A 56,939-nucleotide genomic window follows, 5' to 3' on the forward strand; every position below is an offset into this window, starting at 1 on the left:
CCCATGTCGGTGTTGTGGATGTGCCCGCCGGTCCAGGCGATGATCTCGTCCTTGTAGAAGACCGGCTTCCACAGGTGAGTGTCGGGGGCGTGGGTCGCGACGAAGCCGGAATAGGGATCGTTGGTGAAGGCGACGTCGCCCGGCCGGTAATCCTCGATCATGGCGATGGCACGGCCATAGGTCAGGCCCGGATACCAGGTCGCCCCCAACTCCATCGGCACGCCGAAGGTCTCACCCCGGCGGTTCAGCAACATGACGGTGAAATCCTCCGTCTCCTTGACGAAGGCGGAATGGGCGGTGCGCTGCAGCGTGTGGGCCATGTTCTCGGCCGCCGAGCGCGCGTGGTTCGCCAGAACCTGAAGCTTCATACGGTCAAACACAGCGATCACTCCGCAAAGGTCAGGTGGAGGTTGAGGTGCGCGTCGACACGGGCTTCGGTCCCGGCCGGGATGGCGAAGGTGGTGTCCTCCTGGGCGACGATGGCCGGCCCCTGGAAGCGCGATCCGGCCTGCAGGTCCGCGCGGCGATACAGCCCGACCGGGGTCACGACGCCGCCGGTGAAGACCGGGACGGTTCGCTCCGGCGACGCGGCGCGCGGCTCGTCCTGCGCGGTGGGGAAGTGCAGCGCCGGCCCGTTGCCGATGGCCGACAGGCGCAGGTTGACGATCTCGATCCGCCCGTCGGGGTCGTCGAAATCGTAAAGACGCGCGTGCGCCGCATGGAAGGCGGCGGCGATGGCGCCGGGGTCGTCTCCATCCAGCCAGGAGTGGTCCAGCGGCGTCTCGATCTCATAGCTCTGGCCGGCATAGCGCATGTCGGCGACGATCATCAGCTCGACCGCGCCGGAATGGCCCTGGGCCGCGAGCCAGTCGCGCCCTTCCGCGCCCATCGCGGCGAAGGCTTCGCGCAGCGTCGGCATCAGCCCGGCATTCAATTCCGCGAACAGGGTGCGGACGAAATCGCCGCGCAGGTCGGCGACCAGCCCACCCAGCGCCGACACCACGCCCGGCCAGCGCGGAGCGACGACGCGCGGCATCCCCAACTCGCGCGCCAGGAAAACCCCCAGCATCGGCCCGCCGCCGCCGAACGGCATCAGCGCAAAGTCCCGCACGTCGACACCGGCACGCGCCGCCATCTTCTCGACCTCCGCGAACATTTCCGATACGGCGACATCGAGAATGGCCTGCGCGGTGGCCTCCACCGAACGGCACAGCTCGTCGGCCAACCGCCGGACGGCGGCGCGGGCAAGATCGACGTCCATCCGCAGCTGCCCGTAGGCCATCTGGCTGTGGCCGAGCCAGCCGCACACCACCATCGCGTCGGTCACCGTCGCACATTCGCCGCCACGGCCATAGCAGGCCGGACCCGGCGTCGATCCGGCCGACTCCGGCCCGACGCGCAGCACCCCCTGCCCGTCGACGCTGGCGATCGACCCGCCGCCGATGCCGATGGAGCTGACCGAAACCGATGGGATGTGCAGCGGAAACTCACCGATCATCTCGCCGGTGCCGAACTGGGCCTGACCGTCGATGATGAGCGCGAAATCGGCCGAGGTGCCGCCGATGTCGAGCGTCAGGATGCGCGGCTCTCCCGCCTGCCGGGCCAGCCACGCCGCGCCGTTGACGCCCGAAGCGGCACCGGACAGCAGCATGTGGACGCAGGCCCGCTTGCCCTCCGCCGCATTCATCACGCCGCCGTTGGATTTGGTCAGCAGCGGGCGGGCGGGCACCCCGCGCCCGGCCAGCCGCTCCTCCAGCGCCGACAGGTAGCCGGAAATCCGGGGATGCACATAGGCATTCAGAATTGCAGTCGTCGTCCGCTCATACTCGCGGATCACCGGCCAGACCTCGGCGGAGGTGAAGACGAACAGGTCGGGGGCGAGCCGGGCAATCTCCTCCTTCACCGCATTCTCGTGGCCGCCGTCGCGCCAGGAATGGAGGAAGGCGACGACGACGCCCACCGCTCCCTTGGCCTTGAGGGCCGCCACGGCCTCGGCGACGGCCGCCATGTCGGGAGCCTGCCGCTCCGTCCCGTCGGACCGCAGGCGGGCCGGAATGCCGAAGATCATGTCGCGCGCCACAAGCTGGTCGGGGCGCGAGCAGAACAGCGAATAGGTGTCGGGCATGCGCAGCCGGGCGAGTTCGATCACATCCTCGAACCCCGCATTGGTCAGCAGCGCCAGCGGCGCGCCCTTGCGCTGGATGACCGTGTTCATCCCCACCGTCGTGCCGTGCACGAAGCGGGTGACGGCGCGCGGGTCCATCCCTTCGCGCTCGGCCAGCAGGGTCAGTCCGGTCATCAGTTCCGCGCCGGGATCGTCCGGCGTCGTCAGCACCTTCAGCGACGCGACCCGGCCCGACCGGGTGTCCAGCGCGCAGAAATCGATGAAGGTCCCGCCGATATCGACGCCGACCTTCCAATCGGCCTCACCCATGCCCCCGTCCATCTTTGCTCCCTTCTGCAAGTCAGCCTGTGCTGGGCAAAAAGCTGACATGGCGGGGCGAAGGCGGTCTAAGACCCAATGAAAGCAAACGCATAAGGCGGACTTATGCACCGGGCCTCCAATGGCTCGATCCATAGCCCGGCCTTATGGGACCATGCCCAACCCGTCTTTGACCCGTTCGCCGGTCATGGGCAGCCTGACCGATGGGGCGGAGCCGCGTCCGCCCGCATGTGGGAGAGGTCGATGAGGGTTATCGTGCTGGGCGGCGGGTTGATGGGATCGGCCGCCGCCTTTTTCCTGGCCCGGCGCGGCCTACGCGTCACGGTGCTGGAACGCAACCGCGTCGGCACGGGCGCCACCGTCGCGTCCTTCGGCAACATCCGCCGCAGCGGGCGCTATCTGCCGCAACTGCCGCTCGCCCATCGGTCGCGGGCGCTGTGGGGCGAGGCGGAGCAACTGCTGGGCCGCGACGTGGAGTTTCGTGCCACCGGCCACCTGCGGCTGGTGTTCGACGAGGATGGGCTGGCCGACATGCGCCGCTACATCGCCGACGCCCGGCCATGGGGGCTGGAGTTGGATGAGCTGACGCCGCCGGAGATCCGCCGCCGCTTTCCGGGGCTGGGGCCGGGCGCCATCGCCGCTTCGTTCTCGCCGCAGGACGGCAGCGGTAATCCGCGCCTGATCGCCCCTGCCTTCGCCGACGCCGCCCGCCGACTGGGCGCCGAGATCGTCGAGGAGTGCGGGCCGGTGGAGGTATCGGCGACGGGTTCGGGATTCGAAGCGGTGACGCGGCGGGGCCGTTTCACCGCCGACTGTCTGCTGAACGCTGCCGGCGCCTGGGGCGCGCGCGTCGCCGCCGGCTTCGGCGAGCCTGTGCCGATGTCGGCATACGGACCGCAGATGGGCGTCACCGAACCGCTGCCGCACAGGATCCTGCCGGTGGTCGGCATGTGGTCGCGGGCGGGCGGGGACGGCTATCTCCGTCAGGTCGAACGCGGCAACATCGTCTTCGGTGGCGCGGCGGAGCGTGTGCCGGTGCCGCTCGACCCCGGCCACGCCAAGGCGGACCCGGCGCGGCTGCCCGGACAATTGCGCGGCTTGGTCCGGCTGCTGCCGGCGATCGCCGACGTGACGGTGATCCGCACCTGGTCGGGCTGCGAAGGCTATGTTGCCGACAAGCTGCCGGTCATGGGGCCGTCGGCGACGACGCCGGGACTGTTCCACGCCTTCGGCTTCAGCGGCCACGGCTTCCAGCTCGGTCCCGGCGTCGGCGACGTGATGGCGGAGATCATCGCCACCGGGCGCACCGATACGCCGCTGCAGGATTTCCGCATCGACCGTTTCCAGACCGCCGGCCGGCCGGTGAGCCTGGAAGCGGGACAGTCCTGACCGGAAGCCGATCCGGCCCGCGCTTCAGCGCGCGGGCCGCAGGGCTGCGGACCGGGTGGTGAAGCGGCCGGCCAAGGGGACCACCAGCGCCGAGGCGGCGATGACGGAGGCTCCGGCCAGGCTGGCCGGCGACGGCAGCAGGCCGAAGATCGCCGCATCGAGGATCAGCGCCCACAGCATGGCGGTGTAGTCGAACGGCGCCTGGGTCGACACCGGCGCGCGGGCCATCGCCTCGGTCATGGTGATGTGCGCCAGGCCGCCGGTGACGCCTGCGCCGACGAGAAAAGCCAGCGAATGGGCCGTTGGGGTGCTCCAGCCGAATGGCAGGCTTGCCAGTCCGCCGAGCGCGCAGAGGAGGGCGAAGTAGAAGGCGATGGTCCCCGGCGCTTCGGTCGCGGTCAGCGTCTTGATCTCGACCCGCCCGGCGGCGGTCGCGACGGCCATGGCCAGCCCGGCCGCCACCCCGATGATGGTGTTCCGATCCAGCGTCGGCCCTTCGAAGGCGGGGGCGAGCATCAGGACCACCCCGGCAAAGCCGGTCAGCGCCGCACCGATGGCGACGGCACCCGGCCGCTCCCGCAGGAACAGCATGGCGGCCGGCACCGCGAACAGCGGAGCCAGGAAGCCCAGCGCCGTCGCCAGCGCCAGCGGCAGATAGGCCAGCGAAATGAAGGAGAGCACCATCGCCGCGCCGCCATAAAGGTTGCGCTTCAGATGCCCAACCGGCTGCCGTGTCTTCAGGGCCGAAGGGAATTGCCGGCGCCACATCAGATAGGCCACGATCGGCGGCAGGGCGAAGGCGCTGCGGTAGAAGACGATCTGTCCGATCGGCGCCTCGACGGTGGCCAACCGGACGAACAGCGACATCACCACGAACAGCCCGGCCGACACCAGCCGAAGCAGCACGCCGCTGCGGATGCCGGAGGGGGTTAGTTCGGGCGGCGATTCTGGCAGAGGTTCGGGCGGAGACACGGACTGGGGGCCGGCGGAGGGTTCCGGCGTCTGTCCCGGCATGATCGGCTCATCCTTTTTATAAAAGCCGGTGGCGGCTCAACCCAGAGCCTGGGTGGCGAGTGCGAAGGTGATGGGACGGTCCGGCCCGCGCGTCGCCGGATCGGTCAGCGGCGCGCCCAGCGACATGGTCAGAACCGTGTCCTTGATCCGCAGGCCGGATCGCGCAATGAACAGCGGGAAGAGTCCTTCGTCCAGATGGGTGTCCAGACGCAGGAAACGGCCGTGATGCTCGTCCACGTGGGGTTGGACCACGGCAACCGCATCCTCATCCAGCCCGGCGACCACCGGACCGACGACATGGCCGCGGCCGAAGGGTCGGCAGAGGGCGAAGGCCGCCAGCCTGCCGTCGCGCTCCAGCCCATAGCCGACCGACTGCTCGAACAGCCGCGCGATCAGCCCGGCGCGCGAGGTTCCGAAGGCGCGTTCGTCCAGCGCCGTCACCGCCGCCAGATCCGCCGCCGCCAGCCGCCGTACCGGCTCCGCGGAGGCAGGCCGGTCGCCGCCCCGCGCCTCGCCCTGGCATTGGAACACGGTCCGATGGCCGATGAAGCCGAGCGAACGGTACAGCGCCAGCGCGGCACGGGTGGCGTTGAGCCGGTAGGTCCGCCCGGCCGACGCCGACAACACCCGCTTCATCAGCCATTCGCCGACCCCCAGCGATTGCAGCCGGGGCGAGGTCATGACCATGCCGATGGTCGCGAAATCGTCGCCGTGGGGAAACCACATCGCCGACGCCAGGACGCGGTCGATCTCGTCGAGGGCGACGACACCATGACCGACCTCGCGCGCGAACTGCCAATCCTCCGCACGGTGCGGCCAGCCCACCGAAATCGACAGCGCCTGCAAGCGCTCAAGGTCGATGTCGGCGACGTCGGCCATGCGCACGTCGAAGGCGTCGACCGTCAGGGAGGGCGGTAACGCACCGTCCCCCGGTCCATCCGCAAGCCCGCGTTCGCTCAAAGCTGCCTCCTCCCCGGAGTTTCCATAGCGTGAGGCGGTGCGCCTTTTGGTCAACCGACATGCCTTAGCCACCCACCGTCGCCTGAGACTACCGGGGGACCCACCGCACAATTCACCGCAAAGCACCGGCTCGGCACAACAATCCTCCAAATCACCCATGCATTCAGCATGGAATGGAGCGCCCGCCCGCTAAGATCGTGACTGTCGCAGCCGCCGAGGCCGCCACCCCTCTCCGCACATCGCAGCGAACCCGAAAAAGCCCCCCGCGCCCATGGCGCGCAGCATGGGACAAGGTGAGGCCGCCATGACCGTGATCGACATCCTCAAGGACCTGATCGCCTTTCCCTCCGTCGTCGGAACCCCCAACGGCGCCATCGTCGACGGGATTCGCGGCATTCTGGAAGGTGCCGGGGTGCGCGTCCGGGTTCTGCCGGGGCCGGAGGGCGACCGGTACAACCTGTTCGCCACCATCGGTCCGGCGATGGTTCCGGGCTATGTGCTGTCCGGTCACATGGACGTGGTTCCCGCCACCGAACCCGAATGGACCAGCGATCCGTTCCGGATGCGCGCCGACGGCGACCGGCTCTACGGGCGCGGCACCTCCGACATGAAGGGCTTCATCGCGGCGGCGCTGGCGGCCTTGCCGGCCCTGACCGCCGCCCCGCTGGCCCGGCCGATCCATCTGGCCTTCACCTATGACGAGGAGGCCGGCTGCCAGGGCGCGCCGCATCTTCTGCCGCATCTGCCCGACCTGTGCGCGCCGCCGCTGGGCGTCATCGTCGGGGAGCCGAGCGGCCTGCGCGCCGTCCGCGCCCACAAGGGCAAGGCGGCTGCCCGGCTGACCGTGCGCGGACGCTCCGGCCATTCCTCCCGCCCCGACCAGGGGCTGAACGCCATCCACGCCATGGCAGACGCGCTGACCGCCGCCGTCGCCCAGGCCGACCGGCTGACCCAAGGGCCACTGGATTCGGTGTTCGAGCCGCCCTATTCCTCGCTGCAGGTCGGCACCATCCAGGGCGGGCTTGCGGTGAACATCATTCCCGATGCCTGCACCGCCGAGTTCGAAGCCCGCGCCATCGCCGGCATCGACCCCGTCACCCTGCTGGAGCCGGTGCGCGAGGCCGCGGAGCGGCTGGAGGAGCGCGGCTTCGCCGTCGACTGGACACAGACCGGCGCCTATCCCGCCCTGTTCCTGGCCGCCCGCTCGCCGTTGGCCCGCCTGCTGGAGGAGCTGACCGGGCAGGAACCACTGGCCGCCGTCAGCTATGGCACGGAGGCCGGCCTGTACCAGACCGCCGGGATCGACGCGATCATCTGCGGCCCCGGCGACATCGCGCGGGCACATCGTCCCAACGAACACATCCTGATCGAGGAACTGAACGCCTGCCAGTCGATGATCGAGGCGCTGGGCCAGCGCTGCCGTCTCTGACAGTCGCTCGACCCAGCCGCGCGCCGCCAAAGGGGCTCAAATGACCTTCCTGTTCAATTCCGATGCCGTGCGGGGCGCCATTTTCGCCGAGGCCTTCGCCCGCGAGCTGCCGGACCTGCCCTTTTCGATGGATCCGGCCGCCGTCGATCCCGACGCGGTGCGCTACCTGATCACCTGGACCATCCCGGACAACCTCGCCCGCTACCGCAACCTGGAGATCGTCTTCTCGATCGGGGCCGGGGTCGACCAGTTCGCCATGACCGCCCTGCCGCCGTCCGTGAAGGTGGTGCGCATGGTGGAGGACGGCATCGTCCGCATGATGCAGGAATACGCCACGCTGGCCGTGCTGACCCTGCATCGCCAGATGCCGGCCTACCGCGCCCAGCAGGCAGCCTGCGTCTGGCGCCCCCTGCCCCAGCCGCAGGCGGCGCAACGCAGGGTCGGCGTGCTGGGGCTGGGCGTGCTGGGTCAGGCGGTGCTGGAGCGGCTGAAGCCCTTCGGCTTTCCGCTGGCGGGCTGGAGCCGGTCGCCGCGCGACCTGGACGGCGTGACCTGCCATCACGGCGCCGACGGCCTCGACGCGATGCTGGCCGAAACGGACATCCTGATCGTCCTGCTGCCGCTGACCCCGGACACCCGTGGGTTCCTCGATGCGGCTCTGTTGGCCAAGCTGCCCAGAGGCGCCGCGCTGATCCACACCGGACGCGGGCCGCAGTTGAACCATGCGGCGCTGCTGGATGCGCTCGACAGCGGCCAACTGTCCGGCGCGGTGGTCGACGTGACGGATCCGGAGCCGCTGCCGGCCGACCATCCCTTCTGGACCCATCCGAACATCGTGCTGACCCCGCACATCGCCAGCATCACCCAGCCGGACGGCGCCGCGCGCGCGGTCATCGGCAACCTTCGCCGGCATTTCGCCGGGGAGGACCCGGTGGGGCTGGTCGACCGCCGGCGCGGCTATTGACGCCGGCGCCCCTTTCTCTCCCTGCGGCAAAGCCGCTCGCCAACAAGGATTCCTTCATGTCGCTCCTGAAGACCATCGATACCGCCCCGACCTTCGCCCCGCGTGAATCGACTCCGATGCCGGACCGGCTGATCGCCGGGTCGCCCGCCTTCAAGACATGGGCGCAGGACGCCGCCAAGGACGACACCGTCAAGACCGGCGTGTGGGAAGCGACGCCGGGCGAAACCCGCTCGATCAAGGGCGAGACCTTCGAGTTCTGCCACATCCTGTCCGGCGTCGTCGAAATCACCCCGGACGCCGGCGAGCCGGTGGTCTACCGGGCGGGCGACAGCTTCGTCATGAAGCCGGGCTTCACCGGCGTGTGGAAGACCATCGAGACGGTCCGCAAGATCTACGTCACCATCAGCTGAGGGTGCGTCATGAGCCTGTCCTTCGACCCGGACCGCCTGCCGCTGCCCACCGGCCACTTCATCGGCGACCGTCTGATCCCGGCGGAGGACGGGCTGCCCATGCACCGCCCGTCGGACGGCCGGGCCTATGCCGACTGCCCGGTGGCCTCATCCGACCTCGTCGATGAGGCGGTCGCCACCGCGCACGCCGCCCTGAAGTCCAGCAACTGGGGCGGCGTGCGCCCGCGAGAACGCACCGCCGTGCTGCAGCGCTGGGCCGCCCTGATCGAGGAGGAGGCGGAGACCCTGGCGAAGGTGGAGGCCCTGTCCTCCACCCGTCCGGTCGGGCAATTGGTCGCCGGCGACGTCGCGGTGACGGCCGAGCAGATCCGCTTCTTCGCCGAGTTCGCCGACAAGGAGGGCGGCGACCTCGCCCCCACCGACGACGGCAGTTTCGGCATGGTGATGACGGAACCCTACGGCGTCGTCGGCGCCATTACGCCATGGAACTTCCCGCTGTCGATGGCGGGCTGGAAGCTCGGCCCGGCACTGGCCGCCGGCAACGCGGTGGTGCTGAAGCCGTCGGAAATGACGCCCTTCTCCACCGTCCTGCTGGCGCAGCTGGCGGTGAAGGCGGGGGTTCCCGCCGGCCTGATCAACATCGTCCAGGGCGACGGTCCGACCACCGGCGCCGCCATCACCCGCCATCCCGGCATCGCCAAGGTCAGCTTCACCGGATCGACGGCGGCGGGCTCGGCGATCATGGCCGACATCGCCCGCACGGGCGTCAAGCCGATGACGCTGGAACTGGGCGGCAAGAGCCCGCAAATCGTCTTTGCCGACGCCGACCTGGAGAAGGCCGCAGCATCCGTCGCCACCAGCGTGCTGTCCAACGCCGGCCAGGCCTGCGTCGCCGGATCGCGCCTGCTGGTCGAAGCCAGTGTGGCAGAACCGCTGATCGCGATGATCCTGGGTCACATGCGCGCCGTCCGCCCCGGCCCGACCTGGGACGAGAAAACACGCTATTCCCCCATCATCTCCGAACGGCAGCGCGCCCGCATCCATGCCATCGTCACCGCCTCGCTGACCGGATCGGTGGAGTGCCTGACCGGCGGCGGCCCGATGGAGGGCGACGGGTATTTCTACGCGCCGACCCTGCTGGCCGGTGTCGACCAGACCTCCCCCGCCGTGATGGAGGAAATCTTCGGCCCGGTCCTGACCGTGCAGAGCTTCGATACCGAGGAGGAGGCGATGGCGATGGCCGACCATCCCACCTACGGGCTCGCCGCCGGCCTCTACACCCGCGACCTGTCGCGCGCCATCCGCCTGACCCGGCGACTGCAGGCCGGAACGGTGTGGGTCAACCGCTATGGCCGCTCGCGCGACCACATCCTGCCGACCGGCGGCTACAAGCGCTCCGGCATCGGAAAGGACCTGGGCCGCGAGGCCTATCTCGCCAACCGCCGCAGCAAAAGCGTGCTGATCGGCCTGTAATCGATAGGCCTTCAACCCGATGAAAACCGAGGGTAATCGCACATGAGAACCGCATTCCTTTGAATGGACTTTCGTCATCCCCGCGAAGGCGGGGATCCAGTGTTCGCAGAGCGAATCTGGTGGGAAAGCCTGGATCCCCGCCTTCGCGGGGATGACGGGTTTCCTTGGGAAAGCGCGCGATATCCGTTTGCGAATGCCCTGAATGAAAACCGACAATTGCCGATAAAGGGACGTTCGATGAAAACCCACAACATCGCGATCATCAAGGGCGACGGCATCGGGCATCCTGTGGTCGATGCCGCCTGGGAAGTCCTGCAGGCCGCGGCGAAGCAGTCGGGATTCGCGCTGACCGGCACCGAGATGCCGTGGTCCTGCGCCCATTACAAGGAAACCGGCGTCATGATGCCGGCCGACGGCATCGACACGCTGCGCAAGTACGACGCCATCCTGCTGGGCGCCGTCGGCTGGCCGGCGGAGGTGCCGGACGCCGTGTCGCTGCACGGGCTGCTGCTGCCCATCCGCAAGGCGTTCGACCAGTACGCCAATGTCCGCCCGCACCGGCTGCTGCCGGGGGTGGAGGGGCCGCTGCGCCGCGGCGGTTTCGACATCCTCTGCATCCGCGAGAACACCGAGGGCGAATATGCCGGTGCCGGCGGGCGAATCCATCAGGGAACGCCGCAAGAGGTGGCGGTGGAGACCGGCGTCTTCACCCGCATGGGGGTGGAACGCATCCTGCGCTTCGCCTTCGCCCAGGCCCGCGCCCGGCGCGGAAAGCTGGCCTCCGTCACCAAGTCGAACGCGCAAAAATACTCGATGGTGTTCTGGGACGAGATCACCCGCCAGCTGGCCGCCGAATACCCGGACGTCGAGGTCACCAGCTATCACGTCGACGCCATGGCGGCGCGCATGGTGACGGCGCCGGAGAGCCTGGACGTCGTGGTCGCCTCCAACCTGTTCGGCGACATCCTCACCGATCTGGGCGCGGCGATCCAAGGCGGGCTGGGCTTCGCCGCCTCGGCCAACCTGAACCCCGACCGCAAGGCGCCGTCGATGTTCGAACCGGTGCACGGCTCGGCGCCCGACATCGCCCATCTCGGCATCGCCAACCCGATCGCCGCCATCTGGTCGGGCGCGATGATGTTGGAGCATCTGGGGGAAAAGGCCGCCGCCGACTGCGTGATGGCGGCGCTGGGCGACACCACCGGACGCGGCATCGGCACGGTTCCCGGCAAGGACAGGACGGACGCGATCACCACCGCCGTGCTGTCGGCGCTGTCGTAATGCCGGCCATTTCAAGAATACCCGAAGCGGAAAACACACGATCATGACCCATCACCTGACGGACCCCTCCCTGTTCCGCGAACAGGGGCTGATCGGCGGGCGCTGGTGCGACGGGGTGGCCGGACGGACCATCGATGTCCAGAACCCGGCGACCGGCCGCCCCCTCGGCAGCGTTCCCGACATGGACGGCACCGACGCCCGCGACGCCATCGCCGCGGCTGCCGAAGCCTACCCCGCCTGGCGCCGGCGCACCCATGCCGACCGCGCCGCGCTTCTGGAGCGCTGGCATGCCCTGATGATCGAGAATCTGGAGGATCTGGCCCGCCTCCTGACGCTGGAGCAGGGCAAGCCGCTGGATGAGGCGCGGGGCGAGATCCGCTATGGCGCCTCCTTCGTCAAATGGTTCGCCGAGGAGGCACGGCGGATCGGCGGCACCACCATCCCCTCCCCCACCCCGGACCGTCGCATCGTCGTGCTGAAGGAGCCGGTCGGCGTCTGCGGCATCATCACGCCGTGGAACTTCCCCAACGCCATGATCACCCGCAAGGTGGCCCCGGCCCTGGCCGCCGGCTGCACCGTGGTCATCAAGCCGTCGGACTTCACGCCATACTCGGCGCTGGCGCTGGGCGTTTTGGCCGAACGCGCGGGCATCCCGGCCGGCGTGATCAACATCCTGACCGGCCGCCCGGAAGCCATCGGCGAGGAAATCCTGGCGAACGAGACCGTCCGCAAGATTTCCTTCACCGGCTCCACCCGCGTCGGTTCCCTGCTGATGCGCGGGGCCGCCGCCGGCATCAAGCGGCTGAGCCTGGAACTGGGCGGCAACGCACCCTTCATCGTGTTCGACGACGCCGATTTGGATCAGGCGGTGGAAGGCGTCATCCTGTCCAAGTTCCGCAACGGCGGACAGACCTGCGTCTGCGCCAACCGCATCCTGGTGCAGGCGAGCGTCTACGACGCCTTCCGCGACCGGCTGGTCGCCCGCGTCAACGCCATGCGGGTGGGATCGGGGCTGGAGCCGGGGGTCGCCATCGGACCGATGATCAACGCCGCCGCCGTCGAAAAGATCGAGCGCCACGTCGCCGACGCGGTGTCCAAGGGGGCGAGCATCGCGTCCGCCGCCGCCGTCACGGTGGCGGGTGCGCAGTTCGTCGCCCCGGTGGTGCTGACCGATGCCACCACCGACATGCTGCTCGCCCATGAGGAAACCTTCGGCCCGGTGGCACCGCTGTTCCGCTTCGAGACGGAGGAGGAGGCCATCGCGCTCGCCAACGCCACGCCCTTCGGGCTGGCCGCCTATTTCTACACGCAGAACCTCGCGCGGTCCTGGCGGGTCGGCGAAGCGCTGGAGGCCGGCATGGTCGGGCTGAACACCGGCCTGATCTCCACCGAGGTCGCTCCCTTCGGCGGCGTCAAGCAGTCGGGCCTGGGCCGCGAAGGGGCGCAGGTGGGGATCGAGGAGTATCTGGAGATGAAGACCTTCCACATCGGCGGATTGGGCTGAGGCCCGGAGCGCCGCATTCAACCCCCTCTCCCGCCCCGGGAGAGGGAAGGGGCCCATGCGGAGCATGGGAAGGGTGAGGGGTGATCCAAGGAACCATGCGCTTCACAATTCTTGGGTCACCCCTCACCCTCCCGCCTTCGGCGGGTCCCTCCCTCTCCCAGGACGGGAGAGGGTGATTTTCGCAAAATGCAATGACCCCTGGGCTAACCACCCAGGGGTTCATTTTTCAACCCTCCCAGGCCGTCACTGAATCCGGTCGAGCGCCTTGTAGTACAGCCCCACCAGCGGCAGGAACCAGGGCTTGCCGAAATGCCCCGGCACCGCGGGCCAGGACAGGCCCTTCAGCGGGTTCTTGTCCTCCCGTCCCAGGATCGCATCGGCCATGGTCATGCCGAGATGGGTGGACAACTGCGCCCCGTGGCCGGAGTAGCCCATTGCGTACCACAGCCCGTCGTGATAGCCGGCGCGCGGGTAGCGGTCGCTGGTCATGTCCACCAGCCCGCCCCAGCAGTAATCGATGTCGATGCTGGCGATCTGCGGGAAGATCCGTGCGAGGCTCGCCCGCAAAATCGCCCCGCTCTTGGCGTCGGACTGCTGGTCCGAGCTTGCCGAGAAGCGCGCCCGGCCGCCGAAGATCAGCCGCCGGTCGGGCGACAGGCGGAAGTAGTTGCCGATGTTCATCGATGTGACGTAGGTGCGGTTGCCCGGCACCACCGACGCGATCTCACCGTCGCTCAGCGGCCGGGTGGCGATGATGAAGCTGCCGACCGAGATGATGCGGCGTCGGAAATGGCTGAAATTCGGCGTGGTGTAGGCGCCGGTCGCCACCAGCACCTCTTTGGCGGTCACCGTTCCGCGCGGGGTGGACAGCGTGTGGCGATCGCCCGATCGGGTGATGGCGCCGACCGGCGCGTTCTCGACCAGCACCGCGCCATGCCGCTTGGCGGCACCCGCCAGCCCGGTGACGAAGCGGCCCATATGCATCATGGCGCTCTTGCGCGACAGCATCGCCCCGTAAAACGGCGAGCCCACCTCCCCCTTCAGATCCTCGGCGCTCAGCAGGGCGGTGTCTGGATCGACCTCGCGGTGCACGACCTCGAAATTGCGGGCGATGGTGTCGAAATGCGCCGGCTTCGAGGCCAGCTTCAGTTTTCCGGCATGTCGGAAATCGCACTCGATCCCCTCCTCGGCGATCAGCGCTTCCAGCGTGTCGATGGACTGGTCGAAGGCGCGGTAGAGCGCGATGGCGCGCTCCGTCCCCAAGGCGGCCTTGGCGGCGATGAAGCTGTGCGCCAGACCGTTGTTGAGGTGCCCGCCGTTGCGCCCGGACGCCCCGCCGCCGATGCGGCCGGCCTCCAGCACGATCACCCGCGCGCCGGCCTTGGCCAGCTGGCGGGCGGCACCCAGGCCGGTGAACCCCCCTCCGACGATGGCGACGTCGTAATCGCCCTCGACGGCCCCCTCGGCCCCGCCCGCGAAGGCGGGAGCGGTGTCGTGCCAGTAGGAGACGAATTTCATGACCTGGGTCCTTCTCATGACAGCCTGAACCGTGAAATGCGTCCCTTACAGCCCCACCACGCCGGGCAGGCCGGAGATGTCGCGGATCTCGGTATAGCCGTAATAGGGGTTGGCCGGTTCGTGGCCGCGGTTGACCCACACCTTGTTGCGGATCCCCAGATCATGCGCCGACATCAGGTCGTAGCGGAAGGAGGAGGAGCAATGCAGGATGTCCTCCGGTCCGCAGCCGAGCATGTCGAACATGTATTCGAACGCCTTGAAGCGCGGCTTGTAGGCCTGCGCCTGTTCGGCGGTGTAGACGGCGTGGAAGGGCGCGCCGAGCTTCGCCACGTTCGACGGGATCTGGTCGTTCATGGCGTTGGACAGGATGACCAGCGGGATTTCCTTGGCCACCTTGGCCAGCCCGGCCGGCACGTCGGCATGCGGACCCCAGGTGGGAACCCGCTCATAGACCATGCGCGCGTCCTCGTCGCGGAAAACGACATTGTTGCGCTTGCAGGTGCGCTCCAGCGAATTGTGCACGACCTCGGCGTAGGGCTTCCAGTCGCCCATGACCTCGTCGAGGCGGTAGGCGGCGAAGTTCTTGATGAACTCCGTCATCCGCGCCTCGTCGAGGATCGACCCGTACAGATCGCGCGCGGCTTCGGCCATCTGAAAGTTGATCAGCGTGCCGTGGCAATCGAAGGTGACGTATTTCGGCCGAAACTGGCTCATGGCTGCTTCCTCGGGATGGGGCGGTGGGGGAATGGATTGGGGCGTGATCGCGCCCTGCCCCATGATCCTAGCGTCGCCGCGAAGTGGGGCCTGACCGAATTGCCCGGCGCGAAAGCACAAAGTTCCGTTTCCGCGACGACGCTCAGCATTTGGTTGGGAGCGAAACCGCGCTCACGCCCCCCGAACAGGGTCGGAGAGCCCCATCCACGGCATCGGCCTGCCCCGTCACGGCATAAGATGCGGCCGGCCGCCGAAGCAAAGGTGGAAGATATCGCGGCGGGCGTTGCCTTCAGACGAACGTCCGGGGGCGGTGCGCCCACTCTTGAGGCAGAGGGTGAAAGGACTGCCCATGAGCAAGAATACGGTTTCCAAAAGAACGGTTCACTGTCTGGCCTTCGAACCGAAGCATCTCAATGATGCGCTGGCATTGTCACGGCAGGCACAATGGCCGCACCGTCTGGAAGACTGGTCCCTGACCCTCGCGCTCAGCCGGGGGCTTGTCGCCGTGGATGCCGGGGCGCCGGAGGGTGCGCAGGTGGTCGGCACCGTGCTGATGACCCCCTATGGCGAGGATGCCGCCACCATCAACATGGTCATCGTCGATGAAGGCTGGCGCGGGCAGGGCCTTGGCCGCCGCCTGATGGACGAGGCCATGGATCTCGCGGGAGACCGCCCCCTGCGCCTCGTCGCCACCACCGACGGGCTGCCGCTCTACGAAAAACTGGGCTTCCGCGAGGTCGGCACCGTTCTTCAGCACCAGGGCGAAGGCGGCCGGGCGCTGTTTGCCAAGGAAGATGTCGCACCCGCCGGCAAGTATGACCGCGCCGCCATCGCCGCCCTCGACCGGCAGGCCTTCGGCGCCGACCGCAGCCATTTGCTGGAGCGTTTCGCCGAGGTCGGATCCTTCACGCTGCTGCGCCGCAATGGCGCCACCGTGGGATTTGCGGCGCTGCGCGACTTCGGCCGCGGCCAGGTCATCGGCCCGGTGGTGGCGCCCGACGCGGACGGCGCCAAGGCCCTGATCGGCCCGATCATCGCTGCAAATCCCGGCAAATTCCTGCGGGTGGACACCACCGCCGACACCGGCCTCGGCCCTTGGCTGGCCGACTGCGGCCTGCGCCATGTCGGCGGCGGCATCGCCATGCGCCGCCCCGCTCCCACGGCATCGGTGGCGCCATCGGCGCCGGCAGCCGTAGCCGCCGTTTCGACTTTCGCGCTCGCCAGCCAGGCACTCGGCTGATCCGGAGAGGACCATGCTCAGCAATTCCCTGATCGAACTCGACCGTGCCCATCTGGTGCATCCCGTCGCGTCATACCGCGGCCATGAAAAGGCCGGCGTCCGGGTGATCGCCTCCGGCTCCGGGGCGACCCTCACCGACATGTCCGGCCATCGGCTGGTCGATGGTTTCGCCGGCTTGTGGTGCGTCAATGCCGGCTATGGGCAGAAGAGCCTCGTCGAGGCCGCCACCCGCCAGATGCAGGAACTGCCCTACGCCACCGGCTATTTCGGGCTTGGCAGCGAACCGGCGATCCGGCTGGCGGCGGCGCTGGCCGAACGCGCGCCCGGCGACCTGAACCACGTCTTCTTCACGCTCGGCGGGTCGGACGCGGTGGACAGCACCATCCGCTTCATCCGCTACTACTGGCAGGCCAAGGGCCAGCCGCAGCGCGACCAGTTCATTTCCATCGAGCAGGGCTATCACGGCTCCTCCACGGTCGGCGCCGGGCTGACCGCCCTGCCCGCCTTCCATGCCGGCTTCGGCGTGCCGTTCGACTGGCAGCACAAGATTCCGTCGCATTACGCCTACCGCAATCCGGTCGGCGACGATGCCGACGCGATCATCGCCGCCTCGCTCGCCGCACTCGACGCCAAGATCGCCGAGATCGGCGGGCCGGAGCGGGTCGCCGCATTCTATGCCGAACCGATCCAGGGGTCCGGCGGCGTGCTGGTTCCGCCCGACGGCTGGATGAAGGCGATGAGCGACCGCTGTCGCAGCCTGGGCATCCTGTTCGTCGCCGACGAGGTCATCACCGGCTTCGGCCGCACCGGCCCGCTGTTCGCCTGCACCGACGACGGCGTGGTCCCGGACCTGATGACCACGGCGAAGGGCCTGACCTCCGGCTATGTGCCGATGGGGGCGGTCTTCCTGTCCGACGCGGTTTATGCCACCATCGCCGATGCCGCCGGCACTGCCGCGGTCGGCCATGGCTATACCTACTCCGCCCACCCCGTGAGTGCCGCGGTGGGATTGGAGGCGCTGCGGCTTTACGAAGACGGCCTGCTGGCCAACGGCGTGAAGGCCGGCGCCCGGCTGATGGCGGGACTGCATGCCCTGCGCGACCACCCGCTGGTCGGCGATGTGCGCGGGCGCGGCATGCTGGCCGCGATCGAGCTGGTGGTGGACAAGGAGCGCAAGACCCCGCTGCCCGCCGCCGCCGAGCCGTCCCGGCGGATTTTCGACCGGGCCTGGAACAATGGGTTGGTCATCCGGGCCTTCGCGAACGGCGTCCTGGGCTATGCCCCGCCGCTCTGCTGCACCGACGACGACATCGACGCGATCCTGGAGCGCACGACCCAGACGCTCGACCAGACGCTGGATGATCCCGACGTGCGCCGGGCGATGCGATAGGCGAAAAAGGGGGGCGTCCGCGCAAAAATCCGTGAACACCCCCGTATCCAGCATTTTCTGCTGTCCGGCACCGATATTCAGAGACAGGCGTCAAGCCCATAGACCACACTGGACGGTACAGAAGACCTGAACTCTGGGCCATTTCCAGAGGGGCCACCTCCAGAGACACCCCGGCGGACGATTCCGCCGGACCTGAAACGCCCCGCCGAACCGGAACGGTTCCAACGCGGTCCTTGATGAGGAGTTGGTGCGTTGCCCAAGAGTCTGCTGAACTTCAAATATCTGACCTTCGACGTCGTCGGCACCCTGATCGACTTCGAAGGCGGCATCAAGAACTGCCTGGCCGAAATCGCGGCAGAGGCCGGAACCACGGTGGACGGCGAAGCGGCGCTGACCCTCTACCGCGAGGCGCGCTACTCCGACGCCACCGGCCTGTTCCCCGACGATCTGGTGCGCGTCTATTCGGTCATCGCGCCGAAGCTGGGCCTGCCCGCCGGCACGCAGTACGGTGAACGCCTGCGCGATTCCGCGGCGTCCTGGATGGGCTTCCCCGACAGCCGGGACGCCATGGCCCGCCTGGCCAAGCGGTACAAGCTGATCGCGATGACCAACGCGCGCCGCTGGGCCTTCACCCATTTCTCCCGCGAGTTGGGCGACCCGTTCTATGCCGGCTTCACCGCCGACGACACCGGCGTCGAGAAGCCGAACCCCGCCTTCTTCCAGCAGGTGTTCGATTTCGTCGAGCGCGACGGCGGCAGCAAGGACGATATCCTGCACGTCGCCCAGAGCCAGTATCACGATATCGGCGTTTCGCGTCGCCTCGGCATGACCAATTGCTGGATCCAGCGGCGGCATGCGCAGAAGGGCTATGGCGGCACCATCGAGCCCGCCGAATTCACCGAACCGGATTTCCATTTCCGCTCGATGGCGGAACTGGCCGATGCGGTCGACGTGGCCGCCGCTGCGCCGACGACGGTCTCCGCGTAACCGGGCCAAACCGGAGCGCGCCAAAAAATAAGAAACAGACAACACACGAACAGAGTGAGGCTAGCATGACAAAGACGCCTGATAGCTGGACCCGGATCGACGACAGCATGGTCGAAGGCGCCATCCGGCGCGGGGCCAACCGCCGCGATCTGCTCAAGATGCTGTTGGCGGGCGGTGTGTCGCTCGCCGCCGCCGACCTCCTTCTGGGCCGCGCCAACGCCGCGGTCGCCGACGAACCGGTGAAGGGCGGCACGCTGAAGGCCGCCGGCTGGTCGTCATCCACCGCCGACACGCTCGACCCGGCGAAGGCGTCGCTGTCGACCGACTATGTCCGCTGCTGCGCCTTCTACAACCGCCTGACCTTCCTCGACAAGGCCGGCATCCCGCAAATGGAGCTGGCCCAGTCCGTCGACACCGAAGATGCCAAGACCTGGACGATCAAGCTCCGCAAGGGCGTGACCTTCCACGACGGCAAGTCGCTGACCGCCGACGACGTGGTGTTCTCGCTTAAGCGCCATCTCGATCCGGCCGTCGGGTCCAAGGTCGCGAAGATCGCCGCCCAGATGACCGACATCAAGGCGGTGGACAAGAGCACCGTCGCCATCACGCTGGCGACCGCGAACGCCGACTTGCCGACCATCCTGGCCACGCATCATTTCATGATCGTTGCCGACGGCACCACCGACTTCTCCAAGGGAAACGGCACCGGCGCCTTCATCTGCAAGAGCTTCGAACCGGGCGTGCGGTCCATCGGCGTGCGCAACCCGAATTACTGGAAGGGCGGCCCGCACGTCGATTCCTTCGAGTTCTTCGCGATCAGCGACGACAATGCCCGCGTCAACGCGCTGCTGTCCGGCGACATCCACCTCGCCGCGGCGATCAATCCGCGCTCCACCCGTCTGGTCGATGGGCAGCAGGGCTTCTCTCTGTCGAAGACGACCTCCGGCAACTACACCGACCTGAACATCCGCCTGGACATGGAGCCGGGCAGCCGCAAGGATTTCGTGGACGGGATGAAATATCTCGTGAACCGCGAGCAGATCGTCAAATCCGCCCTGCGCGGCTTCGGCGAGGTCGGCAACGATCAGCCGGTGTCCCCGTCCAGCCCCTACCACAACGCCGCGCTGAAGCCCAAGTCCTTCGATCCGGAACGGGCAAAATCCCTGTTCAAGAAGGCGGGCGTGCTGGGGCAGTCCATCCCGGTGATCACGTCGGATGCCGCCTCGTCCGCCGTCGACATGGCGATGGTGATCCAGGCCTCCGGCGCCGATATCGGCATGAAGCTCGATGTCCAGCGCGTTCCGTCCGACGGGTATTGGAGCAATTACTGGCTGAAGGCGCCGATCCATTTCGGCAACATCAACCCGCGCCCGACGCCGGACATCCTCTTCTCCCTGCTCTACGCCTCCGAAGCCCCTTGGAACGAGAGCAAGTACAAGTCCGAGAAGTTCGACAAGATGATGATCGAAGCGCGCGGCACGCTCGCCTGGGCCAAGCGCAAGGAACTGTACGACCAGATGCAGGTGATGATCTCCGAAGAGGCCGGCACCATCATCCCCGCCTACATCTCCAACGTGGACGCCATCACCAACAAGCTGAAGGGCTTGGCCCCCAACCCGCTGGGCGGCATGATGGGCTACGCGTTTGCCGAATATGTCTGGCTGGCCGCCTGAAACAGTGGATCGGCGGGACCGGACGGGCGACTGCCCGGCCGTCCCGGCCCGCCGTGGCCCCTCTCGTCGCCGCCCACCCGGGCAAGCCCTCCGGGGGCGCCTCACCATGCAGAGGCCAGGCATGACATCACGTGTTCCCTCCCTCATCCTCGGCCGGCTGTTCATCGCGCTGGTCACACTGACCATCGTGTCCTTCGCGGTGTTCTTCGCCACCACACTGCTGCCCGGCGATACGGCGACCATCCTGCTGGGTCAGGCGGCGACGCCGGAAGCGATCGCCGGCCTGCGCACGGCCATGCATCTCGACGAACCGGCCCTGCTGCGCTTCTTCTACTGGATCGGCGGGCTGTTCCAGGGCGATCTCGGCACCTCCTATGCCAACCATATGCCGGTGGCGACGCTGATCGGTGGCCGGCTGCTCAACACGCTGAAGCTTGCCGGGCTGACCACCCTGATATCGGTCCCGCTTGCGCTGACGCTCGGCATCACCGCTGCCATGTGGCGGCGCACGCTGTATGACCGCATCGTCACCGTCGCCACCATCGGCATCATCTCGGTTCCGGAATTCGTGCTGGCGACCTTGGCCGTCCTGGTGTTCGCGGTTTACCTGAAATGGCTGCCCGCCCTGTCATTCACCTATCAGGTGGACAGCTTCTCCGGGCTGCTGCGGGCCTATGCCATGCCGGTCATCACGCTGACCTTCGGGGTTTCGGCCCAGATGATCCGCATGAGCCGGGCCGCCGTGATCGAAACGCTGAACACGCCCTATGTCGAGATGGCTCTGCTGAAAGGCGCGTCGCGCCCCCGGCTGGTCCTGCGCCATGCCCTGCCCAATGCGCTCGGCCCGATCTCCAACGCGGTGGCTCTGTCGCTGTCCTATCTGGTGGGCGGCGTCATCATCGTCGAGACGATCTTCAACTATCCCGGCATCGCCAAGCTGATGGTCGACGCGGTGTCCACCCGCGACCTGCCGCTGATCCAGTCCTGCGCGATGATTTTCTGCGTAGGCTATCTGATCCTGATCACCGCCGCCGACATCGTCGCCATCCTGTCGAACCCGAGGCTCCGATGAAGACACACACCTCCACCGGCTCCCTCGCAACATGGTCCGGCTACAGGATCAATCCGGTAGGCCTGGTCAGCTTCTGCGTGGTCCTACTCTGGGCCCTGGTCGCCCTATTCGCCCCCTACCTCGCCCCCCATTCGGTGGGGGATATGGTCGACCTCGATTACTTCGGCCCGATGCGGCCCGGCCTGTGGCTCGGGTCGGATTATCTCGGCCGTGACATGCTGTCCCGCATCATCTACGGGACCCGCTACACCGTCGGCATCTCGCTGGCCGCGGTTTCCATCGCCTGCTTCACCGGCGTCGTGCTGGGCATGACCTCTGCGGTGCTGCGCGGGCCGGTGGACATGGTGGTCAGCCGGGTGCTCGACGCCATGAACTCGATCCCCAGCAAGCTGTTCGGCCTGATGGTGGTGGCGGCGGTGGGATCGTCGATCCCGGTGCTGATCCTGACCCTGTCGGTCATCTATGTCCCCGGAGCCTACCGCTTCAGCCGATCGCTGGCGGTCAACATCGACACGATGGACTTCATCATGGTCGCCCGCATCCGCGGGGAAAGCCTGCCCTATCTGATCGGGTCGGAGATCCTGCCCAACATCGTCGGTCCGGTTCTGGCCGATCTGGGCCTGCGCTTCGTCTTCATCGTACTGCTGCTGTCGGGCTTGTCCTTCCTGGGACTGGGTGTCCAGCCGCCCTACGCCGACTGGGGCGCGCTGGTGCGCGAGAACATCGGCGGCCTGCCCTTCGCCGCACCCGCGGTGATCGTGCCGTCGCTGGCCATCGCCACCCTGACAATCAGCGTCAATCTGCTGATCGACAATCTTCCGCAGAAGATCCGGGATCGGAGTGCCTCCTGATGACGAACCTCGTCGAAATCCGCGATCTGACGGTCGAGGCCACCACCGATTCCGGCCGCTGGATCCAAATCCTGAAGGGCATCGACCTCGACATCGCCGCCGGCGAAACCGTCGCCTTCATCGGCGAAAGCGGGTCCGGCAAGACCACCGCCGCCATGACGCTGCTGGGCTACGCCCGTCCCGGCTGCCGGATTTCCGGCGGCACGGTGCGGGTCGACGGCCATGACATGGTGACGCTGTCGGAAAAGCAACGGGCGGCCCTGCGCGGCACGGTCGTGGCCTATGTGCCGCAGAGTGCGGCGGCCGCCTTCAACCCGGCGGCGACGATCATGGAGCAGGTCATCGAGGTGACGCGGATCCACCAGCTGATGCCGCCGGACGAGGCCCGCCGCCGGGCGGTCGCCCTGTTCCGCGCCCTGTCGCTGCCGAATCCCGACAGCATCGGCGACCGCTATCCTCACCAGGTGTCCGGCGGACAGCTGCAGCGGCTGGCGGCGGCGATGGCCCTCATCGGCGATCCCAAGGTGGTGATCTTCGACGAGCCGACCACGGCGCTCGACGTCACCACCCAGGTCGAAGTTCTGCGGGCCTTCAAGGCGGTGACCGCCAGACGGCAGATCGCCTGCGTCTATGTCTCCCACGATCTTGCCGTCGTCGCCCAGATCGCCGACCGCATCATGGTGCTGCGCAACGGGGCGGTGCAGGAAATCGGAAGTGTCGACGACATCCTGAAGCGTCCGACCCACCCCTACACCAGGGAATTGCTGCACGCCTTCCATCCCGACACCGGCGGACGGGTTGCCGCGGCCGCGGCGTTTGCCACCGACACCGCCCCGCTGCTGGAGATCAAGACGCTGAGCGCCGGTTACGGCCCGCCGCAATCGAACGGCCAACCGCTGGCCCTCGCGGTCAAGGGGGTGAGCCTGCAGGTGAAGCGGGGCACCAACCTCGGCATCATCGGGGAGTCCGGTTGCGGAAAGTCGACCCTGGCGCGCGCCATCGCCGGCATCCTGCCAGCCTGCAACGGCGACATCCAGTTCGACGGACGGGAGCTGTGGCACAGCGCCCGCCAGCGCAGCCGCGAGCAGTTGCGCGACCTTCAGATCGTCTTCCAGCACGCCGACACGGCGCTCAATCCCGCCAAGTCGATCGAGGATATTCTCGGCCGCCCGCTGACCTTCTATCACGGCCTGCGCGGCAAGGCCCGCGATGCGCGGATCGACGCGCTGATGGACATGGTCCGCCTGCCCCGCGCCCTGCGCCACCGCCTTCCGGCGGAACTGTCGGGCGGCCAGAAACAGCGGGTGAACTTCGCCCGTGCGCTCGCCGCCGAACCGAAGCTGATCCTGTGCGACGAGATCACCTCGGCCCTCGACACCGTCGTCGCGTCGACGATCATCGATCTGCTGAAGGAACTGCAGCGCGAGCTTGGCCTGTCCTATGTCTTCATCAGCCACGACCTGTCGGTGATCGAGGCGATCTGCGACGAGATCATCGTGATGTACCGCGGGCAGGCGGTCGAGACCATCATCCCGTCCGCCCGACAGCAGCCGCAGCATCCCTATTCGCAGCTGCTGTTCTCGTCGGTTCCGAAGCTGGATCCGACATGGCTCGACACGCTGGACATCGACCCCGAACGGATGCGGGTCGCCTGACCGGCCTTCTCTCGCCCCTGCTCTCCACTCTGCCGCCCGCGCGGTTCGCCGCCGCGCGGGAGCAACGGTTCCGCCGCGACTGCCCTCACATCGGAAACAGCGTGGTCAGCGGCATGTGCGCCCGCACGATCGGCGATTTCAGCACGACGTAACTGAAATACTTGTCGATGCCGATGTCCATGTCGGTCAGCTTCTCCATGATCTCCTGATATTCGCCGATGCCGGATGTGACGAACTTCAGCATGTAGTCGTAGCCGCCGGACACCAGATGGCATTCCAGCATCTGTTCGATCTTCTTGACGGCGGCGAGGAAGCGGGCGAAATCGACCTGCCGATGGTTCTTCAGCGTCACCTCGGTGAAGACCGTCAGGGTCTGGCCGAGTTTGCTGACGTTGATCTGCGCCGTGTAGCCTTCGATGTAGCCCTCCGCCTGGAGCTTCTTGACGCGCATCAGGCAGGGGCTGGGCGACAGGTTCACCAGTTCGGCCAACTCCACATTGGTGATCCGGCCGTTCTTCTGGAGCTGATGCAGAATCTTGATGTCGATGCGGTCCAGCTTCATGGGGAACCCATCCGGTTCGAGGGCGAGGAACGGAAAACGACAGCAGAAAATTCTGCTGATCGGACCAAGCCAGCTTAGCATGCGCCGCTTGCCTGTCGATGCCCAAGACGTGGTTCTCCAACAGAACAAAGCATCATGTCTTCCGGCAACGACAGAAGATAATGCCGTTGAATCGGCCAATGCAGCGCCTCCCGATCCGCGTGGCATGGCTAGATGGCGCAACGCCGAAATCGGAGATCCTCCCAATGCCAGCCCCATTGCAAACCATAGCGTCCTCCCCGAACCTGCCCGAACAGGCGGACGTCGTCGTGATCGGCGGCGGCATCGTCGGCGTCTGGGCGGCCTACTATCTGGCCCGGCGCGGACTGTCGGTGGCCTTGGTGGAGAAGGGGCAGGTCGGGGCGGAGCAGTCCAGCCGCAACTGGGGCTGGTGCCGGCAGCAGAACCGCGACGCGCGGGAACTGCCGATGGCGACCAAGAGCCTGGATTTGTGGGAGCGCTTTGCCGCCGAAAGCGGCGAGGACACCGGCTTCAGCCGCTGCGGCCTGCTCTATCTCAGCAATGACGACCAGGAATTGGCGGGCTGGGCGCGCTGGCGCGATTTCGCCCGGACGGTCGGCGTCACCACCCACATGCTGAACGGCGCCGAAGCCGCCGAGCGCGGCCGGGCCACCGGACGGCCCTGGAAGGGCGGCGTCTTCTCGCCGTCGGACGGCATCGCCGATCCGGCCCGCGCGGCTCCCACCGTGGCGCGGGCGATCATGAAGCTGGGCGGCACGGTGCATCAGGGCTGCACCGCGCGCGGGCTGGAAACCAGCGGCGGGCGGGTCTGCGGCGTCGTCACCGAAAAGGGCACGATCCGCACCAAGCTGGTGGTCCTGGCGGGCGGGGCCTGGGCGTCCTCCTTCTGTCACCAGATCGGCGTGCGTTTCCCGCTCGCCTCCATCCGCTCGTCGATCCTGTCGGTCGGCCCCAGCCCCACCGGTCTCCCCGACGCTCTGCACACCGCCGCGGTATCGGTCACCCGGCGCGGCGACGGCGGCCACACTCTGGCGATCAGCGGACGCGGGCGCGTCGATCCGACCATGCAGCAGATCCGCTTCGCGCCGCAATTCATGCCGATGTTCACCCGGCGCTGGCGCAGCCTGATGCCCGGCGGGCTGGAGGGGATGCGCTCCGGCCACGAGACACTGCGGCGCTGGCGGCTCGACCGCCCGACGCCGATGGAGCGGGTGCGGGTGCTCGACCCCACCCCGGACCGCAGCACCATCCGCCTCACCCACGAACGGGCCATGGCGCTGCTGCCCGGCCTAAAGGGCGCGCCGATCACCGCCGCCTGGGGCGGCTACATCGACAGCACGCCCGACGGGGTTCCCGCCATCGGCGAGGTCGGCAGCCTGCCCGGCCTGATCCTGGCGGCGGGCTTCAGCGGCCACGGCTTCGGCATCGGCCCCGGCGCCGGCCACCTGATCGCCGACCTCGTCACCGATCAGGCGCCGATCGTCGATCCCAAGCCCTACCATCCCGACCGCTTCGCCGGATTCTCCACCGGCAAGGTCGCCGATTTCTGACCGAAGGCAGAGCCGTCAGGTGCCGCCCGGCTCCAGCGCGCGGGCGGCCCGGCGCAGGCAGTCGCGCATCAGGTCGTGGCTGCCCGACAGCGGGCGCTCCTTGCTGGTCAGGATGGCGATGGGCACGCGGATGCCGGGGCGGAAGGGCCGCTGGACGATGCCGGAGAACTGGTTCCACGGCAGAAGCCCGTCGACGACCGCCACGCCGATCCCCTCGCGCACGAAGGGCAGCGCGGTGATCGACAGGTCGATTTCCACCGCCGGGGCATAAACGCCGCCCTCCGCCTCGACCGCCCCGGCCAGCAGCCGGCCGGGCAGCGTGTCCACGCGGTAGGAAATCAGCGTTTCCTCCACCAGATCGGCAAATCCGACCTCGGCATGCCGGGCCAGCCGATGTCCCTCCGGCATCAGGCAGATCAGTTCGGCATGGCCCACCGTTTCGACGTGAAGATCGTGGTGGGGCATGTCGTTCATCGCCACCCCCAGCAGAACATCGCCGCTGCGCAGCATGTCCAGGATGTTGGTCATCGGGGCGACCAGCGACCGCACGACGATGTCGGGATGCGCCTCGCGGAAGGCGGTCAGCGCCTTTGGAACGATGGACATCGAGGGCGGGGCCGAGGCGGCGAGACGGACCAGACCGGTGCGGCCATGGCGCATGTCGACCGTGCGCCGGCGCAAGGCGCCGAGTTCCGCAAAGATCCGCTCTGCCTCCGGATACAGCTCGTTGGCCTCCTGCGTCGGGACCAGACGCCCGCGCACCCGGTCGAACAGCTTGAATCCGAGTTGATCTTCGGCGTGCAGCAGAATCTGGCTCAATGCCGGCTGCGAGATGTTCAGCATCGCCGCCGCCCCGGTCACGGTTCCACAGCGCATCAGCATGCAGAAGACTTCGAGTTGGCGGGCTTGCATTCACGATCCTGGATGCTGGCGGAGTGGGAGGGAGGCGGCAAAGCCCGGCCACGACTATAGCGACCCGCACACCTCAGGTGAGCAGCAATTCGGCATCCATTCCCTCGCCGTCGCCGTTCCCGCGCAAGACGTCCAGGAATCGCTCAAGCACCAGATTCGGCTGGGCGCCCTTCTTCGTCACCACCTGGAACTCCAGGGCATGATGGAAGGTGTCGGGCAGCAGCGCCCGCATCATGCCGCGCTCCACCCATTGCCGGGCATAATGGATGGGCAGGAAACCGACATAGCATCCGGTGAGGATCAGGAACGCCACCCCTTCGCGGTCGGTGGCCGTCGCGGTGTTGTTCAGCTCGTGCGGAAGCTGCGCCTGGGTCGGTGCCACGGCGTCGGCCGCCTCCACCGCCCCGCGCGTCATCGCTCCTTCGGGACGGTCGAACAGCGGATGACCGTCGCCGCAATAGAGCAACGACTCCTCCTGGTAAAGCGGAAGACCGGCCAGCCCGGGCAGACCTCTGCGGACCGGGACGACGCCGACGTGCAATTGCCCGTCCAGCACGCCCCGTTCGATCTCGTTGGGGGGAATCATGCGGATGTTGACACGCACCTCCGGCGCCAGCCGCTTCAGTCCACGCAGGGCATGCGTCACCCGCATCTGCGGCATGGTGACGAGGTTGTCGGTGATCCCGATGTTCAGCTCGCCGCGCAGGCGGCCGTGAAGGGTGTTGATCTCGCTGCGGAAACTTTCCGTACTGGCCAGCAGGCGCAGCGTCGCCTCATAAGCCAGATGCCCTTCGTCGGTCAGCCGGAAGCCCGCCCGCCCGCGCCGGCAGAGCGTGAGGCCAAGCCGCCGCTCCAGGTCCGCCATGTGCTGGCTGATCGCCGCCCGGCTGATATTCAGCTCCACCTCGGCGGCGGAAAAGCCGCCGCATTCGACCACCGTCCGGAACACGCGCAGAAGCCGGATGTCGGCGTCGCCGATCGGGGCCATGGGCCGGGTGGGGGGCCGGGTCGGTTTGTTCATGCTGGAACCGTGAAAAAGGTCGGCGCGATAGGTAAGCGAAAGGTTATGTGAAGTTCTTATAGTTTGGATTTAATCGCAACCACGAACCGCGCACACTCTCCCACGACAGTGCCCAAAACAAATGCGGGAGAACAGCGGATGGCCCCCCTGGACAACGATCAAGCGCAGTCGCTCAGCAAGGCTGCCGGACTGACGCGCGAGGAGCTTGACGCCTATTGGATGCCGTTCAGCGGCAACCGCCAGTTCAAGAACAACCCCCGCATGATCGTGAAGGCGGAGGGGACCTGGTATTGGGATGCCGAAGGCCGCAAGATCTACGACAGCCTGTCCGGTCTGTGGTGCAGCGGCGCCGGCCACTGCCGCCGCGAGATTTCTGAAGCGGTCGCCCGCCAGATCGCGGAGTTGGATTACAGCCCCGCCTTCCAGCACGGCCATCCGGCGGCCTTCAAGCTGGCGCACAAGCTGGCGTCGATGACCCCGGCCGGCCTCGACCATGTCTTCTTCGTCGGTTCGGGGTCCGAAGCGGCCGACACCTCGCTGAAGATGGCGCGGGCCTATTGGCGGATGAAGGGCCAGCCGACCAAGACCAAGCTGATCGGCCGGTCCAAGGGCTATCACGGCGTCAATTTCGGCGGCACCAGCCTGGGCGGCATCGGCGGCAACCGCAAGCTGTTCGGCACCGGCGTCGACGCGGACCACCTGCCCCACACCCTGCTGCCGCAGAACCTGTTCGTGAAGGGCATGCCGGAGGAAGGCGCCTTCCTGGCCGACGCGCTGGAGGAGTTGGTGGCGCTGCACGACGCCTCCAACATCGCCGCCGTGATCGTCGAACCGCTGGCCGGCTCCGCCGGCGTGCTACCGCCGCCGAAGGGCTACCTGCAGCGGCTGCGCGAGATCTGCGACAAGCACTCCATCCTGCTGATCTTCGACGAGGTCATCACCGGCTTCGGCCGCATGGGCGCCCCCTTCGGCGCCGACGCCTTCGGCGTGGTCCCGGACATCATGAACGTCGCCAAGGGCCTGACCAACGGCGCCGTCCCGATGGGTGCCGTCGTGGCGAAGCACGACATCTACCAGGCCTTCATGGACAATGGCGGGCCTGAGTACATGGTGGAGTTCCCGCACGGCTACACCTACTCCGCTCATCCGGTCGCCTGCGCCGCCGGTCTGGCCGCGCTCGACATATTCGAGCGGGAGAAGCTGTGGGAAAAGGCCGCGGCGCTGGCGCCGCACTTCGAAGACCTGATCCATGGGCTGAAGGGGCTGAAGAACGTCGCCGACATCCGCAACTATGGCCTGACCGGCGCCGTCACCATCGCCCCGCTTCCGGGCGAGCCGGCCCGCCGGCCCTACGAGATCGGCGAGAAGTGCTGGAAGGCCGGCTATTACGTCCGCTTCGGCGGCGACACGCTCCAGTTCGGCCCGCATTTCCACAGCGAACCGGCCGACCTCGACCGCCTGTTCAACGTCGTTGCTGATGCCATCCAAGCGACGGCGTAAGGGCGCCACAGGCGAAGCCCCCTCCCTCCCACGGCTTCGCCGCGGGTCCCTCCCTCCCCCGCTTCGCGGGAGAGGGGGGATTCGCATAACGGCGGCAGTTCCCTCTCCCACCGCAGGTGGGGGAGGGTTAGGGAGGGGGCACTCGCACTCCGCACTCCGCACTCCATAATCTCCCCCAGGACACGCCCCATGACCATCGTTGCCCACCTGATCGGCGGCAAGACCGACGCGCCCGCCGGCACCCGGACCGCCGACATCGTCAATCCCGCCACCGGCGACGTGGCCGGACAGGTCGCCCTGGCGTCGCGTGCCACGGTGGAAGAAGCCATTGCCGCCGCCGAGGCCGCCTTCCCAGCGTGGCGGGCCACGCCGCCGGCCAAGCGCGCCCGCGTCATGTACCGCTTCAAGCAGTTGCTGGAGGAAAATGCCGAGCGCATCTGCGCCCTCATCACGGCGGAACACGGCAAGGTCCTGGACGACGCCTTCGGCGAGCTGACCCGCGGCATCGAGAATGTCGAATATGCCTGCGGCGTGCCGGAATTGCTGAAGGGGGAGTTCTCCAAGAATGTCGGGCCGGCCATCGACAGCTGGTCGGAGTTCCAGCCGCTGGGCGTCGTCGCCGGCATCACGCCCTTCAACTTCCCGGCAATGGTCCCGCTGTGGATGTACCCCATCGCCATCGCCTGCGGAAACACCTTCGTCCTGAAGCCGTCGGAGCGCGACCCCAGCTCCGCCCTCTACATCGCCCAGCTGGCCCTGGAGGCCGGGCTGCCGCCGGGCGTGCTGAACGTCGTCAATGGCGACAAAGAGGCGGTGGACACGCTGCTGACCGACCCGCGGGTGCAGGGCGTCAGCTTCGTCGGTTCCACCCCCATCGCCGAGTATGTCTATTCGACCGCCAGCGCCAATGGCAAGCGGGTGCAGGCGCTGGGCGGTGCCAAGAACCACGCCATCGTCATGCCCGACGCCGACCTGGACAATGCGGTCAGCGCGCTGATGGGCGCCGCCTACGGCTCCTGCGGCGAGCGCTGCATGGCGATCTCCGTCGTCGTCGCGGTGGGCGACGAGGTGGCCGACCGGCTGAAGGACAAGCTGTCGGTGGCGCTCCGCGACCTGAAGGTCGGCGCCGGCACCTCCGCCGGCTGCGAGATGGGTCCGCTGGTCACCCGCGCCCATTATGAGAAGGTGAAGGCCTATGTCGACCAAGGCATCGCCGAGGGCGCCGAACTGGTGGTCGACGGCCGCGGGCTGGTGGTGCCTGGGCACGAGAACGGCAACTTCCTGGGCGGCTGCCTGTTCGATCGCGTCACCCCGGACATGACCATCTACCGGGAAGAGATCTTCGGCCCGGTGCTGTGCCTAGTCCGGGTCAAGACGATGCAGGAAGGCATGGACATGATCGACGCCCACGAATACGGGAACGGCACCTGCCTGTTCACCCGCGACGGCGAGGCCGCCCGCTATTTCAGCGACATGATCAAGGTCGGCATGGTGGGCATCAACGTGCCGCTGCCGGTGCCGGTCGCCTACCACAGCTTCGGCGGCTGGAAGCGGTCGCTGTTCGGCGATCTGTCGGCCTATGGCCCGGATGGCGTGCGCTTCTACACCCGGCGCAAGACCATCACCCAGCGCTGGCCGACCGGCGGGATCCGCGAAGGCGCCCAGTTCGCCTTCCCATCGATGAAGTAAAAGGCATGAAGTAAAACGCGCCCTTTGTGATGACGCCGGTGCCGATGAAGGCACCGGCGCCGGCGCAATCTGGCGTGTGGCGTCCCTAGCGGTGAATTCCGGCGCGCGGCTCACGGTGGAGACCGTCAACCGGCTTGGCATGTGCCGACGTCCTTGCCATCTCGGCCAGCAGCTTGGCCGTCGCGACGGCGAGCTGGTTCTGCGTGTATGGCTTGGCAAGCCGCGGCAGGTCGGCCACGACGCCCTCCGGCAGATCGGCGTATCCCGTCGCCAGCAGAACCGGCAGGTCCGGAGCCATGGCACGGGCCGCCTGGGCAAGCTCGACCCCGGTCATGCCGGGCATCGCATAGTCCGTCAGCAGCAGGTCGACCGCCTGCCCGCTGCGCAGAAGCTCCAACGCTTCGACACCCGATCCCGCTTCGATGACCGTGTGCCCAAGGTCGGCCAGCATATCGACGGTGCTCATGGCGATCAGCGCGTCGTCGTCGACCACGAGGACCACGGCGGGAGACACGTCGGCCGCCGGGGCCGGCGGCAACTCGGCCGCCTGGGCCGGCATCGTCGCCTTCGGCAGCCACAGCTCGACAAGCGCCCCCTGGCCCGGAACGCTCGACAGCCGGAACGCGCCGCCGGACTGCACCGCCAAGCCATGAACCATCGACAACCCCAGCCCGGTGCCTTTACCGATGCCCTTGGTCGAGAAGAACGGCTCGATCGCCCGCGCAAGCGTTCCCTCGTCCATCCCTGTGCCGGTGTCCCGCACGCTCACGTAGGGGTAGGAACCGGACGGCAGTCCGGAAGCGACGGGTACCGGCACCTCGTCCACCGTCACGGTGAGCGTGCCGCCGTCGGGCATGGCATCGCGGGCATTCACGGCGAGATTCAAGATCGCCAGTTCAAGCTGGTTGGGATCGATCAGCGCCGGTACCGTCGCAGGTCGGGCGTCGATGCGGATGACGACGCGCGGGCCGACCGAACGCTCCAAGAGCGTTTTCATGCCGTCCAGCAACCCGGTCAGGTCCACCGCCTGCGGCTGCAGATCCTGCCGACGGGCGAAAGCCAGAAGCCTTTGGGTCAGTGTCGCTCCGCGCTGAGCCCCCTGCATGGCGCCATCGAAAAGACGCTCCGTCGTCGGGTCGGCGGGAAGGCGTTTGCGCAGCAGCTCCAGATTACCGAGAACGGCCATCAACAGATTGTTGAAGTCGTGCGCGACACCGCCGGTAAGCTGGCCGAGAGTCTCCAGCTTCTGCGTCTGGCGCAGCTGCTCTTCGGCGCGCTCGCGGTCGCGGATCTCGTCGCGCAGCTGGTCGAGCGTCGCCGCCAGTTCCCTGGTGCGTTCCTGCACTTTGGATTCCAGCGTCTCGGTCAGGCGCTGCAAAGCCTCCTGTGCCGCTTTCTGATCGCTTATGTCCACGATGACGGCGAGTGCTCCGGCCGCTTTGCCGGTGGAGTCCCGCACAGGCACGCCGCTGACACGGGTCCAGACCGGCTGTTCGCCGGTGGAACGATAAATGAATTCCATACCGCTGACTGTCTCACCGCGCAGGGCGCACGCACCGGGAAAGCGGTCGCGTGACAGAAGACGGCCCTGCGCATCATAAGTGATCCAGCTCTCCTCACCGTCCGGCCGCCGGGAAGGGATGACACCGTCCGGAAGAAAGCGCCGGAATGCCGGATTGGACAGAATGGTCCGGCCGTTCCGGTCCATCAGGTTGACGCCCACCGGCAGGTGCTCCACCAGCGTTTCGAAGCGTGCCCGTTCGTCGGCGAGGTCCGCCAGCAGACGCTCGCGCTCCACGAGCCGCGCCCTCGCCTCATACTGCCTGCGCCGGCCGCGCAGGCAGGTCCGCACGACGCTGATCAGGGTGGTCGGGTGGAAGGGGCGCTCCACGAAGGTCACGTTGCCCAGCAGTTCGGTCAGGCGCGCCGCCTCCGGCGTGCGTTCGGCGCCGGCGCCCCGCAAGGTGAGCAGAATGACGGGAAGGTCCGACCATGGCGGCTGTGCGCCGATCCAGGCGACAAGACCCTGGAGGTCGGCGGTGCGCACCGCCTCTTCCGCAAGGATGAGCAGGCCGGCTCCGTCTTCCAGCGCCGCACAAAGCGCCGGCAGGTCGGGACAGGCGTGCGCGGCGATGCCGACCTCGCCCAACAAGGCGGAGGCGACGGTGGAATCCCGTCCATGCGGCGCCAGGATCAGCGCGCGCTCCGTGGTGGCGGACTCGCTCAAGCCGGATCGTCCTGCAGCAAAGGCCCGCCTTGGCCGACATAGATCGGCACGCCGCGCAGTACCCCCTGGAACTCGTCCAGCGGCGGCCCCAGGCTGATGCCCCTGTCGTTGACCCGGTACTCGCGGATCGTGTCCTCGTGCGGACCGGCCCGCTTCTTGATCACCGAGATCGCCCGCCGGACACGGCCCAGCGCCTCGAAATAGCGCAGCAGCACGACGGTATCGGCCAGATAGGTGACATCGACCGGAGACTGCATGTCACCGATCAGGCCGTGCTGCGCGATGGTGAGGAAGGTCGTCACGCCCTGGCGGTTCAGGTACAGCAGCAATTCATGAAGATGCAGGACCAGAAGCTGCTCTTCCGGCATCGCCGCCTGATAGCCGTTGAGGCTGTCGATCACCACGGTGCGGATTTGGTGGTCGTCGACGCAGGCGCGGACCCGGTAGGTGAACTCGCCGGGCGCCAGTTCCGCCGCATCCACCTGCTCGATGATCAGGCTGCCGCTATCCCGCATGGCTTCAAGGTCGAAGCCCATCGCCCTGGTCCTGGCGAACAACAGGCCAAGCTCCTCGTCGAACACGAACAGCGCAGCCCGCTCCCCCCGCGCGACGGCGGCCACCGTGAACTGAATCGCCAGCAGCGACTTTCCGGTCCCCGCCGGGCCGATGATGAGAGCGCTCGATCCGCGCTCCATGCCGCCACCCAGCAGCGTGTCGAGTTCGGCGATGCCGCTGGCCAGACGCTCTCCGGCGAAGCCGGTTCGATATTCGGCGGCGATCAGCCGGGGGAACACTTTGAATCCGCCGGTGGTGATCGTGCAGTCGTGGAAGCCGCCCCGATATGCCTGCCCTCGGTACTTGAGCACCCGCAAGCGCCGCCGCTCGGCGCCATAGGCCGGCGTCAGCATCTCCAGGCGGATCACGCCATGCGCGATGCTGTGGACCGTCTTGTCCATGGTGTCGGTGGTCAGATCGTCGAGCAGCAGCACGGTGGCGCCGTGGCGGGCGAAATAATGCTTGAGGGCGAGGATCTGGCGCCGGTATCGCAACGAACTCTGGGCCAGCAGCCGGATCTCCGACAGGCTGTCCAGGACGATCCGCATCGGCTTGCTCCCCTCGATCGCCTCGAACATCAGCTTGGTCGTCTCGCCGAGTTCGAGATCGGAGGAGTAGAGCAGACTCTGCTGGTGCGCCACGTCGAGCAGGCTCTCCGGCGGAACCAGCTCGAACACCGTGATCTCCTCGCCGAGCGTCCAGCCGTGCGCGGCCGCAGCGACGCGAAGTTCGCCCTCGGTTTCCGACAGGGTGATGTAGAGTCCGGGTTCACCGGCCGCCGCGCCGTCCAGCAGGAACTGCAGGGCAATGGTGGTCTTGCCGGTGCCGGGGCTGCCCTCGAGCAGGAAGACACGGTCGCGGGCGAGGCCACCGGCCAGGATGTCGTCAAGCCCGGCAACACCGGTACGCGCCTTGTGCGGCTGTTCAGAGGATGCGGCCATGGCGGGCTGGGATTTCCGTCTTGAAGGGGTCGGGCAGCGCATGCGCCGGTTGAGAATCTGGCTGGAAGCGGGCGGGTATGCCGCAGAGCCGGGCCGACCGGGCTGCCATCCCGGACGCGATGGCAGCGGTGGCTGGACGCGCGCAGCGGAGAGTCCGGCGCACGATTGCCCGGCCATCAATCGCAAAGTCCTGACCTGCCCCGGCCACCATCAGCCAAAGCCTGGGCAACACGGGGTTGCGACGCACGGCACCGGGGCGAGGTGGAGGATCAACGGACCGAGATAATTCTGCACACAGCGATCCTGACCGTTAAATGCGGTCGTCCAAATCTAATGCGCCGCGCGGCAGGCTGCAGCCTGGGCTATCCTCATCGACCCTTCGGCATAGTCCAATCGATCGGGCACAGCCTTCGCGCCCTGCCCCGGTCAGCCGGGAAGGTCGAGGCGTTCGTGGGTTTCAAGATCGGGGGAAAGATCCTTCACCGCGCCGATCAGGAACTCCTTGTTCCCCTCCGGTCCGGTGATCGGGCTTTCGGTGATGTCCAGCACGCGCCAGCCCGGAAGAGCATCCAGCCATTTGCGGATGCGGACGCAAACCTCCTGGTGCAGTTCGGGTTCGCGCACCACGCCGCCCTTGCCGACGCGGCCCTTGCCGACCTCGAACTGCGGCTTGATGAGGGCGACCAGCCGCCCGCCCGGCACCACGAGGGCCAGTGCCGCCGGCAGCACGATCTCCAGACCGATGAAGCTGGCGTCGCACACCACCAGGTCGACCGGGTCCGGAATCTCGGCCATGGTCAGGTGGCGGGCATTGGTCTTCTCCAAAACCACCACGCGCGGATCGTTGCGCAGCTTCCACGCCAACTGGCCATGACCGACATCGACAGCATAGACCTTGGCGGCACCGCGGGTCAGCAGCACGTCGGTGAAGCCACCGGTGGAGGCGCCGACATCGACCGCGGTCAGTCCGGTGGGGTCGATGGCGAAGACGTCCAGCCCTTTTACCAGCTTCAGCCCGCCGCGCGACACCCAGGGATGGTCCTGCCCCTTGACCGCCAGCGGGGCTTCCGCCGCGATGAGGTCGCCGGCCTTGTCGATGCGCTTCGTCTCGGAATAGACCAGCCCGGCCAGGATCAGCGCCTGCGCCTTGGCGCGGCTTTCCGCCAGCCCGCGCTCCACCAGCGCCACGTCAACCCTCACCCGTGCCATGCCGTCGCCCTTCGCTCGCTCGTGACGGCGCATTCCTGACGCGGAACCGCCGCAAGGGCAAGCCCCGGTTCCAGGCGGCAGCCGGCCGGGCGTCAGGCCGGCGGGAAATCCACCGACACGCGGGTGCCATAGGGGCTGCTGTCCGCCGTCAACCGGCCACGCAGTTGGCCGACGAAGGCGCGCACCACCTTCAGCCCCAGCGTCGACGCACGGGCAACGTCCAGGCCCTGCGGCAGGCCGATACCGCGGTCGACGACCTCCAGATGGATGCGGCCGCCTTCACCACGGCCAAGCCGCACGTCGATGTCGCCGGGCACTCCTGCGGGAAAGGCGTGGCGCGCCGCGTTGCCGACCAGCTCGCTGACGATCAGGCTGAAGGGAATGACCGACTCCATCGGCATCTCGGTCGTCTCGGCCGTGACCTTGACGCGGTGGGCGCCGGGCAGCGTCGCCTCAAGCTCCTGGCACAGTTCGCGCAGATGGACCGCCATGTCGACGGTGCCGGCCCGCAGGGCGCCGTGGGTGCGCTGGTGGGCCTGGGTGACGATGCCGACCCGTCCGCCGGCGCTCTGCAGGGCGCGGCGGACCTCGGGATCCTTGCTCGACAGGGTCTGCAGGGTCAGCAGGCTGGAGACCAGCTGCAGCGTGTTCTTCAGCCGGTGGCTGACGTCGCGCAGCCGCCGGTCATGCTCGGCCGCCGACTCCGGCGTCTCCTCGGCAGTGACGATCAGGGCGCGGACGACGCCGTTGACCCCCAGCAGCGGGGTGACCCGCACATCCCAGAACCGCTCGCCATCGGTGGTGCGGTCACTGGCGGCCCGGTTGCGCTGCGGCTGGCCTGTCCGCCGCGCCTCGATCAGCATGGACAGCGACAGGGCTGGAAAACGCTCCGTCAGGTTGGTTCCCGCGATCGCGCCCAGCGCCCGGAAGGCGGCGTTGGCGAAGGCGCAGCGGTCACCCTCCCCCTCCACCAGGGCGGTGGGTGTCGGCGTCTGATCCAGCAGGCTGCGCAACATCGCAGGATCGTCGATGCCGACGCCGCCGGCCGCAACGTCGGCGCCGGCCGCCCGATCCGCTCCCGGATCGGTGCCGAACTCCGCGTTGCGGTATGCCGTGACCGCCATGATGTGCGCCATCGCCCCTGACCTCGTATCCATCCGCTGCCGCAGGCTCTTCCCCCGTTGCCCGGGGGCTACCATTCCAGCTTGGGAAGTGTAAGGCGTCGCTTGCGCTCCATACCAGTCCAACAACCCGAAAGGCCGCTAGACAAATGGCATTACGCCGTTTGGATGCCCTCGGCGAATGGGTGAAGGAATCGGCGGTCAGGCCCGCGCCGCAGCGCTCTCGATCCCCAGCGCCTGCAGCGCGGTGCGGACGATTTGCTGAGCGGTCAGGCCGGCGGTCTCATACTGTTTCGCCGGCGAGTCGTGGTCGAGATAGAGGTCGGGCAGAACCATCGGCCGGATCTTCAATCCGCCGTCGAGCAGCCCGGCCGTCGCCAGGAACTGCAGCACGAAGCTGCCGAAGCCGCCGACCGATCCCTCCTCGATGGTGATCAGCACCTCGTGCTCCAGCGCGAGCCGGCGGACCAGATCCTCGTCCAACGGCTTGGCGAAGCGGGCGTCGGCCAGGGTGGTCGACAGGCCGCGCGCCGCCAGCTCCGCCGCGGCGCGCCGGGCCTCGCCCAGGCGGGTGCCATAGCTGAGGATGGCGATCTTGGTGCCTTCCTGCAGGATGCGGCCCTTGCCGATCGGCAGCAGGCTGCCGCGTTCCGGCAGTTCCAGCCCCACGCCCTCGCCGCGCGGGTAGCGCAGGGCGGAGGCGCGGTCGTCGATGGCGGCCTGGGTCGCCACCATGTGCATCAGTTCCAGCTCATCCGCCGCCGCCATCAGGACGATGTCGGGCAGGCAGCCGAGATAGGCGGTATCGAAGGACCCGGCATGGGTCGCCCCGTCCGCGCCAACCAGCCCGGCGCGGTCCAGCGCGAATCGCACCGGCAGATGCTGCAGCACCACGTCATGGATGACCTGATCGTAGGCACGCTGCAGGAAGGTCGAATAGATGGCGCAGAAGGGCTTGAACCCCTCCGTCGCCATGCCGGCGGCGAAGGTCACCGCATGCTGTTCGGCGATGCCGACGTCGAAGCAGCGGTCGGGGAAGCGCTCCCCGAACAGGTCCAGCCCGGTGCCCGACGGCATGGCGGCGGTGATGCCGACGATGGTCGGGTCGGCCGCCGCCTCGGCGATCAGGCTCTGGGCGAAGACGCGGGTGTAGGTCGGGGCGTTGGACTTCGGCTTTGACTGGGTGCCGGTCACCACGTCGAACTTGGCGACGGCGTGCAGCTTGTCGGCCGACTCCTCCGCCGGGCCATAGCCCTTGCCCTTCTTGGTGACGACGTGGATCAGCACCGGCTTGTCGTCGTCGGCGTCGCGGACGTTCTGCAGCACCGGCAGCAGGTGGTCCAGGTTGTGACCGTCGATCGGGCCGATGTAGTAGAAGCCCAGCTCCTCGAACAGGGTGCCGCCGGTGACCATGCCGCGGGCATATTCCTCCGCCCGGCGGGCGGCGTTGCGCAGCGGACGCGGCAGCTGGTCGGCGATCTCCTTCGCCAAGTGGCGCAGCGACAGGTACGGCTTGGACGAGATCAGCCGCGACAGATAGGCGCTCATCGCACCCACCGGCGGGGCGATCGACATGTCGTTGTCGTTGAGGATGACGATCAGCCGCGACTTGGTGGAGGCCGCGTTGTTCATCGCCTCGTACGCCATACCGGCGCTCATGGCGCCGTCGCCGATCACGGCGATGACGTTGCGCCGCTCCCCCTTCATCTTGCTGGCGACCGCCATGCCGAGACCGGCGGAGATGGAGGTGGAGCTGTGGCCGGCGCCGAAGGGATCGTATTCGCTCTCCGACCGCTTGGTGAAGCCGCTCAATCCCCCGCCCATGCGCAGCGTGCGGATGCGGTCACGCCGCCCGGTCAGGATCTTGTGCGGATAGCACTGGTGCCCGACGTCCCAGATCAGCCGGTCATAGGGCGTGTCGAAGACGTAATGCAGCGCCACCGTCAGCTCGACCACCCCCAGCCCGGCGCCGAGATGGCCGCCGGTCACCGATACGGCGTCCACGGTCTCGGTGCGCAACTCGTCTGCGAACTGGCGGAGCTGCTCGGGCTTCAGGGCCCGCAGCTTGGCTGGCGTCGGACAAAGGTCGAGCAGCGGGGTCTTGGTGGAGGTCACGTCGTGATGGTCCTCAAAGCTCTGGTCAGGCGCGGCGCGCGACGACGAAGTCGGCAACGGCCTTCAACATATCGGCACGCCCATCGAAAATGTCCAAGTGCTGCGATGCCTGATGGGACAGCATTTCCGCCTGGGCGCGGGCGCGGTCGCGGCCGAGGATCGAAACGAAGGTCGCCTTCCCGGCCTGGGCGTCGCGGCCGACGGTCTTTCCGGTCTCTTCCGCCGTGCCTTCGACGTCCAGCAGGTCGTCGACGATCTGGAAGGCCAGCCCCATGTCGTGGGCATAGGCGCGCAGCGCCGTGCGCTGCGGCGGGTTGGCCTTGCCCAGGATGCCGCCGGCCTCGCAGGAGAAGGCGATCATCTCGCCGGTCTTCATGCGCTGCAGCCGGGTGGTGGTGCCGAGATCGAAGCTCTCATGCTCCGCGATCAGGTCCAGCATCTGGCCGCCGACCATGCCGTGGCCGCCGGCCGCCTTGGCCAGCGCCGACACCAGTTGGCAGCGGATGTTGGGATCCTCGTGAGTCGCCGGGTCGGCCAGCACCTCGAACGCCAGCGTCAGCAGACCGTCGCCGGCAAGGATGGCGGTCGCCTCGTCGAACTGGCGGTGGCAGGTCGGCCGGCCGCGCCGCAGTTCGCCGTCGTCCATCGCCGGCAGGTCGTCATGGACCAGCGAATAGCTGTGGACCATCTCCACCGCGGCGGCGGCACGGATGGCGCAGTCGGGGTTGACGCCGAACAGCGCCGCTGACTGCATCACCAGGAAGGGCCGCAGCCGCTTGCCGCCGTTCAGGCAGCCATAGCGCATGGCATCGAACACCCGCGCCTCCGCCAGATCGGTGGTCGGCAGCAGAGCGCCGATCTTCATCTCGACGGCCTGCGCGATCTCCGCCATGGCGGACTTCAATTCGGTCTGGGAAATGGTCTGCACGTCAGTCGATCCGGGCGGGTTCGGTGCCGAGGGAGCCGTCGGCGCTCACGGTGATGCGGTCGATCTTGGCCTGCGCCTCGCGCAGCTTCATCTCGCAAATGCGCTTCAGCGCCGTACCGCGTTCATAGGAGGAGATGGCGTCGTCAAGCTTGCCGCGTCCTTCCTCAAGCTGGCGGACGATCCGCTCCAGTTCGGCGAGCGCATCCTCGAAACTGAGGGCGGCGATGTCGGGCGGAATGGGAACAGCAGAGGCGGAAGGGGGCATGTCGGGCAGAACCATCGATGGAACCTCAAGCCCGCGAAGGTATGCCCCGCCCTCGCCCGGCGCAAGGCCCGAGGCACTCCCGTACCCCGGCCCTTGCGGACTATGTGCCGCCACTGTGCGGCCTATGCGTTCGGGCAGCCCCTCCCCCTTTCGGAAGAAGGGGACCGCCATTGCGCGGGGAAGGTTCCGGTCAGCAGTACATCAGTTCGCGCACATGGGCCGCACTTGCCGACGCCAATGCCCGAAGATTGTAGCCGCCTTCCAGCACCGAGACGATCCTTGCACCGCAATGGGTGCGGGCCAGTTCGCCCAGCTTGCGGGTGGCCCAGACGAAATCATCGTCGATCAGGTGCAGGCCGGCCAGCGGATCGCGCGAATGGGCATCGAACCCGGCGGAGATGATCAGCAGGTCCGGCTTGAAATGGTCGATGGCCGGCAGGATCACGTGCGTCATCGCGTGGCGGAACTCCGGCGACCCGGCCATGGCCGGCAGCGGCGCGTTGACGCAGTTGCCATACTCGCCCTTCTCCCCCGCGTCGCCGGTGCCGGGATAGAGCGGCGACTGGTGGGTGGAGCAATAGAGCATGTCGGGATCGAACTGCAGGATGTCCTGGGTCCCGTTGCCGTGATGGACGTCGAAATCCATCACCGCCACCCGCTGCAGCCCATGGGCGGCGCGGGCGTGGAAGGCGCCGACGGCGGCGTTGTTGAACAGGCAGAAGCCCATCGCCTTCTCCCGCTCGGCATGGTGGCCCGGCGGCCGGACCGCGCAGAAGGCGTTGCGCGACTGGCCGGTCGCCACCGCGTCGACCGCGGCGCAGACCGCGCCGGCCGCACGCAGCGCCGCCTCCCCCGATCCGGGCGAGACGACCGTGTCGGCATCGACGCCCGCATGCTCCACGTCGGGGATCAGCGACAGCACGCGGTCGATGTGCGACTGCGGATGCGCCCGCAGAAGCTGTTCAACCGTGGCGCGCGGCGCCTCCTGCCGTTCCAGCATGTGGAACTCCTCCGTCTCCAGCGCGGCGAGCACGGCGCGCAGGCGGTCGGAGCATTCGGGATGACCGAGACCCGTGTCGTGCTCCAGGCACGCCGGGTGGGTGAACAGGGTGGTGAACATCGATTTTTCGGTCGTTATCGTTGGTTTTCGGGCGGCGATTGCAGCGTTTCCGAAAACCATTCTTCCCGGATCGCTAATGAAAGTACAGGCTGAATCCAGGACGATTCGTCACAGCCCACTTTCGGGGACCGGGGCAATCCGTGCCCCCCTGCGATCGGGGTATAACCGGTACGGTGCAACGTCTGTTCAAGCCACGCGTTCGATGACGAAGCGCAGGATGCCGTCCTCTTCGCTGACGGACAGCAGGCGGTTGCCGGTCGCCTCGCAGAATGCGGGAAAGTCCTTGCGGGCGCCGGGGTCGGTCGCCTCCACCGTCAACGTGTCGCCGACGGCAATGGTCCTGATCGCCTTGCGCGCGCGCAAGACGGGAAGCGGGCACTGCAAGCCCTTGGTATTCAAAGGATGGTCGGTCATAGCGGAATGCTACCCGACCGGCCGGCCGGTGTCACGACGGATGCGGCGGCGCGCTTGACCCCACCATTGCGGATGATTATCGCTCACAACCGGAAGCTGATATATCTGTAGCGGCTCTGTTTCGAGATGCGAGAAAAACAGGGCTCCGCCGATGATGGCGACGCTCAAGCCGTCGCATGCGCCAAGCAGCGGCGCGGTCGCCATGCCGGATTCCCACAGGTGGACAATAGCCGTCCGATACGAATATACTAGGATACGAACATTTTTCTTTGCCTGGTCGCGCAACGACGGCTCAGGCGCAAAACGAATCGGAACGGACAGGGCGACGGTAGAGCGATGAAGATCGAGGATTTGCAGGCCAACGCCCGCCGGGCAAGTGCGCTGTTGAAGGCGATGTGCAACGAGCGGAGGCTGCTCATCCTGTGCCACTTGAGCCAGGGCGAGCGGTCGGTGGGCGAGTTGGAGGATCTGGTCGGGCTCAGCCAGTCGGCGCTGTCCCAGCATCTGGCCCGGCTGCGCAACGACAATCTGGTCCGTACGCGGCGCAGCGCCCAGAACATCTACTATTCGCTGAACGGACACGAGGCGCAGACGATCATGACGACGCTGCACGGCCTCTACTGCACGCCTGCGGCTGAGGACGCCGACAGCGACAGCCGCAGCGGCGACTCGGCCGCGGACCAGTCCGACCTGCGCACCGCCACGGCCGGCTGATCGCCGGACACCGACTTGACCGCCGCCGCCTCGTTTCGACGGGCGCAAGCCTCAGCCGCGCGCCCGCAGGGCCGCGACCGCCAGCGCCAGCCAGCCTAACATGAAGCTCCAACCGCCGGCCGGCGCCGTCATCGGCACCGGCAGCGGCCCGACGGTGCCCAGCGCGTAGAGCGTGCCGCAGAACAGCAGAATCCCAGCGACGAACAGCCATCCCGCGATCCGCAGGGCCAGTCCGCCCATCCCGCCGCTCCCGATCCGGCTCCCAAGCACCACCAGCAGCACCAGCGCCAGCGCATGCGCCATCTGATACTGCCCGGCGATGCGGAACCATTCCTGCGCCTGCGGCTGGGCGGCCAGCGCGTGGCTGGCATAGGCGCCGGTGCCGACCGCAATGGCGCCGTTCAGAGCGGCGAAGACGATCCAGATCCGGTCGATCACTCCCACGGGCATCCTTCCCTTCCTTCGCGCCACCGCCAGCCGGCGGTGCTATGCTGCCGCTTGTCTACACGCAGCCCGCCCGTGCGAGCAAGAAACGACCATGACGTCCCACACCCCCACTCCCCTGGTCAGCATCGTCACCCCCACCTGGCAGCGCGAGGAGTTCCTGCCACGCCTGCATGCCTGCATCCAGGCGCAGACCCATGGCGAGATCGAGTGGCTGGTGTTCGACGACAGCCCGCGCCCATCGGCATACCTGAAGGCGCTGGCGAACCCGCGGCTGAAATATTTCTACTCGCCCAGCCGCTATGCCATCGGCGAGAAGCGCAACATCCTGGCCGAACATGCCAAGGGATCGGTGATCGTCCACATGGACGACGACGATTTCTATGCGCCGACTTATGTGGAGCGGATGCTGGACTGGCTCGATCGGGGGCATGATCTGGTGAAGCTGTCGGGCTGGTTCCTCTACAGCGTGCCGCACCGGCGCTTCGGCTATTGGGACACGGCCCACGGCGGCTCGCACCACCGCTGGGGCCGGCAGGCCTGCAGCTATGTGGAGGCGCCGGACGCCCCGCCCTCCCCCGACAATCTCGACGGTTATGGCTTTTCCTATGCCTACCGCCGCGAGGTATGGGGGGCGGTGCGCTTCCCGGCGGTGAACGCCTGCGAGGACGCACCCTTCGTCAAGGCCGCGCGCGAACGCTTTCGCGTCGGCGCCTTCCCGGACACGGAGGGGCTGTGCCTGCACACGCTGCACGCCCGCAGCACCAGCCTGTGCCTGCCGCAGTACGAGTTGCCGCCGCTGCTGATGGATCGGCTTTTCGGCCCGGAAGCGGCCGCTTACACCTGAACGTCGAGGAACATGCCGCGGCGATAGTTGCGCGGCAGGGTCAGCACGCCGTTGACAACCAGGGCGGCCAGTTCACGCAAGCTCGGAACCCGTTGCCGTCCCTGCTGGACGACGCCTTCGGCGCGTGCGCGTGCACCGCTCGCGGCCACACGGCCACCACCGGAGTCGGGGCGGATCAGCTCGTTCGAACGTTCGCCGGTGCGTCTGGTCTCTACCATGGGAGCCATTTACCATAAATACCGCACCTGGGGAAGAGACACCGGCTGTGACAATAGCCGTTTGAACCCAGGTGGATAGCGGTCCCCGCCCACTTGCCGGCTGCCGCAGCCGTTCGGATCGCGGGCATTTGGCTCAACGCAATTTCGATAGTGGTAGGATTTCCTTTACGTTTTAAGTGCGAACATTTTGTAGACATATTATTTCGTCGGGTGCGAAGCATCCGGTCGCTCCACCCAACCGCGATCCTTGCCGAGGCACCATGACATCGGACGTCGCACGCTTCCTTGGCTTCGCATTTGCCAATGCGGATGTGCTGATCGAGGTGGATGCCCGTGGAATCATCGGCTTCGCCGCCGGCGCCTTGCAGCATGTCCTGGGAATCACCGATGCCGAACTGATCGGTCAGCCGATCGACCGCATGCTGGCGGCCGGCGACCGCGGGCTGGTGCGGCGCCTGCTGCGCACCGCCGGGTCCAACCGCCGGCTGGAGCCGCGGACGGTCGCCCTTGCCGGCGGGACGCAAGCCACGCTGTCCGGCTATCGGCTCGGCCGCTCGCCCAACGTGCAGCTGACGCTGACCCGGTCGGAAAGCAAAGGAGCCGAGGCGCCGGCCCGCGACGCGGAGACCGGGCTGCTCGACCCCGAGGCCTTCCAGGCGCAGCTGGGCGAGCGCTTCGGCGTCGACGTCGGCCAGTCGCCGCCGAAACTGACCCTCATCAAGATCGCCGACTTCGGCGAGGTCAAATCGCGGCTGGGCCCGGAACTGACGCTGCGCCTGCTGGGAGAGGTCGGGGCGCTGCTGCGCGTCCACGCCGCCGACGACACGCTGGCGACCCGGCTGGGGGAGGACCGTTTCGGTCTCGTCCACGGCAGCGACCTGTCGGCCGGCGCGCTCGCCGACGAAATCGCGGTGACCGGCGCCGGCCTGTCGCCGGACGGCCAGCCGCTGGCGTCGGAAAATCTGACGCTCGACATGTCCGCTCCCGGCCTCAGCCGCGAGGATGCCGGACGCGTGCTGATGTTCACGGTGAAGAGCTTCGCCGAGGAGACGGCCAAATTCGACATCTCCACCATGCATGACGCGGTGAAGCTGCTGGTCGACCAGACGGTGACGCGGGTGACCAGCCTGCGCACCACCCTGACCGACGACCGGCTGAAGCTGCAATTCCAGCCGATCGTTTCGCTCGCCACCCGCGGCCTGCACCATTACGAGGCGCTGGCCCGCTTCCCCAACGGCGCTCCCGGCCCGACCATCGCCTTCGCCGAGCAGATCGGCATGGTCCATGACGTCGACCTGCTGGTCTGTGAAAAGGCGCTGGAGACGCTTGCGGCCGATCCCTCCCTGCAAATTGCCGTGAACATGTCGGCGGCCTCGCTTGGCAGCGACATCTTCGTGGTCGCCTTCCAACGGCTGGTCGCCCGCGACCCGGCATTGCGCTCCCGCCTGCTGGTCGAGGTGACCGAATCGACCGGCCTGACCGACCTGCCGCGCGCCGCCCGCGTGCTGGAGGAGTTGCGCCGCACCGGCCACCGCATCTGCCTGGACGATTTCGGGGCCGGCGCGGCGTCCTTCCCCTACATCCAGGCCCTGCCGGTCGATTTCGTGAAGATCGACGGCAGCTATGTCCGCCGGCTGGGCGGCAGCCCGCGCGACGACGCCATCCTGCGCGCCATGGTCGGGCTGTGCCGGGAAATCCGCGTGCAGGTGATCGCCGAGATGGTGGAGACGCAGGACCAGGCGGCGCAGCTCAACGCCTGGGGCTTCGAACTGGCCCAGGGCTATCATTTCGGCAGGCCGGCAGACCGCCCGGCCTACAAGCCGGCCAGCCTGTTCGCCTCGCCGGCACCCGCCCGCTCCGGTCTGGCGGACGGCTGGGCCTGAGGCCGCGCCAGACTATAACCGACGCCATACGACCAAATCTTTTCCTTCCGAGTGGAATGAAAGCCGGAGCGGCGACGTTCATCGGCTCATGAGGGGACAAGATACCCCCGACACCAGGAGGACGCCGGAATGACTGGCCGCTTTGGGTTTGGATTGAAAGCCGTGGTTCTGGGCGCTCTGGTCGCCGGATCGATGCTGGGCGCCACCGTCGGCCCCGCCGCCGCCCATGACGACTGGCGCGGACGAGGCGACCATGGCCGCGAATGGTACGGCCCCGGCCGCGGCGGACCGGACTGGCGCTGGGAGCGCCCCCATCACCGTCATTGGCGCGAGCGCGGCGCCTATTACGCCCCGCCGCCCGTCGTCTACGCCCCGCCCCCGGTCGTTTACGCGCCGCAGCCGCGGGTGATCTATGCGCCGCCGCCCGTCGTCTATGCGCCGCAGCCGGTGGTTCCGGGCTTCGGTCTCAGGGTCAACATCCGCTGACGCTCCCGGCTGCCGGTACATCCGGCCCCCGGCGAAAAGGACGGCTTCCGGCGAAGCGCTCCCCGCATTATGGTGCGCCCCGTTCGGTAAAGCCGCCCCGCCGGGGCGCAGCAGCCAGGGAGACGGGTTTTGCGGGTTCTTAGCGTGTGCGCCGCGGCGGTGGGCAGCCTTTCCATCGCCTTCGGGATCGCCGGCACGGTTGCCGGTTCTGCCGATGCGGCCGAGCCCCGCCTGATGGCGGCGCTGGGCAACACCGTGCTGACGATGACCGACATCGGGCCGAAGCACACCCAGGTGTCGGTGAACGACCAGCCCGTGTTCGAGGACAAGGAGAGCGACATGCTGTCCTTCGTCGGCGCCTATTCGCTGAAGGACCGCTGGATCGCCCTGTTCCAGGCCGATACCGGCGCCAAGGACTGCCCCACCCGCTTCCGCATCCTGGAGGTCGGCGGCCCGCAGCCGCTGGTCTCCTATCCCTTCGGCTCCTGCAGCGATGCCGCCCAGGTCACCATCGACAACGATGTGCTGACGATCTCGATGCCGCAACCCGGCGGCGGGGGCGAGGCCGCCTGGACCTATCGCAACGGCAAGATCGGCCGCACCAAGTGAGCAATCGGCACGGCAGGGTTCCGCGTCCCGCACCGTGTCCCTAGATTGACGGCGGCAGGCGCAGCTTTTAAGGTCCGGACCTCCGCACATTCCCGTTCTGGGACAGGAAGTTCGCTCCATGACTGCCAGCAGCGCCAGCCGGCCCAGCCGCCGGCCCAACACTCCGCTCTTCTCCTCGGGTCCCTGCGCGAAGCGTCCGGGCTGGTCGCTCGACGCGCTGGACGGCGCGCTGCTCGGCCGCTCCCACCGCTCCAAGCCGGGCAAGGCCAAGCTGAAGGAGGTCATCGACCTCACCCGCGCGGTGCTGGGCATCCCCGGCGACTACCGCATCGGCATCGTCCCCGCCTCCGACACCGGGGCGGTGGAGATGGCGCTGTGGTCGATGCTGGGTGCCCGCGGCGTCGACATGCTGGCCTGGGAAAGTTTCGGCAAGGAATGGGTGACCGATGTCGCCAAGCAGCTGAAGCTGCCGGACGTCCGCAACCTGATCGCCCCCTATGGCGAATTGCCGGACCTGTCGGCGGTCGATTTCAGCCACGATGTCGTTTTCACCTGGAACGGCACCACCGCCGGCGTCAGGGTGGCCGACGGCGACTGGATCGCCGACGACCGCGAAGGGCTGACCATCTGCGACGCCACCTCGGCCGCCTTCGCCATGGCGCTGCCCTGGCACAAGATCGACGTCGCCACCTGGTCCTGGCAGAAGGTGCTGGGCGGCGAGGCGGCGCACGGCATGCTGGTGCTGAGCCCGCGCGCGGTCGAACGGCTGGAGAGCTTCCAGCCCGACCGGCCGCTGCCGAAGATCTTCCGCCTGACCAAGAACGGCAAGCTGATCGAAGGCATCTTCGAAGGCGACACCATCAACACGCCGTCGATGCTGTGCGTCGAGGACGCCATCGACGGCCTGCGCTGGGCCCTGTCGCTGGGCGGCCTGACCCAGCTGATCCGCCGGTCGGAGCAGAACCTGCGCATCGTCGCCGACTGGGCGGAAACCAGCAGATGGGCCGGCTTCCTGGCCAAGGACCCTGCCAACCGCTCCTGCACCTCGATCTGCCTGCGCTTCACCGATCCCGACGTGACCGCTTTGACGGAGGAGGCGCAGGCCGCCTTCGCCAAGAAACTGTCCGCCCTGTTGGAGAAGGAGGAGGCCGCCTTCGACGCCGGCTCCTACCGCGACGCGCCTCCCGGCCTGCGGCTGTGGGGCGGCGCCACGGTGGAGAACGAGGATATGGAGGCGGTGCTGCCCTGGCTCGACTGGGCCTTCGCCACCGTCAAGGCGGAGGTCCTCGGCCCCAAGCAGGGCTGAGTTCGACCAAGCGCGAGCCGGGCCGTAATCCACAGCCCTGTCCGCCCCCCTCAAAAAGCCCCACCGTGGCACAGCCGCCACGGTGGGGCTTTTTGCATGGGCTGCTCTTGTGCTTTGCAGCAAAGGATCGGGCCAGGAAACCGTTCGTACACCGCAGCATTTCTGCACCAGTGTGACCGGCCTGACGCGTGTTCCAACCTCGCAAGCTTGACCATGGTTATCCACAGAACCGTGGACAAGGTGGTGGATAAGCCTGTTGAACCATCGGTGCCGCCTGTCCCGAAACCGTCATGGAGGAAACGGGACCGATTCGCCCCCGTGGTCGCCCGACGGGCGGGGGCGGCTCCCCGGTTGAGGCACTGCCCTATCCCGAAGATGGTCTGGCAGCCTGTCGGTTGTGTCCCGACTCTTGGAAGGGATTTCCGGCGGTCCCGCTGCGGTGCGGCAACGCCGGTGCAACGAAGGAAGGGCTCGGGAACGACCATGGCGCACTACCTCATCACCGGCGGCTGCGGTTTCATCGGCTCGCATCTGGCCGACCGGCTGCTCGCCGACGGGCACCGGGTGACGATCCTCGACAACATGTCGAGCGGCCGGCTGGAGAACAAGCCGAGCGCCGCGACGCTGGTGGTGGGCGACGTCGCCGACCCCGACGCGGTGCGCGAGGCGATGGCCGGCCATTCCGGCGAAGGCGTGGACGGCGTTTTCCACCTCGCCGCCGTCGCGTCAGTGCAGAAATCACGGGAGCTGTGGGCGGAGACCCACCGCACCAACCTGCTGGGCACCGTCACCGTGTTCGAGGCGGCGCGCGACGCCAAGCGCGGCAGCCCGATCCCGGTGGTCTACGCCTCTTCCGCCGCCGTCTATGGCGACAACACCAACACCCCGCTGAAGGAGGACGAGTTGCCGCGCCCGCTGTCGGCCTATGGCGTCGACAAGCTTGGCTGCGAGATGCACGCCCGCGTCGCCTGGGCGATCCAGGGGGTGCCGACGGTCGGCTTCCGTTTCTTCAACGTCTATGGCCCGCGCCAGGACCCGTTGTCGCCCTATTCCGGCGTGATCTCCATCTTCGCCCGCCGGGTCGCCCGCGGCGAGGACGTGGAGATCCACGGTGACGGCCAGCAGGTCCGCGATTTCGTCTTCGTCGGCGATGTGGTCCGCATCCTGGCGCTGACGATGGAGCGGCGCTTCGCCGGGTCGCAGGTCTACAATCTCTGCACCGGCCGCGCGACCTCGCTGGTGATGCTGCTGGAGGTGCTGCAGGAACTGTGCAACAGCAAGGTCCGCCGCCGCCACACCGAACCGCGGGCCGGCGACATCCGCGTGTCGATCGGCGACCCGTCGCTGATGCGCTCCACCTTCGACACCATATGTCAGGTCGGCCTGCTCCAGGGCCTGAGCGCCACCCTGACCGGCCGTATGCCTTGAGGGCGGTGCCGTAGGCGGGTATGAGGGGAAGGGCACAGTCATCGAGGTGAACGAAACATGGCCCGCCGCCGATCCCTGCCCCTGCGGGCACTGTTCGTCATCCTGGCGGTCCTCGCCGTCGTCGCGGTGGCGGAGCGGGTCCACATCATCCCGCCCGGAACGCTCGACCGCCTGCTGGGGCAGGAGCCCCACCGTCCCCGCCAGCCGCGCAAGCAGGAGCAGGTAGAGCCCCCTCCTCCGGCCGTCGCCCGCGCCACCGACAAGATCGACTACGCCGAGGTCGCCCGGCAGCTCGACGGCATCCGGGTGGAGCCGGAGAAGCGACGCGGCTACGACCGCGATGCGTGGCCGCACTGGCTGGCGCTGGAGGGCGGCTGCCTGAATTCGCGCGAGAAGGTGCTGATCCGCGACTCCCGGCGTCCGGCGACGCTCGACGCCAAGGGCTGCAGCGTGAAATCCGGCGACTGGATCGATCCCTACACCGGCGAACGCTACACCGACCCGCAGGTGGTCGACATCGACCACCGAGTGCCGCTGGAGGAGGCCTATGCCAGCGGCGGCTACGATTGGAGCCGGGAGAAGCGTGCCGCATACGCCAATGACACCAGCGACCCGCTGACCCTGCTGGTTTCCAGCCGCGAGGCCAACCGCGCCAAAGGCTCCAAGGGACCGGAGGACTGGCTGCCGCCCAAGCGCGACGGCATCTGCCTCTATGTCGCCGACTGGATCCTGGTGAAGGCGCGCTGGAGCCTCAGCATGGACGAGCGGGAGCGGGTGACCGTCGGCAACATCCTGAACGACTGCCGCGCCTCCGCCGCGCAGCAGCGCTGACGCAGCCCTGCCCTGTATGGTGCATTGTTGGGCGCACCACCGGTTTCGCGCTACCGTCCGCCCGAGAATCCGCCCAAGAATCGGATGGCCGGAAATCGGGAGGGATGCATGACCCAGGACTCCAACACCCTGTGGAGGGAAGGCGCCGCCACCCTGGCGGAACGGCTGGCGAAGCGGGAGCTGTCGGCACGCGAAGCGGTCGAGGCGCATATGGCGCGGATCGCCGCGGCCGAACCGGCGCTGTCCGCCTTCATCACCGTCGCCGCCGAAAAGGCCCTGGCCCGCGCCGACGCGCTGGACGCCCGGCCGGCGCCCGTCGGTCCGCTGCATGGGATTCCGGTGGCGGTGAAGGATCTGACCGACACCGCGGGCATCCGCACCACCTACGGCTCTGCGCTCTATGCCGACCATGTGCCGGCCAGCAACGACATCGCGGTTGCGCGGATCGAGGCGGCGGGCGGCATCGTCATCGGCAAGACCAACACACCGGAGTTCGGCTTCGGCGCCATCTGCCGGAACCGCCTGTATGGACCGACCCGCAACCCGGCCGATCCGGCTTTGACCTCCGGCGGGTCGAGCGGCGGGTCGGCGGCGGCGGTCGCGGTCGGCATGGTGCCGCTGGCGCACGGCACCGACTATGGCGGGTCGGTGCGGATCCCGGCCAGCTTCTGCGGCATCGCCTCCATCCGGCCGACTCCGGGGCTGATCCCGGCGCCCGGCCGCGCGCTGGGCTGGGACACGCTGGCGACCCATGGCGTGCTGGCCCGCGACACCGCGGATTGCGCCCTGCTGTTGTCGGCGATGGCCGGCAGCGACCTGCGCGACCCGACCTCCCTGTTCGGCGACCGCGATGACGGATCGGAGACGCGGCTGGGCGCCACCGCCGATTTCGGCGTCGCCACCGTCTCCCAGGCGGTGCGGGAGCGCTTCGCCGAAGCGGTCGACCGGCTGGAGCGGGCCGCCGGGCCGGTCGCGCGCCGCCATCCCGACTGCGGCGACGCCATGGCGACCTTTCGCACCCTGCGCGCCGCCCAGACCCGCCACGCCTTCGGCCCGATGCTGGCAAAACATGGCGAGGCGCTGACCGAAACCATCCGCTGGAACATCGAGGCCGGCGCCGGCATCACCGCCGACGCCTATCTGGAGGCGCAGGCCGCCCGCACGGCGCTCTACCGCCGCTTCGTCGCGCTGTTCGAGGAGATCGACGTGCTGGCCGCCCCGGCCTGCGGCGTGCTGCCCTGGCCGAACGAGGACGGCGAGGTGACGGCGATCGACGGCCGGCCGGTGGAGTCCATCCTCGACTATCTCGGCGTCACCGCCATCGTCACGCTCATCGGCTTCCCCGTGCTGACCCTGCCCGTCGGCGGTCCGGATGGCGGTGACGCGCTGCCCTTCGGCATCCAGCTGATCGCACGGCCGGGCGAGGAACGCCGCCTGATCCGCCTGGGCCGCATGCTGGAGCGGGAGGCAGGGTTCACCCACCGCTGGGCCGCCGCCTGGGCTCCCTGACCGGGCACCTGCCGCCGGGACGCGATCCGCGGCAGGTGACAGCGAATTCATGCCTTTGGCGCGGCAAAGGGTGGTAATCGGCACACCATGTGCTGACCGCTTGCGAGTGCCCGACCGATGCCCGCGCGTGCATACCATCCGCCCGCTCCCACCGGACGCCTGTCCGCCGCCCGCCATTTCCTGTCCGACGTCTGGCGCCTGACCAGACCCTATTGGTCGTCGGAGGAGAAATGGGCGGCGCGCGGCCTGTTGGCGGCGATCGTCGTTCTCAATCTGGCGGCGGTGTTCATGGAGGTCTGGTTCACCCAGATCAACGCCGACATCTTCAACGCGCTGCAGGAGAAGGACCAGAGCGGCTTCATCCATGCCCTGCTGGTGTTCGGCGGGCTGGCGCTGGTGTTCATCGCGGTGGCGGTCTATCGCCTCTATCTGAACCAGATGCTGCAGATCCGCTGGCGCCGCTGGCTGACCGAACGCTATCTCGGCGATTGGCTGGAGAACCAGACCTATTACCGTCTGCAGTTCGCCAACACCGGCACAGACAACCCCGACCAGCGCATCGCCGAGGATCTGCGCGGTTTCGTTCAACTGACCCTCAGCCTGTCGCTGGGCTTCCTGACCAATCTGGTCTCCTTGGTCTCCTTCCTCGCCATCCTGTGGAGCCTGTCCGGGTCGGTCACGATCCCATGGCTGGACATCGACCTTCCCGGCTACATGGTGTGGGTGGCCCTGGTCTATGCCGTCGCCGGCACATGGATCACCCACAAGATCGGCAGGCCGCTCGCCCGGCTCAGCTTCGACCAGCAGCGTTACGAGGCCGACTTCCGCTTCGCCCTGGTCCGCCTGCGCGAGAATGCCGAGAGCGTCGCCCTGCAACAGGGCGAGACGCAGGAGGCGCGCGGTTTCGGCGACCGCTTCGCCCGCGTCGTCGCCAACTGGTGGTCGCTGATGCGCACGCAGAAGCGGCTGGTCTGGTTCACCTCCGCCTACGGGCAGATCGCCGTCATCTTCCCGCTGCTGGTCGCCGCCCCGCGCTATTTCAGCGGCGCCCTGCCGCTGGGATCGCTGATGCAGACCTCCCAGGCCTTCGGGCAGGTGCAGGGATCACTGTCCTGGTTCATCGACGCCTACGTGAACCTCGCCGACTGGCATGCCACCACCAGCCGTCTGACCGGCTTTCACCATGCGGTTCAGACGGTGCGCGCCGCCGGCCGCGACAATGCGGGGGTGGAGCGCACGGCGGCCATGGACGGCGCCCTGACGCTGGACGGGCTGGCCCTGACCCTGCCCACCGGCGGCACGCCGCTGGTCCGTGCCGACCTGACGGTGCAGCCGGGCGACACGGTGCTCATCACCGGCCCTTCCGGTTCGGGCAAGAGCACCATCCTGCGCGCCATCGCCGGCATCTGGCCCTTCGGCCATGGCCGCATCGCCCTGCCTGCCGGCGGCGGCGCAACCGCCAACGGCAGCATGGTCCTGCCGCAGAAGCCCTATCTGCCGATCGGCACGCTGCGCGCCGCCGTCACCTATCCCGCCGCTGCCGACGCCTTCGAGGCGGAAGCGGTGCGCGAGGTGCTGGACGCCGTCGGCATGGCCGGATTCGCCGACCGACTGGAGGAGGAGGACCACTGGTCGCAACGGCTGTCCGGCGGCGAACAGCAGCGCATCGCCATCGCCCGCGCCCTGCTGCACAAGCCCGACTGGCTCTATCTGGACGAAGCGACCTCCGCCTGCGATCCGGAGACGGAGGAGAGGCTGTACGGCCTGCTGCGCGCCCGCCTGCCCGGCACCACCCTGGTCAGCATCGGCCACCGCCCCAGCCTCGCCGCCTTCCACGACCGCAGGCTGACGGTGCGGCGCAACGGCGACGGGATCGGGGAACTGGCGGCGGCGGGGTGAAGCAGACTTACGGCTGCCGCAGGATCGCCTGTTGGAAGCGCAGCACCCGGTTGTTGACGATCTGATCGAGCACCGACCGCGATTCGCCGAAGACCGGTTCGGTCCACTGTTTCGCCTTCGTCGCGGCAGCCACCGCTTCGCACAGGGAGGAGAAGCTGAAGCTGCCGCCGCCCGGCGGGGCTCCGGCGAACAGGTTGGCCAGCGCCGCCACCTCCAACTGGCTCAGGTGGGGGTAGAAATCGGCGATCAGCCCCTTGCGGATGCGATAAACCGCCGAGGCGGTGCCGGTGACGTTCCGGGACAGCGCCGCCGGGTGGCGGCGGTAGCGCAGCAGCGGCTTCTTCACATTGGTGAAGACGGCGCCCGCACGCATGAAATCGATCCAGAAGGCAAGATCGCCGCCCGACACATAGGCCTGGTTCCAGCGGATCCGGTGCTCCATCAGGAAGTCGCGGCGGAACAGCGAGGTGGCGTCGAACACGTTGCGCGCCGCTTCCAGGAACAGCGCCTTGATGTCGCAATCTTCAGTTGCCGCGTCACTCGCTCCGGTGGCGTCCCCGAACATCTCCAGATCGGCGCCGCAGACCGTCACCTCCGGCCGGCTGTCCAGCACCGCCACCTGCAGGGCGAGGCGGTCGGGCGCCGCGATGTCGTCGCTGTCCATGCGCGCGACATACTCCGCCTCCGCCAGTGCCAGCCCGACATTGAGGATGCCGGACAGGCCGAGCTGCACCGGGTTGCGGAAGACCTTCAGCCGGGAATCCCCCATCGCCAGCACCCGGTCGGCGGTCCCGTCGGTCGAACCGTCATCCAGCACCAGAAGCTCGAAGTCACCAAAGGTCTGGCCCAGGATCGACTCCACGGCCTCCTCGACATAGGCCGCCGAATTCCAGGCCGGCAGCAGAACCGAGACGCGGGGAGCCATGCGAACATCCTCGAATAAGAAGAAAGCCCAACCATGCGTGGAAGAGCATTCGTCTTATATTGCACAACCGCGCGCCTCCGCCAGCAGCCATTGGCGGAAGGCGGCGAAGGGCGGGTGGTTGGCCTTGCCGCGGGGGTGGACGAGGTAATAAGCGCGCGCGCTGCGGTGCGGGCGGTCGATGGCCGGGACCAGGGTGCCGTCGTCCAGCTCGGCGCGGACCAGCAGGGTCGGCAGCAGGGCGACGCCCAGCCCAGCCTCCGCCGCCTGGGCGGTGGTGGCGAACTGTTCGAACACCATGCCGGCGCCGGGGCGCGGCGGCAGCCCCTGGGCCGTCAGCCAGTCGTTCCAGGCATCGGCGCGGGTGCTGGTGTGCAGCAGCGGCAGGGACAGCAGGTCGGCAGGGTCCGCCACCGGATGCGCCTTGAGAAAGGCGGGCGAGCAGACCGGCAGCACCTCCTCATCCAGCAGATGGTCGCAGACGGCGTCGGGCCAGTCGCCGAAGCCGTAATGGATGGCCGCGTCCAGGTCGTGCAGGCGGAAATCGAAGGGCGCCAGCTTGGTGGTGAAGTGGATCGTCACCTGCGGGTGCGCCGCCTGGAAGGCCGGCAGCCGCGGCACCAGCCAGCGCGTCCCGAAGGTCGGCAGGATGGCGAGGTTCAGCACGCCGCCCTTGGGCGCGGCGATGGTCCGCACGGTCGCCGCCGCGATTTGGCGCAGGGCGTCACGGATCGGATCGGCATAGAGCGCCCCGGTCGGGGTCAGCGTCACCCGTTGCCCTTTGCGGGTGAACAGCGGCGTGCCGATCTGGTCCTCCAACGCCTTGATCTGCCGGCTGACCGCCCCTTGGGTCAGCGACAGCTCGGCCGCCGCGGCGGTGAAGCTGCCGGTGCGGGCGGCCGCCTCGAAGGCGGTCAGCATGCTCATGGAGGGGAGGAGGCGGCGCTGCAGATCCATGCCCCCTTCATTACCAAAGCTCATGACCTGTGGAAAGAAAGTCGTTTGCGCCCTGGCGCACGGCACGGCACGCTCGCTATCCTGGAGATCCGGAAAATTCCCATAGGCTGGGCGGGGCGGCATCGCGATGAAGACCGGTGGTCAGTTGATCGTCGAAGCGCTGGAGGCGCAAGGCGTGCGGCGGGTGTTCGGCGTGCCGGGCGAGAGCTATCTCGCCGTGCTGGACGCCCTGCACGACAGCCCGATCGAGATGGTCGTCGCCCGTCACGAAGGCGGTGCGGCGATGATGGCGGAGGCGCAGGCCAAGCTGACCGGCCGCCCCGGCGTCTGCCTCGTCACCCGCGGCCCCGGCGCCACCAATGCCGCGTCGGGTATCCATGTCGCCCAGCAGGACGAAACCCCGCTGGTCGTGCTGGTCGGCCAGATCGAACGCGGCATGCGAGGTCGCGACGCCTTCCAGGAGGTCGATTACGGCAAGCTGTTCGGCGGCATGTGCAAATGGGTCGCCGAAATCGACAGCGCCGACCGCGTGCCGGAGATGATCTCCCGCGCCTTCCACACCGCGATGGCCGGCCGTCCCGGTCCGGTGGTGCTGGCCCTGCCGGAAGACACGCTGACCGAGACCGCCGCATTGGCAGCCGATGTCGCCATCGCCCCGTGGGCCGAGCCGGTGGAGTGCGCCCCCACGCCGGCGCAGCTGGCGTCCTTCGGCGCCCTGCTCGCCAAGGCGGAACGGCCGCTTCTGGTCGTCGGCGGCTCCCGCTGGACG

General features: G+C 68.0%; 51 protein-coding genes (2 of these 51 running past the window's edge). 28 read left to right on the forward strand and 23 right to left on the reverse strand.

Annotation, left to right across the window (positions count from 1 at the left end; genetic code table 11):
* Both FZ029_RS11600 and FZ029_RS11605 read right to left on the reverse strand, forming a co-directional pair.
* Positions 1-380, reverse strand: partial view of a hydantoinase B/oxoprolinase family protein gene (locus FZ029_RS11600; RefSeq protein ID WP_149269375.1) — the beginning only. It extends 1,609 nt beyond the left edge of the window; 380 of the gene's 1,989 nt are visible here — the first part of the coding sequence; the start codon lies at positions 378-380; the stop codon falls past the left edge of the window.
* A gap of 5 nt (positions 381-385) precedes the next feature.
* Entirely contained in the window at positions 386-2,434 is a 2,049-nt protein-coding gene (locus tag FZ029_RS11605) for a hydantoinase/oxoprolinase family protein (RefSeq protein WP_149269376.1), read from the reverse strand.
* Positions 2,435-2,686: 252 nt separating this feature from the next.
* On the opposite strand from FZ029_RS11605, the gene FZ029_RS11610 reads away from it, so the two are divergent.
* Positions 2,687-3,832, forward strand: coding sequence for an FAD-binding oxidoreductase (locus FZ029_RS11610; protein ID WP_149269377.1), 1,146 nt, complete (start codon positions 2,687-2,689; stop codon positions 3,830-3,832).
* Positions 3,833-3,856: 24 nt separating this feature from the next.
* Here FZ029_RS11610 and FZ029_RS11615 read toward each other — a convergent pair whose 3' ends face one another.
* Both FZ029_RS11615 and FZ029_RS11620 read right to left on the reverse strand, forming a co-directional pair.
* Positions 3,857-4,846, reverse strand: a complete 990-nt coding sequence (locus FZ029_RS11615; RefSeq protein WP_149269378.1) for a DMT family transporter — start codon at positions 4,844-4,846, stop codon at positions 3,857-3,859.
* Positions 4,847-4,882: 36 nt separating this feature from the next.
* Complete coding sequence (locus FZ029_RS11620; protein ID WP_188051904.1) at positions 4,883-5,806, reverse strand: GNAT family N-acetyltransferase; 924 nt, start codon at positions 5,804-5,806, stop codon at positions 4,883-4,885.
* Positions 5,807-6,110: 304 nt separating this feature from the next.
* Here FZ029_RS11620 and argE point away from each other — a divergent pair, with 304 nt between their 5' ends.
* The 6 genes from argE to FZ029_RS11650 all read left to right on the forward strand — a co-directional run bounded on the left by argE (position 6,111) and on the right by FZ029_RS11650 (position 12,867).
* The gene (gene argE, locus FZ029_RS11625; protein WP_149269379.1) at positions 6,111-7,235 is read left to right on the forward strand and encodes an acetylornithine deacetylase; all 1,125 of its coding nucleotides are present in this window, start codon (positions 6,111-6,113) and stop codon (positions 7,233-7,235) included.
* Positions 7,236-7,275: 40 nt separating this feature from the next.
* Positions 7,276-8,199, forward strand: coding sequence for a glyoxylate/hydroxypyruvate reductase A (locus FZ029_RS11630; protein WP_149269380.1), 924 nt, complete (start codon positions 7,276-7,278; stop codon positions 8,197-8,199).
* Positions 8,200-8,255: 56 nt separating this feature from the next.
* Complete coding sequence (locus FZ029_RS11635) at positions 8,256-8,609, forward strand: cupin domain-containing protein (RefSeq protein WP_149269381.1); 354 nt, start codon at positions 8,256-8,258, stop codon at positions 8,607-8,609.
* A 9-nt stretch (positions 8,610-8,618) separates the two neighbouring features.
* A complete protein-coding gene (locus tag FZ029_RS11640; RefSeq protein WP_149269382.1) occupies positions 8,619-10,082 on the forward strand; it encodes an aldehyde dehydrogenase family protein in 1,464 nt (487 codons plus the stop codon).
* Between the two features lie 237 nt (positions 10,083-10,319).
* A complete protein-coding gene (locus tag FZ029_RS11645; RefSeq protein WP_149269383.1) occupies positions 10,320-11,363 on the forward strand; it encodes a tartrate dehydrogenase in 1,044 nt (347 codons plus the stop codon).
* A gap of 43 nt (positions 11,364-11,406) precedes the next feature.
* A complete protein-coding gene (locus FZ029_RS11650) occupies positions 11,407-12,867 on the forward strand; it encodes an NAD-dependent succinate-semialdehyde dehydrogenase (protein ID WP_149269384.1) in 1,461 nt (486 codons plus the stop codon).
* 243 nt (positions 12,868-13,110) lie between these two features.
* Here the strand turns inward: FZ029_RS11650 and FZ029_RS11660 are convergent, their stop codons facing one another.
* A complete protein-coding gene (locus FZ029_RS11660) occupies positions 13,111-14,385 on the reverse strand; it encodes an FAD-binding oxidoreductase (protein WP_149269385.1) in 1,275 nt (424 codons plus the stop codon).
* A gap of 45 nt (positions 14,386-14,430) precedes the next feature.
* Positions 14,431-15,099, reverse strand: coding sequence for a haloacid dehalogenase type II (locus FZ029_RS11665; protein WP_149269386.1), 669 nt, complete (start codon positions 15,097-15,099; stop codon positions 14,431-14,433).
* 349 nt (positions 15,100-15,448) lie between these two features.
* Between FZ029_RS11665 and FZ029_RS11670 the strand changes: the two genes are divergently transcribed.
* From FZ029_RS11670 to FZ029_RS11700, 7 genes are all read left to right on the forward strand, one after another.
* Positions 15,449-16,339, forward strand: a complete 891-nt coding sequence (locus tag FZ029_RS11670; protein ID WP_149269387.1) for a GNAT family N-acetyltransferase — start codon at positions 15,449-15,451, stop codon at positions 16,337-16,339.
* A 13-nt stretch (positions 16,340-16,352) separates the two neighbouring features.
* Positions 16,353-17,729, forward strand: coding sequence for an aspartate aminotransferase family protein (locus FZ029_RS11675; RefSeq protein WP_149269388.1), 1,377 nt, complete (start codon positions 16,353-16,355; stop codon positions 17,727-17,729).
* 252 nt (positions 17,730-17,981) lie between these two features.
* Positions 17,982-18,716 (forward strand): HAD-IA family hydrolase, encoded by a 735-nt coding sequence (locus FZ029_RS11680; RefSeq protein ID WP_149269389.1) that lies wholly within the window; start codon positions 17,982-17,984, stop codon positions 18,714-18,716.
* Between the two features lie 65 nt (positions 18,717-18,781).
* Positions 18,782-20,389: an ABC transporter substrate-binding protein gene (locus FZ029_RS11685; protein WP_149269390.1), complete on the forward strand. Its 1,608-nt coding sequence runs from the start codon at positions 18,782-18,784 to the stop codon at positions 20,387-20,389.
* Between the two features lie 121 nt (positions 20,390-20,510).
* Positions 20,511-21,461: an ABC transporter permease gene (locus FZ029_RS11690; protein WP_149269391.1), complete on the forward strand. Its 951-nt coding sequence runs from the start codon at positions 20,511-20,513 to the stop codon at positions 21,459-21,461.
* A complete protein-coding gene (locus FZ029_RS11695) occupies positions 21,458-22,312 on the forward strand; it encodes an ABC transporter permease (protein ID WP_149269392.1) in 855 nt (284 codons plus the stop codon). The genes FZ029_RS11690 and FZ029_RS11695 overlap by 4 nt, the downstream gene beginning before the upstream one ends.
* Positions 22,312-23,967 carry an ABC transporter ATP-binding protein gene (locus FZ029_RS11700; RefSeq protein ID WP_149269393.1) on the forward strand — a complete coding sequence of 552 codons (1,656 nt, stop codon included), beginning with the start codon at positions 22,312-22,314 and terminating at the stop codon, positions 23,965-23,967. The genes FZ029_RS11695 and FZ029_RS11700 overlap by 1 nt, the downstream gene beginning before the upstream one ends.
* Before the next feature lie 85 nt (positions 23,968-24,052).
* Here FZ029_RS11700 and FZ029_RS11705 read toward each other — a convergent pair whose 3' ends face one another.
* Positions 24,053-24,529 (reverse strand): Lrp/AsnC family transcriptional regulator, encoded by a 477-nt coding sequence (locus FZ029_RS11705; protein ID WP_085086154.1) that lies wholly within the window; start codon positions 24,527-24,529, stop codon positions 24,053-24,055.
* A 245-nt stretch (positions 24,530-24,774) separates the two neighbouring features.
* On the opposite strand from FZ029_RS11705, the gene FZ029_RS11710 reads away from it, so the two are divergent.
* Positions 24,775-26,100 carry an FAD-binding oxidoreductase gene (locus FZ029_RS11710; RefSeq protein WP_149269394.1) on the forward strand — a complete coding sequence of 442 codons (1,326 nt, stop codon included), beginning with the start codon at positions 24,775-24,777 and terminating at the stop codon, positions 26,098-26,100.
* Positions 26,101-26,115: 15 nt separating this feature from the next.
* Here the strand turns inward: FZ029_RS11710 and FZ029_RS11715 are convergent, their stop codons facing one another.
* Positions 26,116-27,012, reverse strand: coding sequence for a LysR substrate-binding domain-containing protein (locus tag FZ029_RS11715; protein WP_149269395.1), 897 nt, complete (start codon positions 27,010-27,012; stop codon positions 26,116-26,118).
* Positions 27,013-27,085: 73 nt separating this feature from the next.
* Positions 27,086-28,033 (reverse strand): LysR family transcriptional regulator, encoded by a 948-nt coding sequence (locus tag FZ029_RS11720; protein WP_149269396.1) that lies wholly within the window; start codon positions 28,031-28,033, stop codon positions 27,086-27,088.
* A gap of 138 nt (positions 28,034-28,171) precedes the next feature.
* On the opposite strand from FZ029_RS11720, the gene FZ029_RS11725 reads away from it, so the two are divergent.
* Complete coding sequence (locus FZ029_RS11725; protein WP_149269397.1) at positions 28,172-29,533, forward strand: aspartate aminotransferase family protein; 1,362 nt, start codon at positions 28,172-28,174, stop codon at positions 29,531-29,533.
* 189 nt (positions 29,534-29,722) lie between these two features.
* On the forward strand, positions 29,723-31,222 hold the full coding sequence (locus tag FZ029_RS11730) for a CoA-acylating methylmalonate-semialdehyde dehydrogenase (RefSeq protein WP_149269398.1): 1,500 nt from the start codon (positions 29,723-29,725) through the stop codon (positions 31,220-31,222).
* A gap of 85 nt (positions 31,223-31,307) precedes the next feature.
* On the opposite strand, the gene FZ029_RS11735 is transcribed toward FZ029_RS11730, so the two are convergent.
* The 10 genes from FZ029_RS11735 to FZ029_RS32975 all read right to left on the reverse strand — a co-directional run bounded on the left by FZ029_RS11735 (position 31,308) and on the right by FZ029_RS32975 (position 42,321).
* Complete coding sequence (locus FZ029_RS11735; protein ID WP_149269399.1) at positions 31,308-33,449, reverse strand: ATP-binding protein; 2,142 nt, start codon at positions 33,447-33,449, stop codon at positions 31,308-31,310.
* Positions 33,446-34,945 (reverse strand): ATPase domain-containing protein, encoded by a 1,500-nt coding sequence (locus FZ029_RS11740; protein WP_149269400.1) that lies wholly within the window; start codon positions 34,943-34,945, stop codon positions 33,446-33,448. The genes FZ029_RS11735 and FZ029_RS11740 overlap by 4 nt, the downstream gene beginning before the upstream one ends.
* Before the next feature lie 426 nt (positions 34,946-35,371).
* A complete protein-coding gene (locus tag FZ029_RS11745; protein WP_149269401.1) occupies positions 35,372-36,154 on the reverse strand; it encodes a TlyA family RNA methyltransferase in 783 nt (260 codons plus the stop codon).
* Positions 36,155-36,246: 92 nt separating this feature from the next.
* Positions 36,247-37,290, reverse strand: coding sequence for a PAS domain-containing sensor histidine kinase (locus FZ029_RS11750; protein WP_149269402.1), 1,044 nt, complete (start codon positions 37,288-37,290; stop codon positions 36,247-36,249).
* 186 nt (positions 37,291-37,476) lie between these two features.
* Complete coding sequence (gene dxs / locus FZ029_RS11755) at positions 37,477-39,390, reverse strand: 1-deoxy-D-xylulose-5-phosphate synthase (protein ID WP_149199286.1); 1,914 nt, start codon at positions 39,388-39,390, stop codon at positions 37,477-37,479.
* A gap of 25 nt (positions 39,391-39,415) precedes the next feature.
* Positions 39,416-40,318, reverse strand: coding sequence for a polyprenyl synthetase family protein (locus FZ029_RS11760; protein ID WP_211101065.1), 903 nt, complete (start codon positions 40,316-40,318; stop codon positions 39,416-39,418).
* 1 nt (position 40,319) lies between these two features.
* Positions 40,320-40,598: an exodeoxyribonuclease VII small subunit gene (locus FZ029_RS11765; RefSeq protein WP_149269403.1), complete on the reverse strand. Its 279-nt coding sequence runs from the start codon at positions 40,596-40,598 to the stop codon at positions 40,320-40,322.
* A gap of 175 nt (positions 40,599-40,773) precedes the next feature.
* Entirely contained in the window at positions 40,774-41,703 is a 930-nt protein-coding gene (locus tag FZ029_RS11770; RefSeq protein WP_109048709.1) for a histone deacetylase family protein, read from the reverse strand.
* Between the two features lie 186 nt (positions 41,704-41,889).
* Positions 41,890-42,117, reverse strand: coding sequence for a sulfurtransferase TusA family protein (locus tag FZ029_RS11775; protein WP_149269404.1), 228 nt, complete (start codon positions 42,115-42,117; stop codon positions 41,890-41,892).
* A gap of 9 nt (positions 42,118-42,126) precedes the next feature.
* Complete coding sequence (locus tag FZ029_RS32975) at positions 42,127-42,321, reverse strand: hypothetical protein (protein ID WP_188051905.1); 195 nt, start codon at positions 42,319-42,321, stop codon at positions 42,127-42,129.
* A gap of 132 nt (positions 42,322-42,453) precedes the next feature.
* Here FZ029_RS32975 and FZ029_RS11785 point away from each other — a divergent pair, with 132 nt between their 5' ends.
* A complete protein-coding gene (locus FZ029_RS11785; RefSeq protein WP_149269405.1) occupies positions 42,454-42,831 on the forward strand; it encodes a metalloregulator ArsR/SmtB family transcription factor in 378 nt (125 codons plus the stop codon).
* Positions 42,832-42,882: 51 nt separating this feature from the next.
* On the opposite strand, the gene FZ029_RS11790 is transcribed toward FZ029_RS11785, so the two are convergent.
* Entirely contained in the window at positions 42,883-43,281 is a 399-nt protein-coding gene (locus FZ029_RS11790) for a DUF423 domain-containing protein (RefSeq protein ID WP_247892270.1), read from the reverse strand.
* A gap of 88 nt (positions 43,282-43,369) precedes the next feature.
* Between FZ029_RS11790 and FZ029_RS11795 the strand changes: the two genes are divergently transcribed.
* Positions 43,370-44,122: a glycosyltransferase family 2 protein gene (locus FZ029_RS11795; protein ID WP_149269406.1), complete on the forward strand. Its 753-nt coding sequence runs from the start codon at positions 43,370-43,372 to the stop codon at positions 44,120-44,122.
* Here FZ029_RS11795 and FZ029_RS11800 read toward each other — a convergent pair.
* A complete protein-coding gene (locus tag FZ029_RS11800) occupies positions 44,113-44,340 on the reverse strand; it encodes a hypothetical protein (RefSeq protein WP_149199381.1) in 228 nt (75 codons plus the stop codon). The genes FZ029_RS11795 and FZ029_RS11800 overlap by 10 nt on opposite strands.
* Positions 44,341-44,600: 260 nt before the next feature.
* Here FZ029_RS11800 and FZ029_RS11805 point away from each other — a divergent pair, with 260 nt between their 5' ends.
* The 8 genes from FZ029_RS11805 (at position 44,601) to FZ029_RS11840 (ending at position 54,291) form a co-directional block, all read left to right on the forward strand.
* Complete coding sequence (locus FZ029_RS11805; protein ID WP_149269407.1) at positions 44,601-46,223, forward strand: EAL domain-containing protein; 1,623 nt, start codon at positions 44,601-44,603, stop codon at positions 46,221-46,223.
* A gap of 129 nt (positions 46,224-46,352) precedes the next feature.
* Positions 46,353-46,709 (forward strand): hypothetical protein, encoded by a 357-nt coding sequence (locus tag FZ029_RS11810; protein WP_149269408.1) that lies wholly within the window; start codon positions 46,353-46,355, stop codon positions 46,707-46,709.
* Between the two features lie 129 nt (positions 46,710-46,838).
* Complete coding sequence (locus FZ029_RS11815; protein ID WP_247892271.1) at positions 46,839-47,318, forward strand: hypothetical protein; 480 nt, start codon at positions 46,839-46,841, stop codon at positions 47,316-47,318.
* Positions 47,319-47,436: 118 nt separating this feature from the next.
* Positions 47,437-48,624: a phosphoserine transaminase gene (locus FZ029_RS11820; RefSeq protein WP_149269409.1), complete on the forward strand. Its 1,188-nt coding sequence runs from the start codon at positions 47,437-47,439 to the stop codon at positions 48,622-48,624.
* Positions 48,625-49,107: 483 nt separating this feature from the next.
* A complete protein-coding gene (locus FZ029_RS11825) occupies positions 49,108-50,052 on the forward strand; it encodes an SDR family NAD(P)-dependent oxidoreductase (RefSeq protein WP_149269410.1) in 945 nt (314 codons plus the stop codon).
* Positions 50,053-50,109: 57 nt separating this feature from the next.
* Positions 50,110-50,883 (forward strand): HNH endonuclease family protein, encoded by a 774-nt coding sequence (locus FZ029_RS11830; RefSeq protein WP_149269411.1) that lies wholly within the window; start codon positions 50,110-50,112, stop codon positions 50,881-50,883.
* A 108-nt stretch (positions 50,884-50,991) separates the two neighbouring features.
* Positions 50,992-52,392, forward strand: a complete 1,401-nt coding sequence (locus FZ029_RS11835) for an amidase (protein WP_149269412.1) — start codon at positions 50,992-50,994, stop codon at positions 52,390-52,392.
* Between the two features lie 117 nt (positions 52,393-52,509).
* Positions 52,510-54,291: an ABC transporter ATP-binding protein/permease gene (locus tag FZ029_RS11840; protein ID WP_149269413.1), complete on the forward strand. Its 1,782-nt coding sequence runs from the start codon at positions 52,510-52,512 to the stop codon at positions 54,289-54,291.
* Between the two features lie 7 nt (positions 54,292-54,298).
* Here FZ029_RS11840 and FZ029_RS11845 read toward each other — a convergent pair whose 3' ends face one another.
* Both FZ029_RS11845 and gcvA read right to left on the reverse strand, forming a co-directional pair.
* On the reverse strand, positions 54,299-55,216 hold the full coding sequence (locus FZ029_RS11845; protein ID WP_149269414.1) for a glycosyltransferase family A protein: 918 nt from the start codon (positions 55,214-55,216) through the stop codon (positions 54,299-54,301).
* A gap of 54 nt (positions 55,217-55,270) precedes the next feature.
* Entirely contained in the window at positions 55,271-56,170 is a 900-nt protein-coding gene (gene gcvA / locus FZ029_RS11850; protein WP_149269415.1) for a transcriptional regulator GcvA, read from the reverse strand.
* A gap of 127 nt (positions 56,171-56,297) precedes the next feature.
* Between gcvA and FZ029_RS11855 the strand changes: the two genes are divergently transcribed.
* Positions 56,298-56,939: the 5' portion of a thiamine pyrophosphate-binding protein gene (locus FZ029_RS11855; protein WP_149269416.1), read on the forward strand. It continues 1,041 nt past the right edge of the window; the window shows 642 of its 1,683 coding nt (coding positions 1-642); the start codon lies at positions 56,298-56,300; the stop codon falls past the right edge of the window.

The sequence above is a fragment of the Azospirillum sp. Sh1 genome, from assembly GCF_008365135.1.
Classification (GTDB): domain Bacteria; phylum Pseudomonadota; class Alphaproteobacteria; order Azospirillales; family Azospirillaceae; genus Azospirillum; species Azospirillum oryzae.

Bases quoted from the DNA above. Each gene is read 5' to 3' on its own strand.
- FZ029_RS11605 (WP_149269376.1), bottom strand. From the start codon at position 2,434: ATGGGTGAGGCCGATTGGAAGGTCGGCGTCGATATCGGCGGGACCTTC.
- FZ029_RS11610 (WP_149269377.1), top strand. From the start codon at position 2,687: ATGAGGGTTATCGTGCTGGGCGGCGGGTTGATGGGATCGGCCGCCGCC.
- FZ029_RS11615 (WP_149269378.1), bottom strand. From the start codon at position 4,846: ATGCCGGGACAGACGCCGGAACCCTCCGCCGGCCCCCAGTCCGTGTCT.
- argE (WP_149269379.1), top strand. From the start codon at position 6,111: ATGACCGTGATCGACATCCTCAAGGACCTGATCGCCTTTCCCTCCGTC.
- FZ029_RS11630 (WP_149269380.1), top strand. From the start codon at position 7,276: ATGACCTTCCTGTTCAATTCCGATGCCGTGCGGGGCGCCATTTTCGCC.
- FZ029_RS11635 (WP_149269381.1), top strand. From the start codon at position 8,256: ATGTCGCTCCTGAAGACCATCGATACCGCCCCGACCTTCGCCCCGCGT.
- FZ029_RS11640 (WP_149269382.1), top strand. From the start codon at position 8,619: ATGAGCCTGTCCTTCGACCCGGACCGCCTGCCGCTGCCCACCGGCCAC.
- FZ029_RS11645 (WP_149269383.1), top strand. From the start codon at position 10,320: ATGAAAACCCACAACATCGCGATCATCAAGGGCGACGGCATCGGGCAT.
- FZ029_RS11650 (WP_149269384.1), top strand. From the start codon at position 11,407: ATGACCCATCACCTGACGGACCCCTCCCTGTTCCGCGAACAGGGGCTG.
- FZ029_RS11660 (WP_149269385.1), bottom strand. From the start codon at position 14,385: ATGAAATTCGTCTCCTACTGGCACGACACCGCTCCCGCCTTCGCGGGC.
- FZ029_RS11665 (WP_149269386.1), bottom strand. From the start codon at position 15,099: ATGAGCCAGTTTCGGCCGAAATACGTCACCTTCGATTGCCACGGCACG.
- FZ029_RS11670 (WP_149269387.1), top strand. From the start codon at position 15,449: ATGAGCAAGAATACGGTTTCCAAAAGAACGGTTCACTGTCTGGCCTTC.
- FZ029_RS11675 (WP_149269388.1), top strand. From the start codon at position 16,353: ATGCTCAGCAATTCCCTGATCGAACTCGACCGTGCCCATCTGGTGCAT.
- FZ029_RS11685 (WP_149269390.1), top strand. From the start codon at position 18,782: ATGACAAAGACGCCTGATAGCTGGACCCGGATCGACGACAGCATGGTC.
- FZ029_RS11690 (WP_149269391.1), top strand. From the start codon at position 20,511: ATGACATCACGTGTTCCCTCCCTCATCCTCGGCCGGCTGTTCATCGCG.
- FZ029_RS11695 (WP_149269392.1), top strand. From the start codon at position 21,458: ATGAAGACACACACCTCCACCGGCTCCCTCGCAACATGGTCCGGCTAC.
- FZ029_RS11700 (WP_149269393.1), top strand. From the start codon at position 22,312: ATGACGAACCTCGTCGAAATCCGCGATCTGACGGTCGAGGCCACCACC.
- FZ029_RS11705 (WP_085086154.1), bottom strand. From the start codon at position 24,529: ATGAAGCTGGACCGCATCGACATCAAGATTCTGCATCAGCTCCAGAAG.
- FZ029_RS11710 (WP_149269394.1), top strand. From the start codon at position 24,775: ATGCCAGCCCCATTGCAAACCATAGCGTCCTCCCCGAACCTGCCCGAA.
- FZ029_RS11715 (WP_149269395.1), bottom strand. From the start codon at position 27,012: ATGCAAGCCCGCCAACTCGAAGTCTTCTGCATGCTGATGCGCTGTGGA.
- FZ029_RS11720 (WP_149269396.1), bottom strand. From the start codon at position 28,033: ATGAACAAACCGACCCGGCCCCCCACCCGGCCCATGGCCCCGATCGGC.
- FZ029_RS11725 (WP_149269397.1), top strand. From the start codon at position 28,172: ATGGCCCCCCTGGACAACGATCAAGCGCAGTCGCTCAGCAAGGCTGCC.
- FZ029_RS11730 (WP_149269398.1), top strand. From the start codon at position 29,723: ATGACCATCGTTGCCCACCTGATCGGCGGCAAGACCGACGCGCCCGCC.
- FZ029_RS11740 (WP_149269400.1), bottom strand. From the start codon at position 34,945: ATGGCCGCATCCTCTGAACAGCCGCACAAGGCGCGTACCGGTGTTGCC.
- FZ029_RS11745 (WP_149269401.1), bottom strand. From the start codon at position 36,154: ATGGCACGGGTGAGGGTTGACGTGGCGCTGGTGGAGCGCGGGCTGGCG.
- FZ029_RS11750 (WP_149269402.1), bottom strand. From the start codon at position 37,290: ATGGCGCACATCATGGCGGTCACGGCATACCGCAACGCGGAGTTCGGC.
- FZ029_RS11765 (WP_149269403.1), bottom strand. From the start codon at position 40,598: ATGGTTCTGCCCGACATGCCCCCTTCCGCCTCTGCTGTTCCCATTCCG.
- FZ029_RS11770 (WP_109048709.1), bottom strand. From the start codon at position 41,703: ATGTTCACCACCCTGTTCACCCACCCGGCGTGCCTGGAGCACGACACG.
- FZ029_RS11775 (WP_149269404.1), bottom strand. From the start codon at position 42,117: ATGACCGACCATCCTTTGAATACCAAGGGCTTGCAGTGCCCGCTTCCC.
- FZ029_RS32975 (WP_188051905.1), bottom strand. From the start codon at position 42,321: ATGGCGACCGCGCCGCTGCTTGGCGCATGCGACGGCTTGAGCGTCGCC.
- FZ029_RS11785 (WP_149269405.1), top strand. From the start codon at position 42,454: ATGAAGATCGAGGATTTGCAGGCCAACGCCCGCCGGGCAAGTGCGCTG.
- FZ029_RS11790 (WP_247892270.1), bottom strand. From the start codon at position 43,281: ATGCCCGTGGGAGTGATCGACCGGATCTGGATCGTCTTCGCCGCTCTG.
- FZ029_RS11795 (WP_149269406.1), top strand. From the start codon at position 43,370: ATGACGTCCCACACCCCCACTCCCCTGGTCAGCATCGTCACCCCCACC.
- FZ029_RS11800 (WP_149199381.1), bottom strand. From the start codon at position 44,340: ATGGTAGAGACCAGACGCACCGGCGAACGTTCGAACGAGCTGATCCGC.
- FZ029_RS11805 (WP_149269407.1), top strand. From the start codon at position 44,601: ATGACATCGGACGTCGCACGCTTCCTTGGCTTCGCATTTGCCAATGCG.
- FZ029_RS11810 (WP_149269408.1), top strand. From the start codon at position 46,353: ATGACTGGCCGCTTTGGGTTTGGATTGAAAGCCGTGGTTCTGGGCGCT.
- FZ029_RS11820 (WP_149269409.1), top strand. From the start codon at position 47,437: ATGACTGCCAGCAGCGCCAGCCGGCCCAGCCGCCGGCCCAACACTCCG.
- FZ029_RS11825 (WP_149269410.1), top strand. From the start codon at position 49,108: ATGGCGCACTACCTCATCACCGGCGGCTGCGGTTTCATCGGCTCGCAT.
- FZ029_RS11830 (WP_149269411.1), top strand. From the start codon at position 50,110: ATGGCCCGCCGCCGATCCCTGCCCCTGCGGGCACTGTTCGTCATCCTG.
- FZ029_RS11835 (WP_149269412.1), top strand. From the start codon at position 50,992: ATGACCCAGGACTCCAACACCCTGTGGAGGGAAGGCGCCGCCACCCTG.
- FZ029_RS11840 (WP_149269413.1), top strand. From the start codon at position 52,510: ATGCCCGCGCGTGCATACCATCCGCCCGCTCCCACCGGACGCCTGTCC.
- FZ029_RS11845 (WP_149269414.1), bottom strand. From the start codon at position 55,216: ATGGCTCCCCGCGTCTCGGTTCTGCTGCCGGCCTGGAATTCGGCGGCC.
- gcvA (WP_149269415.1), bottom strand. From the start codon at position 56,170: ATGGATCTGCAGCGCCGCCTCCTCCCCTCCATGAGCATGCTGACCGCC.